At 66.7% G+C, this 56600-nt stretch carries 51 protein-coding genes and 6 pseudogenes (1 of these 57 running past the window's edge); 21 read left to right on the plus strand and 36 right to left on the minus strand.

Annotation, left to right across the window (positions count from 1 at the left end):
* Positions 1 to 471 precede the first annotated feature (471 nt).
* The 5 genes from rplM (at position 472) to erpA (ending at position 3250) form a co-directional block, all read left to right on the plus strand.
* Positions 472 to 900 (plus strand): 50S ribosomal protein L13, encoded by a 429-nt coding sequence (gene rplM / locus OMK73_RS31755; protein WP_006156415.1) that lies wholly within the window; start codon positions 472 to 474, stop codon positions 898 to 900.
* Positions 901 to 911: 11 nt separating this feature from the next.
* Positions 912 to 1304 carry a 30S ribosomal protein S9 gene (gene rpsI, locus OMK73_RS31760; protein WP_006156414.1) on the plus strand — a complete coding sequence of 131 codons (393 nt, stop codon included), beginning with the start codon at positions 912 to 914 and terminating at the stop codon, positions 1302 to 1304.
* A 323-nt stretch (positions 1305 to 1627) separates the two neighbouring features.
* Complete coding sequence (locus tag OMK73_RS31765) at positions 1628 to 2323, plus strand: DUF6776 family protein (RefSeq protein WP_267605510.1); 696 nt, start codon at positions 1628 to 1630, stop codon at positions 2321 to 2323.
* A gap of 34 nt (positions 2324 to 2357) precedes the next feature.
* Complete coding sequence (locus OMK73_RS31770) at positions 2358 to 2771, plus strand: bactofilin family protein (protein ID WP_267605511.1); 414 nt, start codon at positions 2358 to 2360, stop codon at positions 2769 to 2771.
* Positions 2772 to 2881: 110 nt separating this feature from the next.
* Positions 2882 to 3250, plus strand: coding sequence for an iron-sulfur cluster insertion protein ErpA (erpA, locus tag OMK73_RS31775; protein ID WP_150987988.1), 369 nt, complete (start codon positions 2882 to 2884; stop codon positions 3248 to 3250).
* 63 nt (positions 3251 to 3313) lie between these two features.
* On the opposite strand, the gene OMK73_RS31780 is transcribed toward erpA, so the two are convergent.
* Positions 3314 to 4111 (minus strand): phytanoyl-CoA dioxygenase family protein, encoded by a 798-nt coding sequence (locus tag OMK73_RS31780; protein WP_267605512.1) that lies wholly within the window; start codon positions 4109 to 4111, stop codon positions 3314 to 3316.
* Positions 4112 to 4203: 92 nt separating this feature from the next.
* Between OMK73_RS31780 and OMK73_RS31785 the strand changes: the two genes are divergently transcribed.
* Positions 4204 to 5118, plus strand: coding sequence for a LysR family transcriptional regulator (locus OMK73_RS31785; protein WP_267605513.1), 915 nt, complete (start codon positions 4204 to 4206; stop codon positions 5116 to 5118).
* Between the two features lie 16 nt (positions 5119 to 5134).
* Here OMK73_RS31785 and OMK73_RS31790 read toward each other — a convergent pair whose 3' ends face one another.
* Together OMK73_RS31790 and OMK73_RS31795 are read right to left on the minus strand one after the other, a co-directional pair.
* Positions 5135 to 6277 carry an anhydro-N-acetylmuramic acid kinase gene (locus OMK73_RS31790; protein WP_267605514.1) on the minus strand — a complete coding sequence of 381 codons (1143 nt, stop codon included), beginning with the start codon at positions 6275 to 6277 and terminating at the stop codon, positions 5135 to 5137.
* A 19-nt stretch (positions 6278 to 6296) separates the two neighbouring features.
* Positions 6297 to 7676, minus strand: coding sequence for a M23 family metallopeptidase (locus OMK73_RS31795; protein ID WP_267605515.1), 1380 nt, complete (start codon positions 7674 to 7676; stop codon positions 6297 to 6299).
* Positions 7677 to 7901: 225 nt separating this feature from the next.
* On the opposite strand from OMK73_RS31795, the gene tyrS reads away from it, so the two are divergent.
* From tyrS to OMK73_RS31820, 5 genes are all read left to right on the plus strand, one after another.
* Positions 7902 to 9143 carry a tyrosine--tRNA ligase gene (gene tyrS, locus OMK73_RS31800; RefSeq protein WP_267605516.1) on the plus strand — a complete coding sequence of 414 codons (1242 nt, stop codon included), beginning with the start codon at positions 7902 to 7904 and terminating at the stop codon, positions 9141 to 9143.
* Positions 9144 to 9162: 19 nt separating this feature from the next.
* Positions 9163 to 9663, plus strand: coding sequence for a D-aminoacyl-tRNA deacylase (gene dtd, locus OMK73_RS31805; protein ID WP_267605517.1), 501 nt, complete (start codon positions 9163 to 9165; stop codon positions 9661 to 9663).
* A 22-nt stretch (positions 9664 to 9685) separates the two neighbouring features.
* Positions 9686 to 9853, plus strand: a complete 168-nt coding sequence (locus OMK73_RS31810) for a hypothetical protein (protein ID WP_267605518.1) — start codon at positions 9686 to 9688, stop codon at positions 9851 to 9853.
* Between the two features lie 47 nt (positions 9854 to 9900).
* Entirely contained in the window at positions 9901 to 10560 is a 660-nt protein-coding gene (locus OMK73_RS31815; RefSeq protein WP_267605519.1) for a YbhB/YbcL family Raf kinase inhibitor-like protein, read from the plus strand.
* Between the two features lie 102 nt (positions 10561 to 10662).
* On the plus strand, positions 10663 to 11337 hold the full coding sequence (locus OMK73_RS31820; RefSeq protein ID WP_267605520.1) for a histidine phosphatase family protein: 675 nt from the start codon (positions 10663 to 10665) through the stop codon (positions 11335 to 11337).
* Between the two features lie 17 nt (positions 11338 to 11354).
* Here OMK73_RS31820 and OMK73_RS31825 read toward each other — a convergent pair whose 3' ends face one another.
* The 16 genes from OMK73_RS31825 to OMK73_RS31900 form a co-directional block, all read right to left on the minus strand.
* Positions 11355 to 12080 (minus strand): queuosine precursor transporter, encoded by a 726-nt coding sequence (locus OMK73_RS31825; protein ID WP_267605521.1) that lies wholly within the window; start codon positions 12078 to 12080, stop codon positions 11355 to 11357.
* 130 nt (positions 12081 to 12210) lie between these two features.
* Positions 12211 to 12795 carry a YSC84-related protein gene (locus OMK73_RS31830; RefSeq protein ID WP_267605522.1) on the minus strand — a complete coding sequence of 195 codons (585 nt, stop codon included), beginning with the start codon at positions 12793 to 12795 and terminating at the stop codon, positions 12211 to 12213.
* A gap of 175 nt (positions 12796 to 12970) precedes the next feature.
* Positions 12971 to 14029 carry a Holliday junction branch migration DNA helicase RuvB gene (gene ruvB / locus OMK73_RS31835; RefSeq protein ID WP_267605523.1) on the minus strand — a complete coding sequence of 353 codons (1059 nt, stop codon included), beginning with the start codon at positions 14027 to 14029 and terminating at the stop codon, positions 12971 to 12973.
* Between the two features lie 127 nt (positions 14030 to 14156).
* Positions 14157 to 14738 (minus strand): Holliday junction branch migration protein RuvA, encoded by a 582-nt coding sequence (ruvA, locus tag OMK73_RS31840; protein ID WP_150988018.1) that lies wholly within the window; start codon positions 14736 to 14738, stop codon positions 14157 to 14159.
* Between the two features lie 172 nt (positions 14739 to 14910).
* Positions 14911 to 16068, minus strand: a complete 1158-nt coding sequence (locus tag OMK73_RS31845) for a glycerophosphodiester phosphodiesterase (protein WP_267605524.1) — start codon at positions 16066 to 16068, stop codon at positions 14911 to 14913.
* Between the two features lie 108 nt (positions 16069 to 16176).
* Positions 16177 to 16722, minus strand: coding sequence for a crossover junction endodeoxyribonuclease RuvC (ruvC, locus tag OMK73_RS31850; protein ID WP_267605525.1), 546 nt, complete (start codon positions 16720 to 16722; stop codon positions 16177 to 16179).
* A 501-nt stretch (positions 16723 to 17223) separates the two neighbouring features.
* Positions 17224 to 18798, minus strand: a complete 1575-nt coding sequence (purH, locus tag OMK73_RS31855; RefSeq protein ID WP_267605526.1) for a bifunctional phosphoribosylaminoimidazolecarboxamide formyltransferase/IMP cyclohydrolase — start codon at positions 18796 to 18798, stop codon at positions 17224 to 17226.
* 17 nt (positions 18799 to 18815) lie between these two features.
* Entirely contained in the window at positions 18816 to 19049 is a 234-nt protein-coding gene (locus tag OMK73_RS31860; protein WP_006156396.1) for a Fis family transcriptional regulator, read from the minus strand.
* The gene (gene dusB, locus OMK73_RS31865; protein ID WP_267605527.1) at positions 19046 to 20149 is read right to left on the minus strand and encodes a tRNA dihydrouridine synthase DusB; all 1104 of its coding nucleotides are present in this window, start codon (positions 20147 to 20149) and stop codon (positions 19046 to 19048) included. The genes OMK73_RS31860 and dusB overlap by 4 nt, the downstream gene beginning before the upstream one ends.
* A 208-nt stretch (positions 20150 to 20357) precedes the next feature.
* Complete coding sequence (locus tag OMK73_RS31870) at positions 20358 to 21599, minus strand: UbiH/UbiF/VisC/COQ6 family ubiquinone biosynthesis hydroxylase (RefSeq protein ID WP_267605528.1); 1242 nt, start codon at positions 21597 to 21599, stop codon at positions 20358 to 20360.
* Complete coding sequence (locus tag OMK73_RS31875) at positions 21580 to 22107, minus strand: hypothetical protein (RefSeq protein WP_267605529.1); 528 nt, start codon at positions 22105 to 22107, stop codon at positions 21580 to 21582. The genes OMK73_RS31870 and OMK73_RS31875 overlap by 20 nt, the downstream gene beginning before the upstream one ends.
* Positions 22104 to 23486, minus strand: a complete 1383-nt coding sequence (locus tag OMK73_RS31880; RefSeq protein ID WP_267605530.1) for an aminopeptidase P N-terminal domain-containing protein — start codon at positions 23484 to 23486, stop codon at positions 22104 to 22106. Before OMK73_RS31880 ends, OMK73_RS31875 begins: the two co-directional genes overlap by 4 nt.
* A gap of 81 nt (positions 23487 to 23567) precedes the next feature.
* Positions 23568 to 24308: an N-acetylmuramate alpha-1-phosphate uridylyltransferase MurU gene (murU, locus tag OMK73_RS31885; RefSeq protein WP_267605531.1), complete on the minus strand. Its 741-nt coding sequence runs from the start codon at positions 24306 to 24308 to the stop codon at positions 23568 to 23570.
* 17 nt (positions 24309 to 24325) lie between these two features.
* Positions 24326 to 24664: an AzlD domain-containing protein gene (locus OMK73_RS31890; RefSeq protein WP_267605532.1), complete on the minus strand. Its 339-nt coding sequence runs from the start codon at positions 24662 to 24664 to the stop codon at positions 24326 to 24328.
* Positions 24661 to 25335 (minus strand): AzlC family ABC transporter permease, encoded by a 675-nt coding sequence (locus OMK73_RS31895; RefSeq protein ID WP_267606588.1) that lies wholly within the window; start codon positions 25333 to 25335, stop codon positions 24661 to 24663. Before OMK73_RS31895 ends, OMK73_RS31890 begins: the two co-directional genes overlap by 4 nt.
* A 108-nt stretch (positions 25336 to 25443) precedes the next feature.
* A complete protein-coding gene (locus OMK73_RS31900; protein ID WP_267605533.1) occupies positions 25444 to 26478 on the minus strand; it encodes an aminoglycoside phosphotransferase family protein in 1035 nt (344 codons plus the stop codon).
* A gap of 155 nt (positions 26479 to 26633) precedes the next feature.
* On the opposite strand from OMK73_RS31900, the gene OMK73_RS31905 reads away from it, so the two are divergent.
* The 5 genes and pseudogenes from OMK73_RS31905 (at position 26634) to trpS (ending at position 33636) form a co-directional block, all read left to right on the plus strand.
* A complete protein-coding gene (locus OMK73_RS31905; protein WP_267605534.1) occupies positions 26634 to 29042 on the plus strand; it encodes an LPS-assembly protein LptD in 2409 nt (802 codons plus the stop codon).
* Between the two features lie 9 nt (positions 29043 to 29051).
* Positions 29052 to 30542, plus strand: a complete 1491-nt coding sequence (locus OMK73_RS31910; RefSeq protein WP_267605535.1) for a peptidylprolyl isomerase — start codon at positions 29052 to 29054, stop codon at positions 30540 to 30542.
* 18 nt (positions 30543 to 30560) lie between these two features.
* Positions 30561 to 31609 (plus strand): annotated as a pseudogene (gene pdxA / locus OMK73_RS31915) (4-hydroxythreonine-4-phosphate dehydrogenase PdxA).
* A 20-nt stretch (positions 31610 to 31629) separates the two neighbouring features.
* Entirely contained in the window at positions 31630 to 32451 is an 822-nt protein-coding gene (gene rsmA, locus OMK73_RS31920) for a 16S rRNA (adenine(1518)-N(6)/adenine(1519)-N(6))-dimethyltransferase RsmA (protein ID WP_267605536.1), read from the plus strand.
* A 161-nt stretch (positions 32452 to 32612) separates the two neighbouring features.
* Positions 32613 to 33636, plus strand: a pseudogene (trpS, locus tag OMK73_RS31925) (tryptophan--tRNA ligase).
* A gap of 741 nt (positions 33637 to 34377) precedes the next feature.
* Here trpS and OMK73_RS31930 read toward each other — a convergent pair.
* From OMK73_RS31930 to OMK73_RS32005, 16 genes and pseudogenes are all read right to left on the minus strand, one after another.
* Positions 34378 to 35231 (minus strand): annotated as a pseudogene (locus OMK73_RS31930) (DMT family transporter).
* A gap of 55 nt (positions 35232 to 35286) precedes the next feature.
* Positions 35287 to 35694: a lactoylglutathione lyase gene (gene gloA / locus OMK73_RS31935; RefSeq protein WP_267605537.1), complete on the minus strand. Its 408-nt coding sequence runs from the start codon at positions 35692 to 35694 to the stop codon at positions 35287 to 35289.
* A 116-nt stretch (positions 35695 to 35810) separates the two neighbouring features.
* Complete coding sequence (locus OMK73_RS31940) at positions 35811 to 36695, minus strand: M48 family metallopeptidase (RefSeq protein ID WP_267605538.1); 885 nt, start codon at positions 36693 to 36695, stop codon at positions 35811 to 35813.
* Positions 36692 to 37444 carry a lysophospholipid acyltransferase family protein gene (locus OMK73_RS31945; protein ID WP_267605539.1) on the minus strand — a complete coding sequence of 251 codons (753 nt, stop codon included), beginning with the start codon at positions 37442 to 37444 and terminating at the stop codon, positions 36692 to 36694. The genes OMK73_RS31940 and OMK73_RS31945 overlap by 4 nt, the downstream gene beginning before the upstream one ends.
* A 17-nt stretch (positions 37445 to 37461) precedes the next feature.
* The gene (gene gmhB, locus OMK73_RS31950; RefSeq protein ID WP_043343769.1) at positions 37462 to 38040 is read right to left on the minus strand and encodes a D-glycero-beta-D-manno-heptose 1,7-bisphosphate 7-phosphatase; all 579 of its coding nucleotides are present in this window, start codon (positions 38038 to 38040) and stop codon (positions 37462 to 37464) included.
* A gap of 28 nt (positions 38041 to 38068) precedes the next feature.
* A complete protein-coding gene (glyS, locus tag OMK73_RS31955) occupies positions 38069 to 40201 on the minus strand; it encodes a glycine--tRNA ligase subunit beta (protein ID WP_267605540.1) in 2133 nt (710 codons plus the stop codon).
* A gap of 36 nt (positions 40202 to 40237) precedes the next feature.
* Positions 40238 to 40903 (minus strand): hypothetical protein, encoded by a 666-nt coding sequence (locus tag OMK73_RS31960; protein WP_267605541.1) that lies wholly within the window; start codon positions 40901 to 40903, stop codon positions 40238 to 40240.
* Positions 40900 to 41868, minus strand: coding sequence for a glycine--tRNA ligase subunit alpha (glyQ, locus tag OMK73_RS31965; RefSeq protein WP_267605542.1), 969 nt, complete (start codon positions 41866 to 41868; stop codon positions 40900 to 40902). The genes OMK73_RS31960 and glyQ overlap by 4 nt, the downstream gene beginning before the upstream one ends.
* 454 nt (positions 41869 to 42322) lie before the next feature.
* Positions 42323 to 43920, minus strand: a pseudogene (lnt, locus tag OMK73_RS31970) (apolipoprotein N-acyltransferase).
* Complete coding sequence (locus tag OMK73_RS31975) at positions 43917 to 44789, minus strand: HlyC/CorC family transporter (RefSeq protein WP_267605543.1); 873 nt, start codon at positions 44787 to 44789, stop codon at positions 43917 to 43919. Before OMK73_RS31975 ends, lnt begins: the two are co-directional and overlap by 4 nt.
* A gap of 429 nt (positions 44790 to 45218) precedes the next feature.
* Entirely contained in the window at positions 45219 to 45971 is a 753-nt protein-coding gene (gene ybeY / locus OMK73_RS31980) for an rRNA maturation RNase YbeY (protein WP_420715617.1), read from the minus strand.
* A gap of 14 nt (positions 45972 to 45985) precedes the next feature.
* Entirely contained in the window at positions 45986 to 46981 is a 996-nt protein-coding gene (locus OMK73_RS31985) for a PhoH family protein (protein ID WP_267605544.1), read from the minus strand.
* Positions 46982 to 47021: 40 nt separating this feature from the next.
* A pseudogene (gene miaB, locus OMK73_RS31990) lies at positions 47022 to 48339 on the minus strand (tRNA (N6-isopentenyl adenosine(37)-C2)-methylthiotransferase MiaB).
* Positions 48340 to 48477: 138 nt separating this feature from the next.
* Entirely contained in the window at positions 48478 to 48858 is a 381-nt protein-coding gene (locus OMK73_RS31995; protein WP_267605545.1) for a hypothetical protein, read from the minus strand.
* Between the two features lie 112 nt (positions 48859 to 48970).
* Positions 48971 to 49507: a CBS domain-containing protein gene (locus OMK73_RS32000; RefSeq protein WP_420715686.1), complete on the minus strand. Its 537-nt coding sequence runs from the start codon at positions 49505 to 49507 to the stop codon at positions 48971 to 48973.
* A pseudogene (locus OMK73_RS32005) lies at positions 49490 to 50658 on the minus strand (ClcB-like voltage-gated chloride channel protein); the annotation flags it as partial. The pseudogene OMK73_RS32005 and the gene OMK73_RS32000, both read right to left, overlap by 18 nt.
* 307 nt (positions 50659 to 50965) lie before the next feature.
* Here OMK73_RS32005 and OMK73_RS32010 point away from each other — a divergent pair.
* Both OMK73_RS32010 and OMK73_RS32015 read left to right on the plus strand, forming a co-directional pair.
* The gene (locus OMK73_RS32010) at positions 50966 to 52669 is read left to right on the plus strand and encodes a DEAD/DEAH box helicase (protein ID WP_267605548.1); all 1704 of its coding nucleotides are present in this window, start codon (positions 50966 to 50968) and stop codon (positions 52667 to 52669) included.
* Between the two features lie 33 nt (positions 52670 to 52702).
* Entirely contained in the window at positions 52703 to 53764 is a 1062-nt protein-coding gene (locus tag OMK73_RS32015) for a serine/threonine protein kinase (protein ID WP_267605549.1), read from the plus strand.
* A 30-nt stretch (positions 53765 to 53794) separates the two neighbouring features.
* Here the strand turns inward: OMK73_RS32015 and OMK73_RS32020 are convergent, their stop codons facing one another.
* A complete protein-coding gene (locus OMK73_RS32020) occupies positions 53795 to 54232 on the minus strand; it encodes a universal stress protein (protein WP_267605550.1) in 438 nt (145 codons plus the stop codon).
* 258 nt (positions 54233 to 54490) lie between these two features.
* On the opposite strand from OMK73_RS32020, the gene OMK73_RS32025 reads away from it, so the two are divergent.
* From OMK73_RS32025 to OMK73_RS32035, 3 genes are all read left to right on the plus strand, one after another.
* On the plus strand, positions 54491 to 54652 hold the full coding sequence (locus OMK73_RS32025; protein WP_267605551.1) for a hypothetical protein: 162 nt from the start codon (positions 54491 to 54493) through the stop codon (positions 54650 to 54652).
* A 266-nt stretch (positions 54653 to 54918) separates the two neighbouring features.
* Positions 54919 to 56463 (plus strand): M20/M25/M40 family metallo-hydrolase, encoded by a 1545-nt coding sequence (locus OMK73_RS32030; RefSeq protein ID WP_267605552.1) that lies wholly within the window; start codon positions 54919 to 54921, stop codon positions 56461 to 56463.
* Positions 56464 to 56546: 83 nt separating this feature from the next.
* Positions 56547 to 56600 carry the 5' portion of a carboxymuconolactone decarboxylase family protein gene (locus OMK73_RS32035; protein ID WP_267605553.1) on the plus strand. It continues 366 nt past the right edge of the window, so the window shows 54 of its 420 coding nt (coding positions 1-54); its start codon is at positions 56547 to 56549; the stop codon falls past the right edge of the window.

Here is a 56600-nt window from a genome sequence, read left to right on the forward strand (position 1 = left end):
GGCGCACAAGGTGGCGCAGAGTGCGAAAGCGAATCGGATGGTTACAGCCACATTCGCCGGCCCGCACCGCGACCCAGCCCCGTCGATCTCCCGGTGTCTCCTCCACCCTCCTCCTTTGGTGGATTCAAACCCAAGCTCAATAGCTTGGGTTTTTTTATTCTGCGCCTGTGCGGCCAGATGCGCGGCCAGATGCGCTTCCTGCCGCGAAGTGCCTCATGACCTGCTTTTCTGCCGGTCGCTGCCATTCCGGATAGCGAGCAGCACACTGCGCGGCACCATCTTGGCGTTCTTCCCTAACTTTCCTTGTGCTCAGGCCTCAGTCCGCAGTATACTCGTGGGCTTTTCCGTCATGCCCGCGGGAAGGAATTCAGGGAGAGCCTGCACATACAAGCAGGAAGGTCAGATCCTAAGGGTCGGCCGACGACGTAAAGTCAATGTTTCGGGCAGGTTCTACAAGTCTCAGGAAAAATCATGAAGACCTTTTCCGCAAAGCCTGCAGAGGTTAAGCGCGACTGGTACGTGATTGACGCGACGGACAAAGTCCTCGGCCGTGTTGCCAGCGAAGTGGCACGCCGACTGCGCGGCAAGCACAAGCCGGAATTTACTCCGCACGTCGACACGGGTGATTACATCATCATCGTCAACGCAGGCAAACTGCGTGTCACGGGTACCAAAGAAACCGACAAGAAGTACTATCGTCACTCGGGTTACCCGGGCGGCATTTACGAAACGACGTTCGGTAAGATGCAGCAACGTTTCCCGGGCCGCGCCCTGGAAAAAGCTGTGAAGGGCATGTTGCCGAAGGGCCCGCTGGGCTATGCGATGATCAAGAAGCTGAAGGTTTACGCCGAAGCCGAGCATCCGCATGAAGCGCAGCAGCCTAAAGCGCTGGAAATCTAAGGGGGCCATCCATGATCGGAAATTGGAATTACGGTACTGGCCGCCGCAAGAGCGCAGTGGCTCGGGTCTTCATCAAGTCGGGCAAGGGCGATATCATCGTCAATGGCAAGCCCATCAATGAGTATTTCGCTCGCGAAACCTCGCTGATGATCGTGCGCCAGCCGCTCGAACTGACTGCCAACGCACAGACCTTCGACATCAAGGTCAACGTGACTGGCGGCGGTGAAACGGGTCAAGCCGGCGCAGTGCGCCACGGCATCACCCGTGCACTGATCGACTACGATGCCACCCTGAAGCCGTCGCTGTCCAAGGCCGGTTTCGTCACGCGCGATGCGCGTGAAGTGGAACGTAAGAAGGTCGGTTTCCACAAGGCGCGTCGTCGGAAGCAATTCTCGAAGCGTTGATGTGTGTTCGGCAGGTCCGGTTCACCGGATCTGGCCGCGCCAGAAAAAAACCGCACGGTTCGCCGTGCGGTTTTTTTGCCCCCGGCGCTCGTGAAGACGTGTGCAATAGCGCGCAACGGCTGGCTTTAACCACGTTTTACAAATACTTTGCATCTCCCCGGCTACAATCCCTGCTCCTGCCGCCCGGAGAACCCGACCATGATGCATAGGATGCGATGGCCAGCCGACCCGCACCGCGCCAGCCTGTCGGTGCCGCCCGCCCGCCGCGCATGAGGTATCGCTTGTTGCGCCCGCGCCGGGGCTCGCTGTCCGGGAGCCTGGCGGTGCGTTCGCACCTGCCGTGGCGGCTTCGCGTGCTGGGCGCCGCGTTGATGCTCGTCGTCATGCTCGTCGTGGCGGTGGTCGCCGCGGGTTGGGCGTACGACGCTGGCCGGCGGCTCACCGGCGCCCCGGATATGACGGCGCAGGGCAAGGCGCTGCACGAGCAGGTTGCGGCGATGACGGCCCAGCGCGAGCGCTTGCAGGCGGTGGCCAATACCGCCGAGGCGCAGTTGCTGATGGCGCGCAGCGCCCAGGAGGCGCTGGCCGGGCAGTTGAAGACGGCAGAAGGCGAGGTCGCCCAACTCAAGGAAGACCTGGCCTTCTTTGAGAGCCTGCTTCCGGCCAGCGGCAATACCTCCGGCATCCATGTGCGGAGTTTTCGCGTGGGTCTTGATGAAGCCGACCCACTGAAGATGCACTATCGATTGCTGATAATGCAGGGTGGATCCAAGGCTTTTTCCTCCTTGCCTGAGTTCCGCGGTGAGTTACAGTTGGTCGTTTCACTGCTGCGGGATGGCAAGCCAGTCACATTGAGCCTGCCCGAAAACGGCGCCGGCGCGCTGCCTGGCCTGCGGGTCACGCACTACCAGCGGATTGAAAGCGCCTTTGCGCTGCCTGCGGGCGCCGCGGTGCGGGCGGTCACGGTACGAATTTTGCAAAACGGTCAGTTGCGCGCGACCCAGACGGCCATGCCGTAAGGCTGCGCTGGGCCAGCAACGAAAAAAGGGACCTATGTTGTTTTCCAAGAAGAAAAGCCTGTCGATCGATACCCTGATCGGCCAGCACAGTGTGATCCAGGGCGACCTGACGTTTTCGGGCGGCCTGCGCCTGGACGGCCGGGTACGCGGCAACGTGATAGCGGCTGCCGACCAGGCAAGCATGCTGGTCATCAGCGAAAAGGGCGTGGTCGAGGGCGAGGTCCGGGTCGGACACCTGATCCTCAACGGCACGGTCACCGGGCCGGTGCACGCGACCGAGCTGCTGGAGCTGCAACCGCACGCCCGCGTGCAGGGCGAGGTGCACTACGCCGCGCTGGAAATGCACCAGGGCGCATTGGTGGAAGGCCGCCTGGTGCCGCTCGGCAGTGCGGAGCCCAAGGCGCTGCCCAACCTGGTCCTGGCATCCGGCGCGCAGGAATCCGCCTGATACGGCACCTCCGGCCTGGTTGTACCAACAGAACCCCTTGAATTCACGGGGTTTCGGCACGATCTTCCCAGAGCGCTTAAAATACAGGCGTATCTACATAGGAGAACCCCATGAACGCAGTCGCAGAGGCACCCGTTACCGAGGACATGCCGGCCCCGTTCGTCTTTACTGACAGCGCTGCCGACAAGGTCAAGCAGTTGATCGAGGAAGAGGGCAATGCCGAGCTGAAACTGCGCGTGTTCGTGCAGGGCGGCGGCTGTTCCGGCTTCCAGTATGGCTTCACCTTCGATGAAGAGGTGAACGAGGACGACACCACGCTGGACAAGAATGGCGTCACGTTGTTGATTGACTCGATGAGCTACCAGTATCTGGTGGGTGCCGAGATTGATTACAAGGAAGACATCAACGGCGCACAGTTCGTGATCAAGAACCCCAACGCAAGCACCACCTGCGGTTGCGGCTCTTCGTTCTCGGTGTAAGGCTCGCAAGAGCGCCACGGATTCCGGTGGTAATAAAAAAGCGCACTTCGGTGCGCTTTTTATTTACTTCTCCCGGCGCCAGACCACCGGGAACCAGTCTTCGCGCATCCGCTCGCCGCTGGCCAGCCCGATCCCGGGGAAGGGCGGCGAGGTACGGCCCGGCCGCTCCAGGTAGCGCACGTCGTCACCCAGGAAACGTGCCGAGAAGGCGCGGCGCCGTCCCGCGCCGGTATTGCCCGCGGCGCCATGCACCGTGCGGAAGTCGAACACCACGGCATCGCCCGGCTCCAGCGCCGGCATCAGGATGGCGTGGTTGCCGTCGTCCACGTCCGGCATCTCCATGAACTGGTCGCTGCCGGCGTAGAAATTCTCATTGCTGGCCCAGCGCTTGGGCCGTACCAGCTTGGGCCAGCGATGCGAGCCCAGCACCACGCGCAAGGTATTGGCGGTGGTGACCGGGTCCAGCGGGATCCAGTAGCTCGCGGTCTGCAGGCCATCCACACAGTAGTAGGGCAGGTCCTGGTGCCACGGCGTAGGCTTTGCCGTGCCCGGTTCCTTGACCAGGATGTGCTCGTGGAACACCTGGACGGACTCGGCCTGCATGATGTCGCCGGCGATGGCGGCGGCCGGCGAGCGCCGGATGAAATCGGCGAACGGCTGGATGCGCTCCCAGTTGCAGTAATCCTCGAAAAAACGGCCGCGTTCGCCGCTGCCGACGTTCTCGATGGCAAAGGGGCCGGGCTGGGCGAGATTCTGCTCGAATCCTTCGCGCAGCGGCGTCACCCAATCGGCGAAGGCGCCGCGCAATACCAGGGCGCCGTCGCGCTGGTAGGTCTCGATATCGGCTGTAGTGATGTGCATGGGGGTCCCGTGGATGGCTGGCCTAGGACGAGTATCGGGGCAGGGCGGCAATAGGAAAAGAATATATTTCCTATGCTGTAGTATAGGAAATCATGATTGGATTCTCCTTCCGCCAGCTCGAGTACTTTGTCGCGGCCGCCGAGCACGGCAGCATCAGCGCGGCTGCCCGCGCGCGCCATGTATCGCAGCCTTCGGTGTCGCAGGCCGTGGCGCAGCTCGAGGAAACGCTGGGCGAGGCCCTGTTTCGCCGCCAGGTCAGCCGCGGGCTGGAACTGACGCCGGCGGGCCAGCGCTTGCTGGGCCGCGCCCGCGACATTCTGGCACTGGCGGCCGGCCTGGCAAGCGATGGTGCGGACCAGGCGCAGGCGCGTGGCCTTAGCGGGCAACTGTCGCTGACGTGCTTCCAGGATCTTGGCGCCTACTACGCGCCGCGGCTGCTGGCCGGCTTCCGGCGCCTGCATCCGCATGTTGCCGTGACGCTGTTCGAGGCCGACCTGGCCACGGTGCATCGCACGCTCACTGCCGGCAAGGCGGAACTGGCGCTGACCTACGATCTCGGCTTCGACCAGCGCATTGCGCGCTGGATACTTGCCCGGCTTGCGCCATACGCGCTGCTGCCTGCCGGCCATGCGCTGGCCGCCCAGCAAAGCGTAAGCCTGAAAGACCTGGCTGGCGAACGGCTGATCCTGGAAGACATTGCGCAAACACGTGAGTACTTCCTCTCGCTGTTCTGGGCGCACGGCTTGCGCCCGCAGCTGCACCAGTACACGCAGACCTTCGAGATGCAGCGCGGCCTGGTGGCGCACGGCTATGGCGTGGCGCTGTCATGCACGCGCCCGGCGGGCGACCACAGCTACGACGGCCAGCCCATCGTCTGCCTGCCGCTGCGCGAGGCCGTGACGCCGCAGCGCGTGGTGCTGGCGCGTTCGCCGGCCATGCGGCCTTCGCCCGTCGCCGAGGCATTTATCCAGTGGGTTTGCGAGGCAGGCCACGCCGGGCCGGCATGAGGGTAGGGAGGTTTTGCTACCGAGGGTAGAGCGCGCCCAATACGCGCGGGCCGGCCGCGCCGGTGACGGTGGGCACATTGCCCGGCGCCCTGCGCAGCATCTGGCGCGCCAGCCAGGCAAAGGCGATGCCTTCCACCTGCGATACCGGAACGCCCAGGTCGTCCGAGCTTTGCACCGTGACGCCGGGCAGCGCATGCGCCAGCAGCGCCATCACCAGGCCGTTGCGGGCGCCGCCGCCGCAAACGATCAGCCGCGCCGCGTCGGGCGCGTGCAGGCGGATGTCGCGGGCAATGGCCTCGGCGGTCAGCGCGGCCAGCGTGGCCTGCACGTCGGCGGCATCGAGTGCCTTGCCGAGCTGGGAAAGATGATTCTCCAGCCAGGCGGGATGGAACAGGTCGCGGCCCGTGCTCTTGGGCGGGGCCACGCTGAAATAGGGCTCGGCCAGCAGGCGTGCCAGCAGTGCGTGGTCGACCTTGCCGCTGGCGCCCCAGGCGCCGTCGGCGTCGTAGGCCAGGCCGTGATGCCGGTCGATCCAGTAGTCGAGCAGCACGTTGCCCGGGCCGCAGTCGAATCCGGTAACCGGCCGCGCCGCGCCGCCTGCGCTGGCGGCGGGCAGCACGCTGATATTGGAGATCCCGCCGATATTGCACGCCACCCGTGTTTCGGCGGCGTCTCCGAACAGCGCCTGGTGCAGCGCCGGCACCAAGGGCGCGCCCTGGCCGCCGGCCGCCACGTCGCGGCTGCGGAAATCCGCCACCACGTCGATGCCCGTCAACTCTGCCAGCAGCGCGGGTTGCTGGCTCTGGCGGGTATAGCCGGTGCCATCGTACAAGCCGGGCCGATGGCGCACGGTCTGGCCGTGCGCGCCGATCGCCGCGATGGCGCCCGGCGCCTGGCCGGCATCGCGCAGCAGGGCAGCCACGCAAGCCGCATAGACGCGCGCCAGCCCATTGGCCGCCAGCGCCTCGCGGTGGATTTCATCATTGCCGGGCTGCTGCAGCGCTGCGAACGCGTCGCGCAGCTCGGCGGGGAAGGGCTGGAAGGCCGCCGCCAGCACCGCGGGCCGTGGCCCGGAGAAATCGACCAGCACGCCGTCCGCGCCGTCCATGCTGGTGCCGGACATGATGCCGATGAAGCAGTCTGAGGACGATGTTTGCATGCTGGCCGGGCGGGCTCGATCAATTGCTGGCCGAAGCCACGTTGTAGGTACGCAGCGCGTTGATGCGGCTGAGCATCTCGCTGGTATAGCTCAGGAACTGCTGGCGCGCCGGGCCCGACAGCGCGGGCGTGTCGAGCGCGGCGATGGCCAGCGGGTTCAGCGGCACATCGTTGACGCGGAACTCGTAGTGCAGGTGCGGGCCGGTGGCCCAGCCGGTCTGCCCGACGAAGCCAATGACCTCGCCTTGCGACACATGCTGCCCGCGCTTCATCGTGGCAAAGCCGGACAGGTGCGCGTAGTAAGTGGAGTAGCCGCTATGGTGCTTGAGGATGACGATGTTGCCGTAGCCGTTCTGCTGGCCGACAAACTCGACTTCACCGTCGCCGGTGGCCATCACCTTGGTGCCCGTAGGTGCGGCAAAGTCCACGCCTTTGTGCTGCGCCCAGTGGTGGTGCAGCGGATGGTCACGCCCGCCGAAGCCCGACGACACGCGCGAGAACTCCACGGGCGAGCGCAGGAACGGCCGCTTCATGCTGCGCCCGTCGAAGGTGTAGTACGCGCCCTGCTTGCTGCCTTCCGGTGCGTACCAGAGCGCCTGGTGCAACTGGTTGTGGTTGATCAGCTCGACCGCGACCACGCGGCCGTTGCGCACAAACGCGCCGTCGCGAAAGCCCGCTTCGTAGACGATGCGGAAGCGGTCGCCGCTGGTGATGTCGTGGTGGAAGTCGATCACGCCGGAGAAGATCGAGAGCATCTGCTGGACGATCTCGTCGGGCACGTTGGCAGCGTCCATGGCCTTGAAGAAACCGCCGTTGGCGATGGCGCCGGACAGCATCTCGTAGTGCAGCTCGTTCTTCACAGACTGCACGCGGGCCTTGTAGACCGGATCGGCAGGGTCGCCCGCGCGTTCGATCACCAGCTCGCGGGAGGCGTTTGCGTCACCGCCGAGGTTGGCTTGCAGCGACACCAGCAGGTTGTTCTCGTCGACCTCGGCCTGCACCGTCTGGCCGGGATTGAGGTCGAACAGGCCGCGCGCGGTGGTGTTGCGGCGGATAAAGGCCTGCGCATCGGGGTCGTCCACGCCAAGCCGCTTGAGCAGGCTGCCAATGGTGTCGCCACGCTGCATGCGCTCTTCGCGCACAAAGGTAGCGTCGGTTTCGGTAAGCTGTTCGAGTTGTGTGCGTAAATCGGGCAGGCGTATCGCCTCCCGGACACGCGGAGCCTGGGGATCGTCGAAGGCGCTACGGGGGGCCACGCCCATGGCGGCGGCCATGCCCAGCGTGAACACCGTACCCACCGCCGCTGTCAACTGCTTGCGCCGACGGGCGTGCAGGGCATTGGTAGGATCGACTAGAACCACCAGCTCACGCGCGAAAACTTCGCGGAGTCTGGACCACATCACGTAAAATTCACTCTTTGTTTCGGGCTGCGCTGCCGCGACGATTTGCCTCGTCTGCCTTCCTCCCCGAGGTGCGGCGCCTGCCATATTGGTTTGCCGCCTAGAATGGCGGTTGGCCCACGGGAGCATTCCCGTTTGCACAAGAAGCGCGGATTATACCAAAACCGGCCGCAAGCCGTTTTTGTGTCCCCGTCTGAATTCTCATGTTTTTCAAAGACTTACGTCATGACTGAAGTTTCCTCCGGCGCTGCCACCTCCTACCCCCTCACGCCCACCGTGATGCACGCCCTGGAGGTGTCCAAGCGCGGTTGCGACGAACTGCTGGTCGAATCCGAATGGCTGGCCAAGCTCGCGCGCAGCGAGGCTACCGGCGTGCCGCTGCGCATCAAGCTGGGGCTGGACCCGACCGCGCCCGATATCCATATCGGCCACACGGTGGTGCTCAACAAGATGCGTCAGTTGCAAGACCTGGGCCACCAGGTCATCTTCCTGATCGGCGACTTCACCTCCACCATCGGCGATCCGTCCGGGCGCAACGCCACCCGTCCTCCGCTCACGCGCGAGCAGATCGAGGCCAACGCCCAGACCTACTACAGCCAGGCCAGCCTGGTGCTGGATCCGGCCAGGACCGAGATCCGCTACAACAGCGAGTGGTGCGATCCGCTGGGTGCGCGCGGCATGATCCAGCTGGCGGCCAAGTACACCGTGGCGCGGATGATGGAGCGCGACGACTTCACCAAACGGTTCCGCACTGGGATTCCGATTTCGGTGCATGAGTTCCTTTACCCGCTCATGCAGGGCTACGATTCGGTCGCGCTCAAGGCCGACCTGGAGCTGGGCGGCACCGACCAGAAGTTCAACCTGCTGGTGGGCCGCGAGCTGCAGAAGGAATACGGCCAGGAGCAGCAGTGCATCCTGACCATGCCGCTGCTGGTGGGCCTGGACGGCGTGGAGAAGATGTCCAAGTCCAAGGGCAACTACATCGGCGTGACCGAAGCCCCGAGCGAGATGTTCGGCAAGCTGATGAGCATCTCGGACGACCTGATGTGGAAGTACTTCGAGCTGCTGTCGTTCCGCCCCATGAGCGAGATCGACCTGATGAAGCAGGAGATCTCGCTGGGCCGCAATCCGCGCGACTGCAAGGTGATGCTCGGCCAGGAGATCGTCACGCGCTTCCACAGCGCTGCCGACGCCGGGCGCGCGCTCGAGGACTTCAACCACCGCGCGCGCGGCGGCGTGCCCGACGAAATCCCCGAGGTCAGCCTTTCCGGCGCGCCGCTGGGCATCGGCCAGTTGCTCAAGCAGGCCAACCTGGTGCCCTCCACGTCGGAAGCCAACCGCAATATCGAGCAGGGCGGCGTCAAGATCGACGGCACCATCGTCAGCGACAAGGGGCTGAAGGTCGAGGCTGGCAGCTACGTCGTGCAAGTGGGCAAGCGCCGCTTCGCACGCGTGACGCTGGCCTGAGGCCGGGCAGGGACGGTTCATGATCGCGTTGATCCAGCGGGTCGCACAGGCCCGCGTCACTGTCGACGGCCGCACTACCGGGGAGATCGGCGCCGGCCTGCTGGCACTGGTCTGCGCCGAGCGTGGCGACACCGAAGCGCAGGCCGAGCGGCTACTCGCCAAGCTGCTGGCTTACCGCGTGTTTTCCGATGAGGCCGGCAAGATGAACCTGCCCGTGCAGGACATCGATGGCCGCGGCACGCGCGGCGGCCTGCTGGTGGTGTCGCAGTTCACGCTGGCCGCCGATACCAACAGCGGCACGCGGCCCAGTTTCACCCCGGCCGCGGCGCCGGCCGATGGCGAGCGCCTGTACAACCATTTCGTGAAGCGCGCGCGCGCCGCGCATGGCGAGGTGCAGACCGGCGAGTTCGGCGCCATGATGCAGGTCAGCCTGGTCAACGACGGTCCGGTCACCTTCTGGCTGCGTGTGCCGCCGGCCGCGCCGGCCACCAATTCCCAGCCAGCGCAGGCCAGCGGCTGATGCGGCGACGGCCTGACCGGACATGACCCAGACAGTTACCCTCTACATCGCCACCGGCCTCAACGGCATGATCGCTTCGCCGGACGGGAGCGTGGACTGGCAACTGGCGGCGCACCGCGCCGTCGACGACGGCCTGCTGCAGCTCAGCTACCGCCGCCGCACCTCACCGCCGGGACCGGCCTCGGCCTGATCCCGCATGCCGCGCAGCGCGCGGCGCAACCCAGCAAGGAGAGAAACATGAAACTCTGGAGCAAGGCATTTAGCGACAACGGGCCGATTCCCGTCGAGTTCGCTTTCGGTGCGATCGACCCCGCCACCCACGTGACGCTGTCGAGCAACCGCAATCCCGACCTGCACTGGGATGAGGCGCCGGCCGAGACGCGTTCCTTTGTGCTGACCTGCCACGATCCGGACGTGCCCAGCCGTGGCGACGACGTCAACCAGGAAGGGCGCGAAGTGCCCGCCTCATTGCCGCGCGTGGACTTCTTTCACTGGGTGCTGGTGGATATTCCGATGGGGCTGCGCACTATCTCAGCAGGCACCCACAGTGATGGCGTGATCGCGCGCGGCAAGCCGGGCCCCGAGGCCACCGGCGGCACCGCCGCGGCGGGCGGGCTGCGCCACGGCCTGAACGACTACACCGGCTGGTTTGCAGGTGACCCGGACATGAAGGGCGACTACTACGGCTACGACGGCCCTTGCCCGCCGTGGAACGACAGCCTGGTGCACCGCTACGTGTTCACCGTCTACGCGCTCGACCTGGACCGCCTGCCGCTCGAGGGCACCTTCACGGGCGCCCAGGTGCGCGAAGCCATCCAGGGCCACGTATTGGCACAGGCCGCCTTCACCGGCACCTATACCCTCAATCCGAAACTCGCCGGCCAGCCGGCGAAGTAAGCATGGGCCGCGCGGCGCGCAAGCGCTGCCCGCCAGGGACGCTACGACCGCGTAGCGTCGCCTAAATCGCCTAAAGCGCCTGAGTCGCGTAGAGGAAACGGCATGTCGCAATTGCCCGGGCCGCATTCGCTGGCCTTCACCCACCTGATCCTGATCCGTCACGGTGAGACCGCATGGAACCGCGAACGGCGCCTGCAAGGCCAGCTCGACATCCCGCTCAATGCCACCGGCGCGGCGCAGGCGGATGCCCTGGCCCAGGCGCTGGCGGTCGAGCCGATCGATGCGGTCTACGCCAGCGACCTGTCGCGCGCGATGCAGACGGCGGCGCCGCTGGCCGAGGCGCTTGGCCTTGCGGTGCAGCCCGATTCCCGCTTGCGCGAGCGCTGCTACGGCTCGCTCGAAGGCATGACCTACGCGGAAATGGCCGAGCAGCTGCCCGAGGATTTCGCCAGGTGGCAAGCGCGGGTTCCCGACTACGCGCCCGATGGCGGTGAGTCCTTGCTGGCGTTTCACGAGCGCGCGGTGGAAGCCGCGCTGGCGCTCGGGCGCCGCCATCCCGGCGAGCGCATTGCCCTGGTGGCGCACGGCGGCGTGCTGGACTGCCTGTACCGCGAAGCCAACGACATGACGCTGGAGGCGCCGCGCCGGCACGAGCTGCTCAATGCCAGCATCAACCGGCTGCGCTGCGACAGCGTGCGGCTCACGGTCATGCAGTGGGCGGACGTGGGCCACCTGGAAGCGCTCACCCTCGACGAAGTCGACCGCAGGGTGCCCTGAGCCGCGCTGGCCGCGCGCTACACCCGCAGGCGGAAGGGCGTGAAATCGGTATTGCGGTCGTAGAAGTCTTCGCGCTCGGCGCGCTTGAGGAAGTTCACCACCTTGTAGGTGACCGGCGTCATCACCACTTCCCATGTGGTCTTGAGGATGTACTGGGCAATGGCGACCTGGATCACCTTCTCCAGCGGCCAGACGCCGTAGAAGGCGATCACGTAGAACAGCGAGGAATCGACCAGCTCGCCGGCCAGCGTGGAGCCGATGGTGCGGGTCCACAGCCAGCGGCCATTGGTCCACAGCTTCATCTTGGCCAGCACGTAGCTGTTGGTGAAGCTGCCGCAGCAGAACGCGATCAGCGAGCCCATCGCGATGCGCCAGGTATTGCCGAAGACGTCTTCCAGGCTCTTCTGGTAATCGCTCATGAAGGGCGCCACCGGCATCTTCAGCACCACCAGGCTCATGAAGGTGGCGAACGCCAGCGCGGCGAATCCGGCCCAGACCACGCGGCGATCCCGCCCGTAGCCGTAGACCTCGGTCAGCACGTCCCCAAAAATGTAGGAGATCGGGAAGAACAGCACGCCCGCGCCGAAGGTCACCGCGCCGATCACCGGCAGCGTGACCTGGGCCGCCTTGGCCGCGCCGATCAGGTTGGAGCACAGCAGGACCGTGACGAAAGCCACCATCACAAGATCGTAGTAACGATAGACGCGCCCGCTGTGGGCGGGCGTGGCGCTTGACATGGTCATCGGGGTGTTCCAGGGGGCGATTTTGCGCGATTATGCCAGCCGCGCCACCACCTTGCCCCGCCACACTGTAGACGAGCGGGCACCCTGGCCGGGTCGCCCCGGGCCAGGGCTGCCTGCGTGGGGGCTGCGGCTAGATGTTCAGCTTGCTGATCTTGGAGCCGTCCAGCGACACGTCGAACATCAGCCCGACATTGGTCTGCAGGAAGGCGATCACCGGCTGCTGGCCGGTGATCGTATCGAGTTTGCCGTTGGCACCGACCTTGGCGAGCGCCACGCCGGCATCCGCGCCGACCGTCCAGCCGCTGCTGCTGACGAACTTGTTGTAGGCATCGGGCGTCATGAACATCAGCACCACCGACTTGGACTGGCCGCCGGCAGTCAGGCCGACCGAGGCAGAGGTCGTGCGGTAGTAGCCCATCGGGGCACCGTTTGAGCGCAGCACGCCCTCGCCGTATTCGCCGCCAACTACCAGCCCAGCAGACAGCACACGCGGGAAAATCAGGATGCCCTGGGCTCGCGACGCCAGGTCGCGGGAGCCGTCGACCGTCGTGAACAGCCGGTTGAGCGCGCCGTCGGCACCGGCATCGATTTCTTTCTTCTTGGCCGCCGCGTCGGTTGGCGCATAGGTGCCGGTCGTGGTGCAGCCAGCCGCGAACGCGGTGGCCACGACCAGGCTCGAGCCCGCCAGCCGGGTGACAAAGTGGCGTCGATTCATGTGCTCTCTCCTGTCTGGGATCCGTTAGCCGGCCGTCGGGCATCTGCCGTCTGTCGTCGCCTTGCCTTGGCGGTCGGGGCTAAGTCATTGTGGACAAGGAGGTTGCCCGCAGCAATGCATGACAAAAGAATTGTCTGGGGGCCTCGAAACTATTTAATGCGGATTTCGATGCCGCTCAGGCAGGCGCCGGATCGCCGCTGTCCCCGGGGGCGGCCAGCCCGAAGTGCCGGTAGGCGGCAGCGGTGGCCATGCGGCCCCGTGGTGTGCGCTGCAGGTAGCCCTGCTGGATCAGGAAAGGCTCGAGCACGTCCTCGATGGTGTCGCGCTCCTCGCCGATGGCAGCGGCCAGGTTATCCACGCCCACCGGGCCGCCGCTGAACTTGAGCAGGATCGCTTCCAGCAGCTTGCGGTCCATCAGGTCGAAGCCGACCGCGTCCACGTCGAGCATGGCGAGTGCGGCGTCGGCAATCGTGCGGGTGATGTTGCCGTCTCCTTTGACCTCCGCAAAGTCGCGCACGCGGCGCAGCAGCCGGTTGGCGATCCGCGGCGTGCCGCGCGCGCGGCGTGCGATTTCCAGCGCGCCCATCGGGTCGATGCGGGCACCCAGCAGCTGGGCGGAGCGCGTGACGATGCGCGAGAGCTCCTCGGCGGTGTAGAACTCCAGCCGCGCCACGATGCCGAAGCGATCGCGCAGCGGGTTGGTCAGCATGCCCGCGCGGGTGGTGGCGCCGACCAGCGTGAAGGGCTGCAGGTCCAGCTTGACCGAGCGCGCGGCCGGGCCTTCGCCGATCATGATGTCGATCTGGTAGTCCTCGAGCGCCGGGTACAGGATTTCCTCGACGACCGGGGAAAGCCGGTGGATTTCGTCGATGAACAAGACGTCGTTGGCTTCCAGGTTGGTCAGCAGCGCGGCCAGGTCGCCCGGGCGCTCCAGCACCGGGCCCGAGGTCTGGCGCAGGTTGACGCCCATCTCACGGGCGATGATGTGCGCCAGCGTTGTCTTGCCCAGCCCAGGTGGCCCGAACAGCAGCACGTGATCGAGCGCTTCGCGGCGGTTGCGCGCGGCGTGCATGAAGATGTCGAGCTGGCCGCGCACTTTTTCCTGGCCGACATATTCGTCGAGCAGCTTGGGACGCAGCGCGCGCTCGAAGGCCTCTTCGTTGGGGGAGACGGCGGTGGGGGCGATCACGCGATCGGGGCCCCGCTCGGTGGCTAGCTTGTCGGTTTCGATCATGTTACGGATGCGGGCAAAGTGGTTGGATTGTAGCCCTTCCGGGCGTGGCGCCGGCCGCGCGGGCCCTGTGCCGCCAGCGCGGGCTCAGCGTCGGGAGCGTCCTTGGCCTGCCCTCGATCCGGCCGGGTCAACCCTTGGACAGCGACTTCAGCGCCATCTTGATGCCGTCCGACACGCCGGTGCCGGCCGGCACCTGCTTGATCGCCAGTGCCGCCTCCTTCTCCGAGTAGCCGAGTGCCAGCAGCGCGTTGAGGATGTCGACGGCGTTGTCGTGCACCGGGGTGCTGCCGGGCGCAGCCCCAAGCTCGGCGCCCAGCTTGCCCTTGAGCTCTAGCAGCAGGCGCTCGGCGGTCTTCTTGCCGATGCCCGGCACGCGCGTCAGGCGCCCCGCTTCCTGCAGCGTGATGGCCTGCGCCAGTTCGCTGACCGACATGCCGGAGAGCACCGCCAGCGCCATGCGCGCACCGATGCCGGTGATCTTGATCAGCTCGCGGAAGGTGTTGCGCTCGGTGGCGCTGCCGAAGCCGTACAGCAGGTGCGCATCCTCTCGCACGATCTGCTGGGTCAGCAAGGTAACGGGATGGCCGACGGCGGGCAGGTTGTAGAAGGTGCTCATCGGCACGTCGATCTCATAGCCGACGCCGTGGCAATCGACCAGCAGGTGCGGGGGATTCTTCTCGATGAGGGTGCCGGCGATGCGTCCGATCATGGTGTGGTGTCTGCAGCGAATTACGGCGCGTGCGCCGGGATGGGAAGGGAGTGCGGCGGCGGGCACCGCAGGGAAGGCCCGCCATCGCGAAGGCCGCCAGTGTAGCCCAGCGTGCGGCGTACCGGCGCTGCCGGGCCACATTGGCCAATGGGTATCGGCTATCGGCTATCGGCTATCGGCCCAGCGTGTCCACCGCCTGGCGTCCCAGCGCGGGATCGTCGGTGAAGAAGCCGTCGATGCCGGCGGCGAGGAATGCTTGCACCTCGCGCACCATGCCGCTGGGGCTGCGCGTGGCATCATCGCCGCCGGTGCGCAGGTTGCGCGGCAGGAAGGTGTTCTCAGGGCGGAAGGTATAGGGATGGACCAGCAAGCCGGCCGCGTGCGCGTTGCGCACCAGCGCGGTCGGCGTGCCGAGGTTGCCGTTGGCGTCGCGGGGCACCACGCTGGACTTCTCCGGGCCGATGCCGTTGGCGTAGCTGGCCACTTCGCGCAGGCCGATCGGGGTCATCATGTTGGCGAAGGTGCGGGTGTCGCCGGCCAGGCGCCAGTCGGCAGGCCGGTTCTTCGCGCCACCCATCAATTGGATGAGCTTCACATTGGGCATGCCCTGGGCCAGGCGCTGGCGCATCTCGCGCAGGTTGCCAGTCTCGAAGGACTGCACGAATACGGGCGCGCTGCGCGTATATGCATGGGCTTGCAGCGTGGCCACCAGCTTCTCCTCCAGCGGCAGCCCGATGCCGCGGAAATAGCTCGGGTGCTTGGTTTCCGGATACAGGCCGATCACGCGCCCGCTGCGTTGCGATGCCTTGGCCACCAGCTCGATGATTTCGTCGAAGGTGGGGATCTCGAACTTGTCGTTGTACTGGGTATTGGCCTTGCGCACCTGCGGGATGCGCTCGCGCGCGCGCAACGTCTTGAGCTCAGCCAGCGTGAAGTCTTCGGTGAACCAGCCGTCCAGGCGCTCGCCGTCGATCACCTTGATGCGCTTGCGGCTGGCGAACTGGGGCAGCTCCGCCACATTGGTCGTGGTGCCGATCTCGTTCTCGTGCCGGGCCACCAGCACGCCGTCGCGCGTCATCACCAGGTCGGGCTCCACCACGTCGGCACCGTCGTCGATGGCGCGCTGGTAGGACGCCAGCGTGTGCTCAGGGCGCAGCGCGCTGGCGCCGCGATGCCCGATCACCAGCGCCTTGGGCGCGGCTGGCGCCGGGCTGGGGGCCGGGGCTGCCGGGGCGGTGGCCACGGGCGGCTGCGCGGCGCAGCCGGCGAGGACCGCGGCGGCCAGCGCGGACAGCAGTGCTGGCAGGCGAGCGGAGCGGAGCGAATTCAAGGCGCGGAACGCGCGAAGCGAAGCGGAGCATGCGGCATCCTTTGGCGGGCGATCGCTCGATTGTAAGAGACTTGAAGGTGCAGGCGGCTGCTTAGCCGCTTGGCTCACTTAGCCGATCAGGCGCCCACGCCGTACGCGCATGCCCTTGCGCACCAGGTCCGGGGCCAGCCCGGTCAGGGCGGTGAGCGTGTTGCTGCCATTGGCATGGCAGATTGCCATGCCCAGCGCATCCGCCGCGTCGGAGCTGGGCCGCCCCGTCAGGCTCAGCAGGCGCATCACCATTTCCTGCACCTGTTCCTTGTTGGCGCGGCCGTAGCCGACTACCGCCACCTTCAATTGCAGTGCTGTGTACTCGAACACCGGCAGGCCATGCGCCACCAGCCCGCAGATCGCCGCGCCGCGGGCCTGGCCCAGCAGCAGCGTGGATTGCGGGTTGACGTTGACGAATACTTTCTCGATCGCGGCGCAATCGGGCGCGTAGGTGCGGGTGACTTCGCTGATGCCGTCGAAGAGGGTTTTCAGCCTTGCCGGCAGGCCGCTGTCGCCGTCGCTCTTGATGGTGCCGGAGGCGATGTAAGTTAGCTTGTTGCCGTGCTTTTCGAGCACGCCGAAGCCGGTGGTGCGGAGGCCGGGGTCGATGCCGAGGATACGCATGAGGGTCGGGCTCGGCTTTTAATGGGTGATGGGGGATTGTAACGTTGGGAGGGTGGGGGCGGCTGCAACTGCAACTGCAACTGCAACTGCTTAAAGTCAAAAGCAGTTTCACCACCCCTGCGGGGCGGCGACCTACTTTTTTGTCTTGCCAAAAAAGTAGGCAAAAAAGGCGCGCCGGATGGGGCGACACCCCCTCGGGATTCGACGAAAAGAGCGGCCGGGACCCAAACTCGCATCGCCTTAAGGCGATACTCAGACATGGGTCCCTCTTTTCCGCTCTTTTCGCCGAATCCCGAGGCGCCCCATACGGCCTTGGCACACCTTCACGGCTCGCTTCGCATCGCGTTTGGGTGTGGCCCGCCCTTCGGGGCGCTTCACACGGCTACCACAATGGGCTGATTCTTCCGCTGGTTTGCTCCCCTCTCCCGCTTGCGGGAGAGGGGCCGGGGAGAGGGCGGGCGCTTGCGATGCCGCGACGCGTTCAAGTGCCCGGCCTGGACCTCAATGGCGGAAGTGACGAACGCCGGTCAACACCATCGCGATATTGCGCTCGTCTGCTGCGGCGATCACTTCGTCGTCGCGCATCGAGCCGCCCGGCTGGATGACGCAGGTGGCACCTGCATCCACCACCACGTCCAGGCCGTCGCGGAACGGGAAGAAGGCGTCCGAGGCCACGGCCGAACCTGCCAGCGTGAGGCCGGCGTTTTGCGCCTTGATGCTGGCGATGCGGGCCGAGTCCACGCGGCTCATCTGGCCGGCGCCGACGCCGAGCGTCATGCCGCCGCCGCAGAACACGATGGCGTTCGACTTGACGAACTTGGCCACGCGCCAGGCGAACATCAGGTCGTCCATTTCCTTGGGCGTGGGCTGGCGCTTGGTCACCACGCGCAGTTCGTCCTGCTGGACGTTCCTGGCGTCGGGGCTTTGCACCAGCAGGCCGCCGCCGACGCGCTTGAAGTCATACGGGTTGAGGCCGTTGCCCAGCGGGATTTCCAGCAGGCGCACGTTCTGCTTGGCAGCAAACACGGCGCGCGCGCCGGCGCTGAAGGACGGGGCGATCAGCACTTCGACGAACTGCTTGGCCACGGCTTGCGCGGCGGCTTCGTCCAGCTCGACGTTGAAGGCGATGATGCCGCCGAAGGCCGAGGTCGAGTCGGTCTTGAGGGCTTTTTCGTAGGCTTCCAGCGCATTGGCGCCGACTGCCACGCCGCACGGGTTGGCGTGCTTGATGATCACGCAGGCCGCGCCGGTGGCGGCTCCGAAGGTCTTGACGCACTCCCATGCCGCATCGGCGTCGGCGATGTTGTTGTACGACAGTTCCTTGCCTTGCAACTGCGCGTAGTTGGCCAGCGCGCCGTCGGAGGCCTTCAGGTCTCGGTAGAAGGCGGCCGACTGGTGCGGGTTCTCGCCGTAGCGCATCTCCTGCACCTTCTCGAAGGCCACGTTCAGCGTCTGCGGGTAGGCGCTGCGGGTCTGGTGCGACTTGTCCGCGCCGAGGCTGGTCAGGTAGTTGGTGATGGCGCCGTCGTACTGCGCGGTGTGGGCGAACACCTTGGTGGCCAGGCGGAAGTTGGTGTCGTAGCCGACGCTGTTGGCGTTGGCGCGCATTTCTTCCAGCACCGGCGCGTAGTCGGCCGGGTCCACGATGACGGTGACGTCGCGGTGGTTCTTGGCGGCCGAGCGCAGCATGGTGGGGCCGCCGATGTCGATGTTCTCGATGGCATCCGGCAGCGAGCAGTCATCCTTGGCCACGGTTTGCTGGAACGGGTACAGGTTCACGACCAGCAGGTCGATGGTGGGGATGTTGTGCTCGGCCAGCGCTGCCATGTGCTCGGGCAGGTCACGGCGGGCCAGGATGCCGCCGTGCACCTTCGGGTGCAGGGTCTTGACGCGGCCGTCGAGCATTTCGGGGAAACCGGTGTAGTCGGCCACCTCCGTGACTGGCAGGCCGGCTTCGGCGAGCAGCTTGGCGGTGCCGCCGGTGGAGAGCAGCGCGATGCCGAGCGCGTTGAGCTCGCGGGCAAATTCGACGATGCCGGTCTTGTCGGATACGGAGAGGAGGGCTTGCTTGATCATGGCTATGGGGAGACGCTTCAAAGTAAACCGTGCTGCTGCAACTTCTTGCGCAGCGTATTGCGATTGATGCCCAGGTAGGCGGCCGCGAGCGACTGGTTGCGCTCGGCGCGCGCCATCACTGCTTCAAGCAGCGGCCGTTCCACGGCTTCGAGCACCATGTTGTACATATTCGACGGCTCTTCACCGTCCAGGTCGCGAAAGTAGGCACCCAGGCTGTCCCGGATGCACTGGTCGATAGCGTTGCGGCTCATGCGGCAAGCAACTCCCCGTTATTGTTGTTGTTCGACTGGTTGCGTTTCTCGTTGTCGGCGTCGATCACATCATCCGTGCCGTTGGCGCCTTCTTCCACATAGACCAGGCGCTCCGACAGCTGCGCCTGCTCATCGAAGAATTCGTTGACCGCGGCGAGCTGTGCCGTGGTGCTGTCCAGCGTGTTCATGCGGTGGCGGAACAGGTTGGCGCCGGCCAGGCCGCGCGTGTACCAGGCAATGTGCTTGCGCGCGGTGCGCACGCCGGTGAACTCGCCGTAGAAGTCGTAGTGGTCTTCCAGGTGCGCGTTCATGATGGCGCGGATCTCGGCCACTTCCGGCGACGGCAGCAGCTCGCCGGTGGCGAGGTAGTGCTCGATCTCGCGGAACAGCCAGGGCCGGCCCTGCGCCGCGCGGCCGATCATGATGGCGTCGGCGCCGGTCACGGCCAGCACATGCTTGGCTTTTTGCGGCGTGGTGACGTCGCCATTGGCGACCACGGGGATGGAGAGCGCTGCCTTGACCGCGGCAATGGTCTCGTACTCGGCTTCGCCCTTGTACAGGTCGGCGCGCGTGCGCCCGTGCACGGTGAGCATGCTGATGCCGGCGTCTTCCACCATGCGCGCGATGCGAAGCGCATTGCGGTTCTGGCGGTCCCAGCCGGTGCGGATCTTGAGCGTGACGGGCACGCGCGGATCGACCTCGGCCACGGCGGCGACCACCGCCTGGACGATGCGCACCACCAGCGGCTCGTTTTGCAGCAGCGCCGAGCCGGCGGCCACATTGCACACCTTCTTGGCCGGGCAGCCCATGTTGATGTCGATGATCTGCGCGCCGCGCTCGACGTTATGGCGCGCGGCTTCCGCCATCATGGCCGGCTCGGCGCCGGCGATCTGCACCGCGATGGGCTCGACTTCGCCGGTGTGGTTGGCGCGCCGCATGGTTTTTTCGCTCTTCCACAACTGCGCGTTGGAGGCCACCATTTCGGACACCGCGTAGCCCGCCCCCAGCCGTTTGCACAGCTGGCGGAATGGCCGGTCCGTCACACCGGCCATAGGCGCGACGAACAGGTTGTTGCGGAGTTGGTGCGGTCCGATTTGCACGATAGCGACTGTAGCGGCTGACGAGGGGCCGCAAGGCGGCCCGCAACTAGACAAAAATGAAAATGGCATGCCCTGCCGAAACAGCGCTCGGCGTCATTCAGTGGGCATGTGTGAGGGCAGGATTTTACCGCCAAACGGCCCCGGTTGCTCAAGATTTGAGCAAATATTGCACCGGGCCGCATTGCAAACAATGTTGTCGGCGCCGCCTTTAGCGGCGCATGCCATACATCATCTGGCGCGCCAGCGTGTCCTTGAGCGGTCCCAGGCAAGCGAGCGCCGCCAAGGACGCCCCACGCGCGTGGGCAGCGAGCGGGTAGGAAACGCCAAACACGCGGGGGAGCAGGTCGGTCACGCCGATGGTGACGGCCCGATCCAGCTTTTGTTGCGCCGCAAACGCCTGCAAGGCTTGCGGGCTGCAGTCGGCGCGCAGCGCGAGCGCCAGGGCAAAGGCGTCGCGCAGCCCGAGGTTGAGGCCCTGGCCGGCTACCGGATGTAGCGTCTGCGCCGCATTGCCGACCGCCACCACGCGGCCCTGCACGGTGACGGGCGCCGCGTTCAGCCCGAGCGGGAAGGCATGGCGCTTGCCAATGCCGGTGAAGCGGCCCATGCGCGGGCCGAATGCTTGTTCCAGTTCAGTGAGGAACTCGCCTTCGGGCAGCGCGAGCCGGCGCGCCGCTTGTTCTGGCGGGCAGCACCAGACCAGGGCGTAGCCGGGCGTGCCGTGCTCTTCATGCGGCAGCAGCGCCAGTGGCCCTTCCTCGGTAAAGCGCTCCCAGGCCCAGCCAGGCTGCGGGCGCGAGCAGGCCACGTGGGCCACGATCGCGGTCTGCCCGTAGTCGCGCCGGTATTTCTGCGCCTGCACGCCACGCTGCGCGCGGGTGGACTGCTGGTGGAACAGGCCGCCTTCGGCCTGCACCGCCAGGCGCGCGCCAAGGGCGGCGGGCTGCCGGTCATGCCCATGGCCGGAGAGGCGCACCAGGCCGGCCGTATCGGGACCGGATTGCTCCAGGTGATCGATGCGTGTCTCATAGACCCGTGCCAGGCGCTCGCCAGCGGCGGCGGGGCTGGCCTGGATGGCCTGGGCCAGCGCGCGCTCAAGTGCCTCGCACAGCTCGCCGTAGCGCACCACATAGCCCAGCGCGGGCACGTCGTAGTCGTCGCTGTGCAGCCTGACGTGGCCGAACCGCCCGCGTTGCGAGACATGGATATGCTCGATCGGCGTGACGGCGCGGGGCCACGCGCCGATCTGCTCGAGCAGCTGGCGGCTGCCGTAGGACAGCGCGATGGCGCGCGGATCGCGGGACGCGCGCGCAGGCGTGGCGGCGTCGATCAAGGTCAGGCGCCACGGGCTCCTGCGCAGCAACAGGCAGGCCAGCGCGAGGCCTACCGGCCCCGCGCCGACGATGGCGATATCCGTGTCCGCAGAGACTTCAGTGCTTGCCGGGCTCATGCGCGCTGCCTGGCTGGGCGAACGGGTTGCTGTCGTTGCTCGCGTTGCCCATGGTGTCCGTCGTGTCCATGGCGTCCGACTCCGCCGGCTGCGCGCCGCGCCTCCAGCAATTGGCGTCGGTCCGGTGCTTGCCCGCCGCCGCGTCGCTCAGGGCGTTGTCCAGCTTCTGCTGGTTGAAGCCGGGAAATGCCTGCAGGCGTTCCAAGAGCGCCGCGTGATTGGCCGCATCGAGCGGCACCACGCAGCCCCGGGGCGTGCCGTTGGACTTGGGGTCTCCCACCAGGATCAGCCATGCTTTGCCGGCCCACGGCTCGCGGTTCGAGACCCGCACCACCACGCGCTCGATCACATCCCATTCGAGTTCTTCGCGCTGGCCATCGGGGCGATGCACGACGAGGCGGTCGTCGTAGAGGTTGACCACGAACGGTTGCCCGGGATCGACGGAGCGCGCGCGGCTGGCCTGTGCGCGATTGCCCGTCGGAAGTATCTTGCGTAGCCAGCTGATCATCGTGCACCTCCCGCGTCGCGCATCAGCGCCTCGATTTCGTCGGCCTTGACCGGGACGCCACGCGTCATCAGTTCGCAGCCGCCATCGGTGACAACCGCATCGTCCTCGATGCGGATGCCGATATGCCAGAAGCGCTCCGGCACGTCCGGTGCCGGGCGCACGTAGATGCCGGGCTCCACCGTCAGCACCATGCCGGGCTCGAGTGGGCGCCAGGCGCGCTCGCCCTCGGCCGGCGCGGCACCGGGCACGCGGTATTCGCCCACATCATGCACGTCCATGCCTAGCCAGTGGCCGGTGCGGTGCATGTAGAACTGGCGGTAGCTGCCGCTGGCGAGCACGTCGTCCAGGCTGCCGCAGCGGTTCGCGTCGAGCAGGCCGGTATCGAGCATGCCCTGCGCCAGCACGCGGGTCGCCGCGTCGTGCGGCACGTTGTAGGGCACGCCGGGGCGGGTCTCGGCGATGGCGGCTTCCTGCGCGGCCACCACCAGGTCGTACAACTCGCGCTGGGCCGGCGAGAAGCGGCCGGAGACGGGGAAGGTGCGGGTGATGTCGGAGGCATAGCCGTCGAGCTCGCAGCCGGCGTCGATCAGGCACAGGTCGCCGTCGCGCAGCTCGGCGGGGCCGGCCCGGTAATGCAGCACGCAGGCATTGGGGCCGGTGGCGACGATCGAGTTGTAGGCGACGCTCTGCGCGCCGTGGCGGCGGAATTCGTAGAGCAGCTCGGCTTCCAGGTGGTACTCGCGCAGCCCTTCGCGCGACGCGCGCATGGCGCGCACATGGGCCTGGGCCGAGATCTCGGCGGCGCGGCGCATGGTGACAATCTCGCCGGCGTCCTTGAACAAGCGCATCTCGTCGAGGATGGTGCGGATGTCGATCGCCGTCGATGGCGCGGTCACGCCGGCACGGCCTTGCATGCGCACCGTTTCGAGCCAGCGCCGCACCTGCATGTCGGTGCGGGTGTTGGCGGCCAGCGGGTAGGCCACCACGGCGTGGTTGGCCAGCAGCGACGGCAGCAGGGCGTCGATCTCCTCGACCGAATGCGCTTCGTCGAAGCCGAAGGCGGCCTGCGCGCCTTCCGGGCCATAGCGGAAGCCATCCCAGATCTCGCGTTCTTCGTGCTTGGGGCGGCAGAACAGGATGCTGCGCTCGGCGCCGGACGCCTGCGCCACCAGGACCAGCACTGCCTCCGGCTCGGTGAAGCCGGTCAGGTAGTAGAAATAGCTGTCGTGGCGATAGGGATAGTCGCTATCGCGGTTGCGCATGGCTTCCGGCGCGGTGGGCAGGATCGCCACGCCGCCGCCGCCGGCGCGCAATTGCTGGAGCACGCGGGCGCGCCGGTCGCGACAGGCGAGAAGGAGGGCGGAGTCGGGTGCGGACATGTGTTGGGCCACGTGGATGGGGAATAAGGCGATTCTAACGCCGCCGCATTGCCGGTGCGGGCCTGGACGCGCTGGACCCGCTCAAGGCAGGGGTGCGCAAGCGGTGCCGGACCGGGCTAGCACCGCGGCATCGAGTGCCGCCAGCTGGGCCGGCGTGCCGATGTTCTCCCAGGCGCCGTCGAAGCGCTCGCCGCTGGCTAGCCCGGCTGCCACCGCGGCGCGGTAGTAAGGCGTCATGGCAACTTTCTGGCCGGGCTCGATGGCAGTAAACAGCCGGGTGTCGTACAGGCCAATATTGCCGAAGGTCAGGCTCGGCGCCGTTGCCGTGGGCGCGGGCAGCAGCAGGCCATCGGCCCCGAGCGCAAAATCGCCGCGCGGATGGAATGGCGGATTGGGCACCATCACCAGGTGCATGCGCGGCTCGGGCGCACCGGCCATGGCGCGCGCCCGGGGCAGCAGGGCGCGGAAGTCGTAGTCGGTGAAGATGTCGCCGGATACCGCCAGGAATATCTCTCCGCGCTCGGGCGCGGCCGACAGCAGCGGCAGCGCCTGGGCAATGCCGCCGGCGGTTTCCAGCGCGCTGGGCTCGGCCGAGTACGCCAGGCACACGCCGAAGCGGTTGCCATCACCGAGCGCCTGTTCGATCTGCCCGCCAAGCCAGGCGTGGTTGATCACGATGTCCTTGAAGCCGGCACGCGCCAGCGCCTCGATCTTCCAGACGATCAGTGGTTTTCCGCCCACCTGCAGCAGCGGCTTGGGGCAAGCATCGGTCAGCGGGCGCATGCGCTCGCCGCGCCCGGCTGCAAAAATCATGGCTTTCAATGCAGGGTCTCCGGCGCTTATTTCAGCGCGTGGTTCAGCAGGTATGTCAGCGCGATCAGGGTGCCCATGCCGCCGGCAATGGTCCAGCCGATGCTGCGCGTCCTGGCGGCGATGACGATGGCCACCAGGCCGGCAATCAGGCGCGCGTTGCCAGGGCCGATGTCGAGCTGGCCATCGCGCATCAGCAGGTCGGGGGCGATCAACGCCGAGAGCATGGCGGCCGGCACGAACTGCAGCGCGGTGCGGAACCACGACGGCAGCCGCACCCGGCCTTCCACGGCAATGAAGGACAGGCGGATCAGGAAGGTGGCGAGGCCGGCGCCGATGAACACCAGCAGCAGGGTCAACTGGCTCATGCGGCGGGCTCCGTCGCGGCCGGCTTGCGCTGCCCGCGGTCCTTGCCCAGCAGCAGCATGCCCGCGGCAATCCCGCCCAGCGCCGCGGCCATCAGGCCGAGCTTGTGCGGCATGCCGTAGCAGGCCACCGCCAGCGCCGTGGCCACCAGCGCCGCCGCGGCGTGCGAGCGGTGCTTGATGCCGGGCACGATGATGGCGATGAAGGTGAGCGGCAGGAAGAAGTCGAGCGGCCAGTCGCGCGGGATCTGGGCGCCCACCAGCACGCCCGCCAGCGTCGAGACCTGCCAGCTGGCCCACAGCGCGAAGCCGGCGCCAAAGAAGAACCAGTGGCGGTAGCGCTTGTGCTCGTTGTCGTCGCCAAGGCGCCGCGTCATGGCGGCGAAGGCCTCGTCGGTCAGCAGGTAGGCGATCAGCGCCTTCCAGCGGCCCGGCAGGTGCGCCAGTGCCGGGGCCATGGTGGCGGAGTACAGCGCATGGCGCAGGTTGACCATGGCGACCGTCACGGCAATCAGCACCGCCGGCGTGCCCGCCGCCCACAGCTGCGTCAGGATCATCTGCGAGGCGCCACCGAACACGATCGCGCTCATGGCGCAGGCCAGCCACGCGGGCATGCCGGCGTTGACCGCCAGCACGCCATAGATCAGGCCGAACGGAGCCACGCCCAGCAGCATGGGCGCCAGCGCGCGCACGCCGGCCCACCACTCGCCGCCGCGGGTGAGCTTGCCCGGGGGTGGCCGCCGGAGATCATGGCTGTGCACCCGGCATGGCTTGCGCTGGCATCAGAAGGTGTAGCTGACCGGGCGCTCGACGCCATCGAGGGCGTCGAACAGGCGTACCAGCCTGCGCAGCTCGATGTAGCGGCCCGCCACCTGGCGAGCGTACTTGAGCACCAGCGGCAGGTTGGCCAGGTAGCCATCCTTGCCGTCGCGATGGTAAAGGCGGGCAAAGATGCCGAGCACCTTGAGGTGGCGCTGCAGGCCCATCCACTCGAAATCCCGGTAGAAGTCGCCAAAATCGGGCGCCACCGGCAGCCCGGCCTTGCGCGCGCGCTCCCAGTAGCGGATCAGCCAGTCGAGCTGCTCCTGCTCGTCCCATTCAATATAGGCATCGCGCCACAGCGACACCGCGTCATAGGTGATGGGGCCGATCACCGCGTCCTGGAAATCGAGGATGCCGGGATTGGCCTCGCCCTCAAGCACCATCAGGTTGCGCGAGTGATAGTCGCGATGCACGTACACCTGCGGCTGGGCCACGTTGTTGGCCAGCAGCGTCTGCATCACTTCGGCCAGTCCGGATTCCTGGTCGGGCGTGAGTGTCACACCCAGGTGCCGGGCCACGTACCACTGCGGGAACAGGTCGACTTCACGCTGCAGCAGCGCGCGGTCGTAGGCGGGCAAGGTGCCGGGGCGGGTCGCGAGCTGGATCTTCACGAGCGCGGCGGAGGCATCGCCATAGAGGCCGCGCGCGCTGGCAGCGTCCAGCCGGGACAGATACGTGGTGTTGCCCAGGTCGCTGAGCAGAAGGAAGCCTTGTTCAAGGTCCTGCGCCAGTACCTTGGGCACGTTCACGCCGGCGGCGCCGAACAGTTCCGCCACATGGATGAAGGGGCGGCAGTCCTCCTGCGCGGGCGGCGCATCCATCACGATCACGCTCGGATGGTCGGGGTGGCTGGTGCTGGCCCGGAAGTACCGCCGGAAGCTGGCGTCGGCCGATGCCGGGGCGCAGGAGTCGGGGTTAACGGACCAGGCCGGACCGAGTCCGGACACCCAGACTTTGAGCTGGTCGAGACGCGGGTCGAGAGGATGTGCTGCCATGCCGGAAAGGGAGAATAGGATGCCCCGTATAATACCCGACCAGACCCGGGCCCCGGGGCGGCTCCCAGGCGGGCCTCCCCAGCCCGACAGCCTGCTTCGGCGGTGGCTGGCGGTTGCTGGGCCGCCGCCGCCGCTCTGACTCATGACCCGCTCGCATGACCGAACAACGACGATCACCGAACCAGAAGGCTAGCAAGACACCGGCACGACTCCCCGGCAGCGCGTTGCGCCCGCTCGTGCTGGCCATGGCCAGCTGGTCGGTGGGTGCGCACGCGCAGGCCGTGAGCTCCACCATTCCCGACCTGCCGGTGGCCGAGCCGACCGTCGAGGCGATGCCCGAGGCCCCGCCGGTAGCCGGCGAGCTGGTGCCGCGCCTGGCTGAGCCGGGCACGGCCAGGACCACGCCGGCCGAACCCGACGACAATCCGCCCACCTTTGTCTCGGGCGACCGCATGACCGGCTATAACCAGCGCGGCGTGGAACTCGAGGGCAACGCCGAGCTGCGCCGCGCTGGCGGCGTGGTCAAGGGCGACAAGCTCACCTATGACCAGGACAGCGACGAGGCTTTTGTCCACGGCAATGCCCGCATCGCCCGCGACGGCTCGCTCTCGGTCGGGCCGGAAGCCCGTCTGCGGGTCGAGGCCAACGAAGGCTACATGCTGTCGCCGGACTACTATTTCCAGCAGACCGGCGGCTCGGGCAAGGCCGAGCGCATCGATTTCATCGACAAGAACCTGAGCACGATCAAGCGCGCCACCTATACGACCTGTTCGCCGGACAACGCGGACTGGTATTTCAGCGCGCGCGAGCTCGATATCGACAGCGACCGCCAGGTGGGCACCGCCTATGGCGGCGTGCTGCGCTTTTTCGACGTGCCGATCATGGCGGCACCGGTGTTCAGTTTCCCGCTCAACAACGAGCGCCGCAGCGGCGTGCTGCCGCCGCTGTTCGGCTACAGCTCGCGCTCGGGGGCCGACCTGACGGTGCCGTATTACTTCAATATCGCGCCCAATCGGGATCTGACGTTGTTCCCGCGCTATCTGAGCTCGCGCGGGGCGCAACTAGGTAGCGACTATCGCTACGTCGGTGATGGCTATAGCGGACGCCTGCGCGGCGAGTTCCTTCCGGACGATCAAAAGACCAAGACCAATCGCTGGGCTTATTCGGTCCAGCACACCCAGTTGCTCGCCCGTGGCCTTACCGCCTACGTCAATGTGAACAAGGTTTCGGACAACCAGTACCCCGACGACCTGACACGATCGGTGACGCAGGCGACTCAGAGGCAATACACGCAGGAAGGGGGTGTTTCTTACACCTGGCAGGATTTTTCCGTGCTCGCGCGCGTGCAGAAGTTCCAGACCCTGACGCCGAGCCAGCCCTCTTACGAACGCGTGCCGCAGATCAATGGCAGCTATACACGGTATGATCTGGCCGGCTTCGACATCCAAGTCCAGACCGATTTCACGCGCTTCCGTATCCCGCTGACTTCGGATGGCACGCAGCAACCGGAAGGTGACCGGCTCTTCGTCCAGTCTTCGATCAGCTATCCGATCGTGCGCCCGGGCTGGTTCGTCACGCCCAAGGTATCGTTCAACGCCACCCAGTACCAGATGGAACCCGGCTCGGTCGCCGCCGGCACACCCACCACACTGAACCGCACGCTGCCGACGCTCAGCCTGGATTCGGGCATGACCTTCGAGCGCGAAGCGCCGACCATGAGCCGCTTGTTTGGCGTCAACTACGTGCAGACGCTCGAGCCACGCCTGTTCTACGTCTACACGCCGTTCCGTGACCAGAGCCAGTTCCCGCTGTTCGATACCGTACAGTCCGACTTCGGCTACGGCCAGATCTTCAGTGAAAATCCGTTCACCGGCTATGACCGCATCGCTGACAACAATAAGGTGACGGCGGGCGTGACCACGCGCCTGATCGAGGCAAGCAGCGGCATCGAGCGTTTCCGCGGCACGATCGCGCAGCGTTTCGACCTGACGGGCCAGCGCGTGCAGATCAGCGGCACCGACCCGATAGGCAAGGCAGGCTATTCCGACCTGCTGGCGGCGACGACCATCCAGATGTTCAAGGGTTACTACCTCGATGCGGGGATGCAGTACAACCCGGACAGCGCACGGGTGATCTACTCGAACATTGCCTTCTCCTGGCGGCCGGAGCAGCGAAAGACGCTGAATATCGGCTATCGCTACCGGCGCCCGACTTCGGTGACGGACAATACCGCCATCGACCAGTTCGAGGTGTCGAGCCAGTGGCCGCTGTCCCAGCGCACCTATGGCATCGGCCGGGTCGCGTTCGACCTGAGCGCGAGCCAGTTGGTCGACGCGCTGGCCGGCTTCGAATACGCAGCGGATTGCTGGGTTGGCCGTGTGGTCTACCAGCGCTTCCGCAATACCTCGCAGGGCTACACCGGGCGCATCTTCTTCCAGGTGGAGTTCCGCGGGTTGTCCAAGATCGGTTCCAATCCGCTGGATGTGCTGCGGCTGAACGTGCCGGGTTATGAGCCCGTCCTCGCCAAGCCTGTTATCCCATCCCAGTTCGACCACTATGAATGACGGACCATGATGAAACGTCAAGAATTCAACGCGCTCTCCTCGATGTCTTCCCGCCTGACCGGCTGGCAAAGCTTGCTGCTGACCGCACTGCTGGCCGCCTTCGCGCTGCCCGCTTCGGCGCAGCTCAAGGCGCCCGGGCAGAAGGCCACCGGCATCTTCATGCCTCAGGCCGGCGACAGCGCTGCCGCTTCGCCCAGCCAGCCGCGCCTGGGGGTGACGCAGCCGGGCACGAGCGCCCAGCGCTCGCAACTGGTGGACGAGGTGGTGGCGATCGTCAACAACAGTGTGATCACACGGCGTGAGCTGCTGGATCGCGCCGACGAGATCGAATCGCAGCTGCGCCAGGCCAACCGGCCGGTGCCGGCGCGCGCCGACCTCTTGGGCGAAGTGCTCGAGCGGCTGGTGATGGAGCGCGTGCAGACGCAGGCTGCGCAGGATGCCGGCATCAAGGTGACGGACCAGGAAGTGGACCGCGCCGTTGAGTCGGTCGCGCAGCAAAACCACATCAATGCGACCGACCTGCGCAGCCAGGTCGAGCGCAGCGGCATGACCTGGACCAAGTACCGCGACGAGCTGCGCAAGCAGGTCCAGGTGATCCGCCTGCGCGAGCGCGAAGTCGACTCCAAGATCCAGGTCTATGACGGCGAGATCGACAACTATCTCGCCGCCCGTGGCGGCCAGGGCGCCGCCGCCAGCGGCCCCACCGAATACAACGTGGCCCAGATCCTGGTGCGCGTGCCGGAGGATGCCTCCGAAGCACAGAAGGCCACCTTGCGCGCCAAGGCCGAAGGCCTGCTCAAGCAGGCCCAGGGCGGCGCGGATTTCGCCCAGCTGGCGCAGGGCTCCGACGGCCCCGAGGCTGCCCAGGGCGGCTCGCTCGGCTTCCGCGAAATCGGCCGGCTGCCGGCGCTGTTTGCCAATGCCGTGCTTGACCTGCAGCCCGGTGGCGTGGCGCCCCAGGTCATCGAGAGCGCCAACGGTTTCCACGTGCTCAAGCTGGTGGCCAAGCGCACTGCGCCGCCGGCATCGTCGAACCCTGAGGCCAGCAATCACATCACGCAGACCCAGGTGCGCCATATCCTGATCCGCACCGGCCCCAACATGCCGGAAGCCGAGGCGCGCCGCCAGCTTTCCACGCTGCGCGATCGCATCACCCACGGCGGCGATTTCGCCGACGCGGCCAAGCGCTTCTCCCAGGATGGCTCGGCGCAGAACGGCGGCGATCTCGGCTGGGTATCGCCGGGCGAACTGGTGCCGGAGTTCGAGCAGGCCATGAGCCGCCTGCGCCCGGGCGAGGTGTCCGAGCCCATCGTCACGCAGTTCGGCGTGCACCTCATCCAGGTGCTCAACCGCCGCGAGACCGAGGTCACGCCGGAGAAGCAGCGCGACTTTGCCCGCGCGGAACTCCGCGAGCAGAAGGTGCGCGCGGCGTATGAAGACTGGCAGCGCCAGTTGCGCCAGGCCGCCTACGTGGAATACCGCGTCAACCGCCAGCGCTAACCAGAACGCATCGCCACCATGTCCGAGACGCTCGCGCTAGCCGTCACCACCGGGGAGCCCGCCGGCATTGGCCCCGACATCACCGTCGGTGCCTTGCTGCAGCTCGCCGGCGAGCATCCGCAGGTGCGTTTCCACGTGCTGGGCGACGCGGGCCTGCTGGCCGCACGCGCCGCCGCGCTGGGTGTCGCGCAAGCCTGGGCGCACCGGCTGGCGGATGGCAGCGTGGTGTGCGACGATATCCCTCTGGCCGTGCCTTGCGATGCTGGCCGGCTGGATGCGCGCAACGGCGCCTATGTGCTCGCCTTGCTCGATGCCGCCATCGATGGCTGCATGGCGGGCACCAACGGCACGCGGCGCTTTGCCGGCATGGTGACAGCGCCCGTGCAGAAGAGCACCATCAACGATGCCGGCGTGCCCTTCACCGGGCACACCGAATACCTGGCCGAGCGCGCCGGCGTGCCGCGCGTGGTGATGATGCTGGCCGGCCCGCAGCCCGCGCATGCCAACGCCATGCTGCGCGTGGCGCTGGCCACCACCCACCTGCCATTGCGCGCGGTGCCCGATGCGCTGACCGTGTCCATGCTGGTAGAAACGCTGGCCATCGTCGACCACGACCTGCGCCGGCATTTCGGCATCGCCCGGCCGCGCATCCTGGTGACCGGCCTGAACCCGCATGCCGGCGAAAGCGGCCACATGGGCCATGAGGAGATCGATGTGATCATTCCCGCGCTGGCCCATGCCGTGGACGCGGGCATCGATGCCCGCGGCCCGTATCCGGCCGACACGCTGTTCCAGCCCCGCCATCTCGATGGCGCGGACTGCGTGCTGGCGATGTACCACGACCAGGGCCTGGCCCCGCTCAAGTACGGCACCTTTGGCCACGGCGTGAACATCACGCTGGGCCTGCCTTTATCCGCACCTCGGTCGACCATGGCACCGCGCTCGACCTGGCCGCAAGTGGCCAGGCCGAGCACGGCAGCATGATCGAGGCGATCCGCAACGCCATCGCCATGGCCGGCCACGCCAACGGCCGGCCGCGTGTCGCGCCGCTGGCGGCAACACGCTGACGCCCGAGCGAGACCAAACTATGCGTTCCAACGTACACCAGGGCCATGTGGCCCGCAAACGATTCGGGCAGAACTTCCTGGTCGATGACGGCATCATCCACGGCATCGTCAGTGCCATCGACCCGCAGCACGGCGACACCCTGGTCGAGATCGGCCCCGGCCTCGGCGCGCTGACCCAGCCGCTGCTGGAGCGCCTGCCGCAGATGCAGGTGGTCGAGCTTGACCGCGACCTGGTGGAGCGCCTGCGCCGCCGCTACGGCGAGCGGCTGGTGATCCACGCCGGCGACGCGCTGGCCTTCGATTTCGGCAAGCTGTGCGAAGCCGGCAAGCCGCTGCGCATTGTCGGCAACCTGCCCTACAACATCTCCAGCCCGCTGCTGTTCCACCTGGCCGGGTTTGCCGACCAGGTGCGCGACCAGCACTTCATGCTGCAAAAGGAAGTGGTCGAGCGCATGGTGGCCGAGCCCGGCAGCAAGGCCTTCGGGCGGCTGTCGATCATGCTGCAGGTGCGCTATCACATGGAGCATGTGCTCGACGTGCCGCCGGCCTCGTTCAACCCGCCGCCCAAGGTCGACTCCGCCGTGGTGCGCATGATCCCCTGGCCGCGGCAGCCCGATGGCCAGTTGCGCTCGCCGTATCCCGCGTGCGACCTGACGGTGCTGGGCGACGTGGTGGCCGCGGCGTTCTCGCAGCGGCGCAAGGTCCTGCGCAATACGCTGTCGATGCTGCGCGACCAGGTCGACTTTGAAGCGCTTGGCTTCGACCTGGCGCGCCGTGCCGAGGAAGTCCCCGTGGCCGAGTACGTCGGCCTGGCGCGCCAGCTTGAAACCCCGGCCACATGATGCGCGCGGCCGGCTCCCGTTCCCATTGCCATTGGTGGCGCTGCTGAACGCAGCGGCACGTCGTCATCCCCTGATCCCGACTCCAGCCGCCGCAGCCCGGTTGGCAGCAAACTGCCTGCGCTGACCGGCCCCGCGGCGCTTCTCTTACCGAAGGAAATGCCATGACTAGCGAAACGCAGGCGCCCCAGCGCAAGGTCATCCTCACCGGCGACCGCCCCACCGGCCAGCTTCACCTTGGCCATTACGTTGGCTCGCTCAAGAGCCGCGTGGCGCTGCAGGACACCCACAAGCAATACCTGTTGCTGGCCGACACCCAGGCCATGACCGACAACGCGCACGATCCGGACAAGGTGCGGCGCAACGTGCTGGAGGTGGCGCTCGACTACCTCGCGGTCGGCATCGACCCGGCCAAGACCACCATCACGGTGCAGTCGCACCTGCCGGCGCTGGCCGAGCTGACCCTGATGTACCTGAACTTTGTCACGGTGGCCCGGCTTGAACGCAACCCGACCATCAAGGATGAGATCCAGGCGCGCGGCTTCGGCCGCGATATCCCGGCGGGCTTCCTGTGCTACCCGGCATCGCAAGCTGCTGACATCACCGGCTTCAAGGCCACCGTGGTGCCGGTCGGCGAGGACCAGGCGCCCCTGATCGAGCAGACCAACGAGATTGCGCGCCGCATCAACCACCAGGTTGGCCGCGAAGTACTGCCGGAAGCCGCCGCGCTGATCCCGCGCTTTGGCCGGCTGCCCGGCGTCGACGGCAAGGCCAAGATGAGCAAGTCGCAAGGCAACGCGATCTCGCTGGCGGCCTCGCCCGAGCAGGTCAAGGAAGCGGTCATGCGCATGTAGTACCGACGCCAACCACCTCAAGGTGTCCGATCCGGGCCAGGTCGAAGGCAATGTGGTGTTCACCTACCTCGACGCGTTCGACGAGGCTGTCGAGGAAGTGGCCGAGTTGAAGGAACACTATCGGCGTGGCGGCTTGGGCGATATGGTGCTCAAGCGCAGGCTGGATGGGGTGCTGCAGGCGCTGCTGGCGCCGATTCGCGAGCGGCGCGAGGAGCTGGCGAAGGATCCCGCGGCGGTGTTCGATATCTTGAAGCAGGGGACGGAGCGGGCTCGCGTGGTGACTCAGGCGACGCTGGATGAAGTGCGTGAGGCGCTGGGAACGTTCCGGTTCTGAGTTTTTTGAGGGGCGTGGGGTTGCAACTGCTTAACTGTAACTGCAACTGCTTAACGTCAAAGTCAAAGGCAGTTTCACCTCCCCTGCGGGAGGCGACCTACTTTCTTGTCTCGCCAAGAAAGTAGGCAAAGAAGGCGACCCGGATGGGGCGAAAGACTCCTCGTCGGCAGGCAAAAAGAGCGGCCGGGGGCCAAACTCACATCGCCTTAAGGCGATGCTCAGACATGGCCCCCTCTTTTCCGCTCTTTTGCCTGCCGACGAGGCGCCCCATAACGGGAGATGAAAACCTTGACGGCTCGCTTCGCATCGTGGGCGGGTGATTGCCGCCTGGGGGCGGAACTCACGGCTACACCGAATCAAATTTGACCCTCTGTGGTAAGCCGTGTTTCCCGCCCGAGGGGCGGGAAACACCCACGCGCGATGCGAAGCGAGCCGTGGAGGTGTGCCAAGGCCGTATGGGGCGCCTCGGGATTTCACGAAAAGAGCGGAAAAGAGGGACCCATGTCTGAGTATCGCCTTAAGGCGATGCGAGTTTGGGTCCCGGCCGCTCTTTTCGTGAAATCCCGAGGGGTGTCGCCCCATCCGGCGCGCCTTTTTGCCTACTTTTTGGCAAGACAAAAAAGTAGGTCGCCTCCCCGAAGGGGAGGTGAAACTGCAGTTGCTTTTGACGTTAAGCCGTTGAAGTTGCAGCTGATTTTTCAGTTGCAGTTGCAGTTGCAGTTGCGGCCACACCCCCTCCCTTCACTCCCGCCGATTCACCAACACAATCCCCCCAACACCAGCACCGCAGCAATCGCAAACCGCATGCCAACAGCGTCATGCATCAGCACCACGCCAAACGCCACCCCGAACAGCGGCGTCAGAAACGAAAACACCGACAAGCGCGACGCCAGGTACTGACGCAGCAGCCAGAACCACGTCAGATAGCTGGCGAACGCAATCAGCACCGACTGGTAGAACAGGCTGGCTACCACCATGCCATCGACGCGCGCATGCAGGTGCTGGCCGGCTGCAAGCGCCATGGCCAGCAGCATCACCGCCGACACCGCAAGTTGATAGAGCAGCGTCTTGCTGGGCGCTGCCGAAGCCAGCCGGCTGGCGCGCACCACCACCGTGGTGGCGGCCCACAGGAAGCCGGCAAGGATCCCCAGCGCATCGCCCAGCAACGTGCTGCCGCCATGCGCGGCCGGCGCGGTGATGCCATCGGCAAAGGCCAGCGCCATCCCGCAGAAGGCCAGCCCGACGCCCAGCCATTGCCCGCGCCGCAGACGTTCGCCGGCGACGCTCAGATGCAGGCCGAGGGCGGTAAAGATGGGCGCGGTGTAGAGGAACACCGCCATGCGTGAAGCGGTGGTGTGGCCGAGCCCGACGAAGATGCAGAAGAACTCGGCGCCGAACAGCAAGCCAGCCAGCAGCCCGGCGCCCAGCGTGCCGTCGTGTTGCCACAGCGGCGTGCGGCGCCAGGCGGCAAAGCCGAACACCAGCAGCGCCGCCACGGCAGAGCGCACGCCGGCCTGCAGCACCGCGCCCATCAGCGGCGCGGTCGCCTTGATGACCACTTGCTGCAGTCCCCAGGCCAGGCACAGCACCACCATCAGCGTGACGGCCGTGCCGTCGAGCGGGCGCCGGCTTGGCGACAGTGCGCTCACCTCAAGGACGGCCGGCGTCGCGCGTGGAATTGCGCTCGATCAGCTCGATCTTGTAGCCGTCCGGGTCTTCAACGAAGGCGATCACGGTGGTGCCGCCCTTGACCGGGCCGGCTTCGCGCACGACGTTGCCGCCGGCGGCGCGGATACGCTCGCAGGTGGCTGCCGCGTTATCGGTTTCCAGCGCGATATGGCCGTAGGCGGTGCCCATCTCGTACTTTTCCACGCCGTAGTTATAGGTCAGCTCGAGCACGGCGGTTTCGGATTCCGGGCCGTAGCCGACGAAGGCGAGGCGGTATTTGTATTCGGTGTTGTCGCTCTCGCGCAGCAGTTGCATGCCGAGGATGCGGGTGTAGAAGTCGATCGAGCGTTGCAGGTCGCCGACGCGGAGCATGGTGTGAAGGAGTCGCATTTTGGGAGAGGCCTGATTTTGTTTTGGGATAGGCCGGATATTCTAAACGGGATGGAAGCAATGGGTTTGCCTTGGCACAGGCGTGCCATTTTCCCGTTTTAAATCAAGGGCCCAGCCTAGAACGTGGGCAGCAACTCAGGCGGGTGGGCCCGCAATTGCGCGCGGGCATCCCGGAACTCCGGAAAGATCGACGCCACCGTATCCCAGAACCTCGGGCTGTGGTTCATCTCCTTGAGATGCGCCAGCTCATGGGCGGCCACGTAGTCGATCATCGACAGCGGAAAATGCATCAATCGCCAGTTCAGGCGGATCTTGCCGTCGGCGGTGCAACTGCCCCAGCGCGTGGCGGCGGAGGTCAGCGCGAACGCGCTATGCCGCACGCCGAGCTTTTCCGCGTAGAGATCGAGCCGCTGTGCCAGCAGGCGCCGTGCCTGGTGCTGCAGCCAGCCTTGCACGCGGTCCTTGATCTGCTGCTCGTCGGCATGCGCGGGCAGCGCGAGATGCAGGATGCGCGTGTCGGCATCGAACAGCAGCACGCCGGCGGGAGACTCCAGCTGCAGCGTGATGGGCTTGCCCAGGAAGGGCAGGCTGGCGCCTTCGCGCCATTGCACGGTGGGCAGCACGCGGCGGGCTTCGCGGTGCTGCCATTCGCCCAGCTTGTTGAAGATCCAGCGCTGCTTTTCCAGAATGGCCGACTCGATGTCGGCCAGCGTGACCCAGCGCGGCGCCGTGATGGACAGGCCGCGGTCGTCCACGGTGAAACCGATGGTACGGCGCGACGAGCGCTTGAGCGTGTAATGCACGGCGCGCTCGCCCACCAGCAGCCGCCGTGCATTGGGCTGCGGCTGGGGCCAGGGCCGCGCAGTCGGAGAGATGGGCTGCACCGGCGCCAATCCGCCTGGCACCATGCCGGGCGCCCTGTCCTCGCCCGCAAGGGCGTCGGACAGCGGCAGCTCCATCTGGGAACCGGGGGAGTCGGGGGACGGGCGCAGCAATTTCATGCGGGCGTTTTGCTCCGGTAGCTCTCGGCGTCGATTCTACGCATATCTTGTTCGATCCACGCCTCAACCTCCTGGTTGACCTGATCCGCCGTCTTGTTCGCCGACGAAATCGGCGCGCCGACGGAGACCGTGATCAGGCCCGGGTACTTGAGAAACGAGTTGCGCGGCCACAGGCGGCCGGAGTTGACGGCCATCGGGATCACCCATGCGCCGGTCTCTACCGCAAGGCGGGCGCCGCCGCTCTTGTAGCGCGTCTTCTCCAGGCCGGAGCGCGTGCGCGTGCCTTCCGGGAACATGATGATCCAGGCGCCTTCGGCGAGCCGCTCGCGGCCCTGGCGCACGGCCGAGGCGAAGGCGCGGGTGCCTTCCTTGCGGTTGATGTGCACCATCTTGAGCATGCCCAGCGCCCAGCCGAAGAAGGGCACCATCAACAGTTCGCGCTTGAACACGAAGCACATCGGTTTGGGCATGGTGGCCAGGTAGGCCACGGTTTCCCACGCCGACTGGTGCTTGGACAGCACCACCACCGGCTTGTCGAGCATGGCATCGAAATGCTCGCGGCCTTCATAGCGGTAGCGGATGCCGCAGATCAGCGCGGCCGCGCCGGTCACCAGCCGCGGCCAGCCACGCACGAAGCGGTAGCGGCGCTCGGCGTTCATGAACGGAAAGACGATGAAGCACGCACAGGCATAGGGCGGCGTCAGTACCAGGAGGAACAACGCGAACAGAAAGGAGCGGAGAAAAATCATCGGTGCGGGAGTTGGGTTCAGGAGCCGGCCTGGCGCGGGGCGCCATCGCCGGTGAGCAGCCAGCGTGCAAAGGCGCGCAGGTCGTCGTGGATCAGCGTGCCGGGCGGAAGGCCGCCCTTTTTCTCGGTCTTGGGGCCTTTGCCGGTCAGCACCAGGTGCGGGGCGCAGCCCACCGCCAGCCCGGCTTCGAGGTCGCGCAGGGAGTCGCCTACCAGCGGCACGCCCTTGAGCTCGACGCCGAAGCGCTCCGCCAGTTGCTCGAGCATGCCGGGCTTGGGCTTGCGGCAATCGCAGCCGTCCGCCGCCGTATGCGGGCAGAAGAAGACCGCGTCAACGCGCCCGCCGAGATTGGCCAGCGCCTTGTGCATCTTCTCGTGCATGGCGTTGAGCGCGCTCATCTCGAACAGGCCGCGGCCGATGCCGGACTGGTTGCTGACGATCACCACGCGATAGCCAGCCTGGTTGAGCGCGGCGATCGCTTCCAGGCTGCCATCGATGGGGATCCATTCATCCGGCGTCTTGATGAACTGGTCGCTGTCGAGGTTGACGACCCCGTCGCGATCGAGCACGACAAGCTTGGGCGGTGTCTGCGGCATGATGGCTTCCCGGTGGGTGCTTGGCCGCTTACGCGGCCAGCTTGGAGATGTCGGCCACGCGATTGGCCAGCACGTGCAGCGAGGCCAGCAACGCGAGCCGGTTGGCGCGCAGCTGCGGATCTTCGGCCATCACCATGACATCGTTGAAGAACTGGTCGACCGCCTCGCGCAGCTGTGCCAGGTCGCGCAGCGCGGTGGCGAAGTCGCCGTTGGCGAAGGCGGCATCCACTTGCGGACGCACGCTTTCCACCGCCCTGTGCAGCGCGCTTTCGGCGGCTTCCTGCAGCAGGGCCGGCTGCACCGTGCCGATCGGGTCCGTGTTCTTGCGCAGGATGTTGGTGATGCGCTTGTTGGCCGCGGCCAGCGCCTCGGCCTGGGGCAGGGCGGCAAAGGTGCGCACGGCTTCCAGGCGGGCCAGGATGTCGTCCAGGCGCTGCGGGCGCAGGCTCACCACGGCTTCCACTTCATGGGTGGTGTAGCCCTTGTCCTTCAGGTAGCCGCGCAGGCGGTCGTACAGGAAATCGGCAATCGCGGCTTGCGTGGGCTTGACCGCGGCAATGCCGGTGAAGGCCTGCTGGGTGAGTTCCAAGAGCGCGTCGATCGACAGCGGCAGCGGGGTCTCGACCAGCATGCGCAGGATGCCGAGCGCGTGGCGGCGCAGCGCAAACGGGTCCTTCTCGCCGGTAGGCGACAGGCCGATGCCCCAGATGCCGACCAGCGTTTCCAGTTTGTCGGCCAGCGCCACGGCCAGGCTCACCGGGCCATCCGGCAGGGCGTCGCCGGCAAAGCGCGGGCGGTAGTGCTCGGAGCACGCCAGCGCCACGCTTTCCGCCTCATCGTCGTGACGCGCGTAGTACGTGCCCATGGTGCCTTGCAGTTCCGGGAACTCGCCCACCATGTCGGTCAGCAGGTCGGCCTTGGCGAGCTCGGCGCCACGCATGGCAGCCGCCTTTTCCACGGCGATGCCGGCCGCGCCGAGCGCGTCGGCGATGTGGCCGGCGATCTGCTGCAGGCGCTGCACGCGGTCCAGCTGCGTGCCGATCTTGTTGTGATAGACCACGTTGGCCAGTTGCGGCACGCGCGAGGCGAGGGTCTTCTTGCGATCCTGGTCGAAGAAGAACTTGGCATCGGCCAGGCGCGGGCGCACCACGCGCTCGTTGCCGCTGATGATGGACTCCGGCGTATCGGTGGCCAGGTTGGAGACCACCAGGAAGCGGTTGCGCAGGTGGCCGGCGGCATCGGTCAGCGCGAAGTATTTCTGGTTGGTCTGCATGGTCAGGATCAGGCATTCCTGCGGCACTTCGAGGAACACTTCCTCGAAGTGGCACGGATAGACCACCGGCCATTCCACCAGCGAGTTGACTTCGTCGAGCAGGGCATCGGGCATCACGACCTGGTCGGCGCCCGCCTGCTCCAGCAGCGCGGTACGGATGCGTTCGCGGCGATCCGCGTAGCTGGCCAGCACGCGGCCTTGTGATTCCAGCACGGCGGCGTATTCGCCTGCGTGTGCGATCTCGATCTCGCCGCTCGACAGGAAGCGGTGGCCGCGCGTGGTCCGGCCCGCCTGCAGCCCCAGCACGCTGACCGGCACCACCTCGGTGCCAAGCAGTGCAATCAAACCGTGCGCGGGGCGCACGAAATGCACCGTGCTGCCGTCCGGGCGCTGGTAGCTCATCACCTTGGGGATGGGCAGCCTGGCGATGGTGTCGTCCAGTGCTGCCTGCAGCCCGGCGCCCAGTTCGGCGCCGCGCGCGGTGTAGCAGTAGAAGAAGGCATCGGCCTTGCCGTCGGAGGCGCGCTCCAGGGTTTGCCAGTCGATCGCCTCGACGCCCACCGATTTAGCCAGTGCGGCCAGCTTCTTGGCCAGCGGGGCGGTGGGCTGGCCGCTGGCGTCCAGCGCCACCGTCAGGGGCAGCACTTTTTCGCGCTGCTCGCGGTCGGGCGCGTTGCGGCGCACCTTGGTGACCAGCGCGGCCAGCCGGCGCGGCGTGGCGAACGCGGTCACTGCCGCGCCGTCACCTACCAGGCCACGCTCGGAGAGGCCAGCGAAGAGGCCCTGCGCGAAGGCGTCGCCCAGGCGTGCCAGCGCCTTGGGCGGCAGCTCTTCAGTGAACAGTTCGATCAGCAGCGTATCGTTCGAATCGGTGAGGAGTTGCGACATGAATCGTTTCCAACAAGTTGTGGCACGCGCTGCGATTTAGCAGCGCGGTGCAATAGTAGGTTCTACGCCGGACAACAGCCACAGGCCGTTTTGCTGGCGGAATTGCAGCGTGGTTGCTACGCACTGCGTGTCTGCGTTGGTGCCATTGGTGCCATTGGTGCCGTTGCTTGCGCTGCTGCCACGGCCGCCTGGGGCGGGACGGGGCGCGAAGAAGCGGGCATCGAGGCGGCGCAGCCGCTTGTCGTAGCGGATCTCGTCGATACGGCCGCTCACCCAGAAATCGATCTTGGGCGGCAGCTGCGCGGCCGAGTAATACGTCTTGATCTGCCTGCGCACCCGCCCGTTGACGGTCTCGGTCTCGACCCACGAGAGTGGGTAGCGGATCGCGCTTTCATAGGCGCGCAGCGGCACGCGGTGCCAGCCCAGGTCCTTGGAGCCCGACAGATCGCACGAGAACGTGCGCACCAGCTGGGTCCATTGGTCCAGTGAGTTGTTCGGGCCGAAAGCACCATGCCAGTGCCGGTCGATCGCCTGCTGCAGGGCCTGCGGATTGGCCTCGCACACATTGGACAGGTCGGCCGGCAGGTATAGCACCTGCGGGCTCGGCATGGACGCGGTGGCCTGGGCGGCGCCATGCGCCCCCAAGGCCAGCAGCGCCAGGGCAGCGCCTCGGCATAGCGCGCTGCGCGCTGAGCGGGTCATGCGGTGGCCTCTCGGTCGCACATCGGGAAGCCGAGCGACTCGCGCGAGTCGTAGTAGGCCTGGGCCACCAGCCGCGACAGGTTGCGGATGCGGCCGATGTAGGCCGCGCGCTCGGTGACCGAGATCGCGCCGCGCGCGTCCAGCAGGTTGAAGGTGTGGGCGGCCTTGAGCAGTTGCTCGTAGGCGGGCAGCGGCAGGCGCTTGGCGGCGTCCGCCGGTGCGGCCTCCCCGGCTTGGGCGGCATCCGGCTTGGCCTCGGCCGCGCCCATCAGGCGCTTGGCCTCCGCCTCGTGTTCCGCGAAGTGGCGGAACAGGATCTCGGTGTTGCTCTGCTCGAAGTTGTAGGTGGATTGCTCCACTTCGTTCTGGTGATAGACGTCGCCGTAGGTCAGGCGGCGGGTCTTGCCGTTTTCTTCCCACTCGGTCCACACCAGGTCATAGATGTTCTCGACCTTCTGCAGGTACATCGCCAGGCGTTCGATGCCGTAGGTGATCTCGCCGGTGATGGGCTTGCAGTCGATGCCGCCGACTTGCTGGAAGTAGGTGAACTGCGTGACTTCCATGCCGTTGAGCCAGACTTCCCAGCCCAGGCCCCAGGCGCCGAGCGTGGGGTTCTCCCAGTCGTCCTCGACAAAGCGGATGTCGTTCTGCTTGAGGTCCAGGCCCAGCGCTTCCAGCGAGCCGAGGTACAGCTCCAGGATGTTCTCGGGTGCGGGCTTGAGCACCACCTGGTACTGGTAGTAGTGCTGCAGGCGGTTGGGGTTCTCGCCATAGCGCCCGTCCTTGGGGCGGCGCGACGGCTGCACATAGGCGGCTCGCCACGGTTCCGGGCCGATCGCGCGCAGGAAGGTATGCACGTGCGAGGTGCCGGCGCCGACCTCCAGATCGATAGGTTGCAAGAGTGCACAACCCTGCCGGTCCCAGTAGGCCTGCAGGGTGAGGATCATTTGTTGGAAGGTCAGCATAGGCGAAGACTAGTAAGGGCCTGCACGCAGGCCAGCAAGCAAGGGCGGACGGCGTGGCGGCAAAGTTGCCGCAGCGCCTCACGAAGATCGTGCCAAACCCCGAATTCTATCGGTTTTTTGCCGCCGCCAGCCATCGGCACGGCCCTTGCATGGGTCAGGGCGTCCAATCCCGCCCGCGGGGCTGGCATGTGGTGTCGGCGTTTTGCAACGAATCGGGTAAACACCGAAGGGAGCTAAAGGCTTGCCGGATACTGGTCGTTAGCGTTTTTGTATACAGTATTAGGCAGAGCTGTGCATAACAGCCGCAACCGTTTGAATCAATCCAGTTACGGGGACACCGGTCATGTCGCTACTTTCTCGCAAGCCCTATCTCGTTGCCATCGTCGTGATGATTGCCGTCGCCTTGCTATCGGTAGCAGCGGGGGCGTCTGCCTGACGACTGGCCCGGCCGCCGTCAGCCCTGCTGGCGGCGGCGCCAGGCCGCCAGTGCCAGCACCAGCAGGCATGCCGCCAGCGCCGGCATATTGCCCCACCGCACGTAGGGGTGAATCCCTGCGTGCCCTGCACATTGGCGGTGAGCGTGCCGACGGTGAAGGTCGGCAGTTGTCCCGCCACCACGCCGTCTGGCGTCACCACGGCCGTCATGCCGGTATTGGTCGAGCGCAGCATCGGCCTGCGCGTTTCCAGCGCGCGCATGCGCGAGATCTGCAGGTGCTGGTCCAGCGCGATGGTGTCGCCGAACCACGCCAGGTTGGTCACGTTGGCCAGGATATTGGCCGGCACCTTCTGGCTGCGCAGGGTCTCGGCGATTTCCTCGCCGAACAGATCCTCGTAGCAGATGTTGGGCGCCACCATGATGCCGCGCACCGGCAGCGGCGTCTGGTCCAGCCCGCCGCGGCGGAAATCCCCTAGCGGCATCTTCATCATGTCCACGAACCAGTGGAAGCCGAAGGGAATGAACTCGCCGAATGGCACCAGGTGGTGCTTGTTGTAGCGGTACAGCCGTTCGGTCAACGGGCCCAGGCCAAAGACACTGTTGGTGAAATCGACCGGCGAGTCCGCGCCGGCTGCACCGAACAGCACGGTGGTGCCGCTTGCCACGGTGAAGTCGCGCACCGCGATGGCGATGTCCACCGGCAGGTCCTGCAGGATCACCGGGAATGCGGTCTCGGGCGTCACCACCAGATCGGCAGGGGCGGCCGTGATCAGGTCGCGGTACAGCTCGAGCGAGCGCTGCACGCCGACCGGCTCGAACTTGATGTCCTGCGCCACGTTGCCTTGCAGCAGCCGCACCGAAATGGGCTTGCCGGCAGGCGTGGTCCAGGCGATCGGCACCAGCGCGGCGCCGGCCAGCGGCAGCGCCACGGCCGCCGCCAGGGCGAGCATGCCGGCACGCATGCCGCGCGGGTTGGCGCCGCCACGGCCAAAGCCGCGTACGGCGGCCACCAGCAACGCAGCCACCGTCGCGGCCAGCGCGCCGATGCCATAGACGCCCACCAGCGGCGCAAAGCCGGCCAGCGGGCCATCGGTATGGGCGTAGCCGCTCGACAGCCAGGGAAAGCCGGTGAAGACCACGCCGCGCAGCCATTCCGACAGCCCCCAGGCCGCGCCAAAGGCGAGCGGCGCGAGCAGCGTCAGTGAGGTTGTCCGCGTACGGCGGGCAGTCAGCCAGTGCCAGGTGGCGGCGGCCAGCGCCGGATAGAGGGAGAGGAAGGCGGCGAACAGCAGCACGGCAAGCAATGCCATCCACGCTGGCATCTCGCCATAGACGTGCATGCTGATATAGAGCCACCAGATGCCGGAGAGGAACCAGCCGAGGCCGAAGGCGTAGCCGGTAGCGGCCGCGCCACGGGTGCGCGGCGCATCAGCGACCAGTGCCACCAGCCCCGCCAGCGACAGCAGTTGCAGCCACCACCATGTGTGCGGCGCGTAGGCCTGGGTATGGGCCACGCCCAGCACGGCAGCCAGAACCAAGCGGGGCAGGCTTACGCCGCGCGCGTCGTCGCGTCCGGCGCTGGTGGCGCCGGACCATGCCTGGAGCACGCGCCTCATGCGCCGTCCATGTCGGGTGCGGTGAGCGCAGGCTCGCGGCGCACCAGCAGCAGGTGTGCCTGCCGGGCGTCGGCGCGCAGGACTTCGAAGCGCATCGGCGGCAGCATCACCACTTCGCCGCGATGCGGCACATGGCCCAGGTGGTTGCTCAGCAAGCCGCCCACGGTATCGACGTCGTGATCCGAAAATTGCGTGCCGAAGGTTTCGTTGAACTGCTCGATCTCGGTCAGTCCATGCACGCGCCAGCTGCCATCGGGCAGCTGCACGATGTTGTCATGGTCTTCGTCGAGATCGAACTCGTCCTCGATGTCGCCCACGATCTGCTCCAGCACGTCCTCGATGGTGACCAGGCCGGCGATGCCGCCGTACTCGTCCACCACCATGGCGATGTGGTTGCGGTTGATGCGGAAGTCGCGCAACAGGATATTGAGGCGCTTGGACTCGGGAATGAACACCGCCGGGCGCAACGTCTCGCGCAGGTCGAACTCCTCGTCGGTGTAATACCGCAGGAGGTCCTTGGCGAGCAGGATGCCGATGATGTTGTCACGGCTGCCCTCATAGACCGGAAAGCGCGAGTGCGCTGTCTGCCGCATGAAGGGAATGAAGCTCTCCGGCGCGTCGGCGATATTGACGGTGTCCATCTGGCCACGGGGGACCATGATGTCGCGCGCGGTGAGTTCGGATACCTGGAACACGCCTTCGATCATGGAAAGCGAGTCGGCGTCGATCAGGTTGCGCGCATGCGCATCCTGGAGCACCTCAAGCAATTCGGCACGGGAGTCGGGCTCGGGAGAGATGAAATCCGAGAGCCGTTCGAGCAGGGATCGGGGACGGTCGGCTGACTTCGAACTGGGATAAGGGTCGTTCATGGCGCGACGAGCGCGGGGTGGATATCGGTTGAAGGATACACTAAAAGGGTTTGGGGGCTGTGACTTGGGGGTGACGGGGGAGGTTTGGCGGTGTTTGAAATTGCAACTGCAACTTCAACGGCTTAACGTCAAGGGCAACTGCAACTGCAGTTTCACCACCCCTGCGGGGCGGCGACCTACTTTTTTGTCTTGCCAAAAAAGTAGGCAAAAAGGCGCGCCGGATGGGGCGACTACCCTCGGGATTCGACGAAAAGAGCGGCCGGGACCCAAACTCGCATCGCCTTAAGGCAATACTCAGACATGGGTCCCTCTTTTCCGCTCTTTTCGTCGAATCCCGAGGCGCCCCATACGGCCTAGGTGAACCTTGACGGCTCGCTTCGCATCGCGCTTGGGTGATTCCCGCCTGACGGGCGGGAATCACGGCTACACCTAGTCTCTGATTTTAACGTTGCCGTCTGCCTGGTACGGATCTGCGAAGCCCAGGGCTTGCAGGGTTTCCGTTTCGATGGCTTCCATTTCTTCCGCCTCGGCATCTTCCTCGTGCTCGTAGCCTTGCGCGTGCAGCACGCCGTGCACGATCAGGTGCGCATAGTGCGCTTCTAGCGACTTTTTCTGCTCACGGGCTTCCTGCTCTACTACCGGGCAGCACAGCACGATATCGCCGCTGACCGGGTCCGACTCGTGCTCGGCATAGGCGAAGGTCAGGACATTGGTCGCGTAGTCCTTGCCGCGGTAGCTGCGGTTCAGGCTGCGGCCTTCTTCTTCGCCGACAAAGCGGATGGTCAGTGTGGCATCGGCGTACAGCGCCGACTTGGCCCAGGTTTGCACCTTGCGCTGGGTCGGCAGGCCGCGGCGGGCCTTGAGGCCGTCGCCATATTGCAGCGCCAGTTCCAGCGATGGCGGCGTGGCGGGGGTGCCGGTGGTGGTGACCACGGGCGTGGCGGTCACGGCGACCGAGAGGGCGTCGTGGTTGTCCGGGCGCACCAGCAGGCCGGCCTGCTGGCGGTCGTCGGCGTGCTCGGCCAGCAGCGCGACCACGCCGTCGGCAGCTTGCGACAGGTCCACGGTGACGCTGCGGCCGTCAGGCAGTTGCACGCGCAGGGCGTGTGCCTGGGTCTTGCGCGCGCGGCCTTCGGCGTCGAACAGGATCAGGCTGGCGGAGGAAGAGGATTTTGCGTTCACGATTTGGCGTTTGATTAAGCGTCTCGATGTTGAGCGTGATATTCGTCGTAGGCATCGACGATGCGCGCCACCAGCGGATGGCGTACGACGTCGGTGCTGGTAAAGCGGGTCATGGCCACGCCGCGCACTTCGCGCAGCACGTGCTGGGCTTCCACCAGCCCGCTCTTCTGCCCGCGCGGCAGGTCGATCTGGGTGGTGTCGCCAGTGATGACCGCCTTGGAGCCAAAGCCGATCCGGGTCAGGAACATCTTCATCTGCTCGGGCGTGGTGTTCTGCGCCTCGTCCAGGATGATGAAGGCGTGGTTCAGCGTGCGCCCGCGCATATAGGCCAGCGGCGCGACCTCGATCATCTGGCGCTCGAACATCTTTTGCGTGCGGTCGAAGCCGAGCAGGTCGTAGAGGGCGTCGTACAGCGGCCGCAGGTAGGGGTCGATCTTCTGCGCCAGGTCGCCGGGCAAGAAGCCCAGGCGCTCGCCGGCTTCCACCGCGGGGCGCGTCAGCACGATGCGCTTGACCGAGTCGCGCTCGAGCGCGTCCACGGCGCAGGCCACCGCCAGGTAGGTCTTACCGGTGCCGGCCGGGCCGATGCCGAGCGTCAGGTCGTGCGCCAGCACGTTGCGCAGGTAGTCGCGCTGCATGGGCGTGCGCCCGTGCAGGCCCGCGCGGCGCGTGTGCAGCACGGGGGATTCGTCATCGTCGCCCCCGGTATCCGCGCTCGCGCCGTCGGGCACATAGCCGCCGTGCGCGGCGACCTGGCGCGCCTCGACCAGGCCGAGCTGCACGTCGTCGATCGACAGGGCGGTGCGGGCGTTGTTGTAGAAGCGCTCGAGTGCCGCCGCCGCGTCGCGGGCGTAGGCGCCGCGAACGGTCATGCGATGGCCGCGGCGCTGGATGGTGACGTCGAGCGCCTGCTCGATCTGGCGCAGGTTCTCGTCAAGCGGCCCGCATAGGTTCTGCAGGCGGGCGTTGTCGTCCTTGGGGGCGACGAATTCGGCTGAGGGAATTTTCATCTGGGTACGAGTGGCGGCATCAGGCGGCATCAGGCTTGGATTACTGGCGCACTACGATTTCGCCGCGCAGCGAATGCGGAAAGGCTTCGGTAATGGCCACGTCCACCATTTCGCCGACCATGCGGTCGCGGCTGGCCTGGGGCACGCCCGGCAGCGCGAAGTTCACCACGCGGTTGTTTTCGGTGCGGCCGTGCAACTCGGTCGGGTCCTTGCGTGCCGGGCCTTCCACCAGGATGCGCTGCACCGAGCCGACCATGCCGGCGCTGATGCGCTGCACGTTCTCCTCGATGGTGGCCTGCAGGCGCTGCAGGCGGCGCAGCTTGACCTCGGCCGGCGTGTCGTCGGCCAGGTTGGCCGCTGGCGTGCCGGGGCGCGGGCTGAAGATGAACGAGAACGAGGTGTCGTAGCCGATCTCCTCGATCATGGCCATCAGCTTTTCAAAGTCCGCCTCGGTCTCGCCGGGAAAGCCGATGATGAAGTCGGATGACAGCGACATGTCCGGACGCAGTGCGCGCAACTTGCGAATGATGCTCTTGTACTCCAGCACGCTGTAACCGCGCTTCATCGCAATCAGGATGCGGTCGGAGGCGTGCTGCACCGGCAGGTGCAGGTGGTTGACCAGCTTCGGGCAGCGCTCGTACATCTCGATCAGCCGCGGCGTGAACTCCTTCGGGTGGCTGGTGGTGTAGCGGATGCGCTCGATGCCGGGGATCTCGGCCACGTATTCGATCAGCAGCGCGAAGTCGGCGATTTCGCTGGTACCGCCCATGGCGCCGCGATAGGCGTTGACGTTCTGCCCCAGCAATGTGACTTCGCGCACGCCTTGCTCGGCCAGGCCGGCGACTTCCGCCAGCACATCTTCGAACGGGCGCGAGACTTCCTCGCCGCGGGTGTAGGGCACCACGCAGTAGCTGCAGTACTTGGAGCAGCCTTCCATGATCGAGACAAAGGCGCTCGGGCCTTCCACTCGTGCCGGCGGCAGGTGGTCGAACTTCTCGATCTCGGGAAAGGAGATGTCCACCTGCGAGTGGCCGGTCTGCTGGCGGCGGTTGATCATGTCGGGCAGTCGGTGCAGTGTCTGCGGGCCGAAGACCACGTCGACATAGGGCGCGCGCTTGACGATGGCGGCGCCTTCCTGGCTCGCCACGCAGCCGCCCACGCCGATCACCAGGTCCGGCTTGACGGCCTTGAGCGCCTTCAGGCGGCCCAGTTCCGAGAACACCTTCTCTTGCGCTTTCTCGCGCACGGAGCAGGTGTTGAAGAGGATGACGTCCGCTTCTTCCAGCGTGTTCTGTCTTCTCCATGCCCTGGGTGGCATGGAGCACATCGACCATCTTGTCCGAGTCGTACTCGTTCATCTGACAGCCGTAGGTTTTGACGAAGACTTTTTCATGGTGCCGATCTCAGTGGTTGACCTGGGGGCATCAGGGTTTTATGGGGACTAAAGAGCATCCGGGCCTCGGCGCGTCGCCGCGCCCCGGAATACGGCTATTGCACTATTGCGCTGCTTTCTGTTCCTGCTCGCTCAGCACCCAGGCCGTCAGCAACTGGCCGTAGAGGTCGAGCTTGAACCGCACCGGCAGCTTCTGGCCGGCGACCGCCCCGATGGGCAGCAACTGGTTATCCGTGCCGAACAGCCGCAGGCCCGGCGCCACGCCAACGGTCTTGCCGTCCAGCGTGGCCGACTGTGGCGCGCTGGGCGACTGCGCGGCGAGCACCAGCTTGGCCTTGGCCGCGTCGGCGGGGATCACGCGCAACGCCTGCTGCGCATGCGCCGTTGCCGGCAGCAGCGCGGCCGACAAGGCAAGCGATGCGGCTAGCAGGGTTGCCCGCACCAAGTCGAAAAGGGCAGGGCGCGCGGCACGGTTGGCTGGCATGGAGGCTCCGGCGGGAAACGGTTCGGAAAACGAAAGCGATGCGGGTCTTCTTCCCGGCGGCGCGGGCCGGGCAACCTAACATTCTACCCGGTCGCCCGCCTTGCGCGCGGCGCTAGAACAGCCCGGATGCTTCCTGCAGCACACGCTGCTTGGAGACCGTGCCCATCAGCTCGCGCCCGGCCGTGTCGCGGATCAGCGGGATCCGGTTGAGCGCGTGATGGGTGAACAGCCGCATTGCGTCGGGCAGGCGGGACTCCGGCGTCAGGGTTGGGAAATCGCGCTCGCACAGCGCGAGCAGTCCCGCGTGCGGCTGCTCGCGCAGCGCGCGCTGCACCGCATGGATCGACAGCGCGCCCAGCAGGCGACCATCCGGCCCAACCATATACAAATAGCGCGTGCCGGTCTCGGCGAACTTGTCGCTGGCCTGCTCCAGCGTGGCCTCGGGGCCGATGATGGTGTCGGTGGTGTCGCACAGCCCGGCCAGCGTCAGCGCGCGGGCCCGGTCGGCCGCGGCCGAGGCCTGCGTGCGCTCGGCCACCACGCTGTACAAGGACAAGGTCTGGCAGCGCGATGCGGTGTAGTAGGCCGCCGCCGCGCCGATCATGCCCGGCAGCAGCAGCGCCGGGGCCAGTGTCATCTCGAACACCATCAGCACCGACATCAGCGGCGCCTGGCTGGTGGCGGCCAGGAAGGCGGCCATGCCCACCAGCGGCAGCAGTGGCGCGCCGCTGCCGCCCGGCACGGCGGGCGCCAGCAGTTGCCCGAGCGCGGCGCCGACGAACAGCGAGGGGTGAACACGCCGCCCACCGCGCCCGAGCCCATGCTGAGCACGGTGGCCACCAGCTTGGCCAGCAGCACGGCCACCAGCGGCACGCTCAGCGGATGCGCCTGCAGGATCGACTGGATGGTGTAGAAGCCATTGCCCACCACCTCGGGCACCCAGATCGCCAGCACGCCCACCAGGGCGCCGCCCAGCGCCAGGCGCGGCACGAAGCCGCCTGGCACTCGGGCAAAGGCGCGCTTGGCCAGGCTGGAGGCGCGCATGAAGAGGGCGCCGGACACGCCAGCCAGCACGCCCAGCAGCACGGCCGACAGCAGCATCGGCGGCTGCAACAGGTCGGACGGCACACTGAGGCCTGGATAGAGCGGCTGCAGGCCACCATGCAGCTGGCTGACCACGGTGCCCGCCACGGAAGCCAGGAACAGCGGCATCAGGCGCTGCACCGCCACCGCGCCAAAGACCACCTCGGCCACGAAGACCGCCGCCGACAGTGGCGTGTGATATACCGAGGCCAGCCCGGCGGCGGCCGCGCAAGCCGTGAGCATGCGCCGCAGGTTGGTGTCGCCGTCCGGCCCGCTGCCGGCGCGCGCGGACGGAAACACCGATCCGCACAGGGCCGCGAGCTGGATCATCGCGCCTTCCTTACCCACCGAGCTGCCCGTGACGATGGAGCAGAACGAAGACAGCGCGCGCAGCAAGGTAATGCGCACCGGCAGTCGCCCGGTGCCGCTGGCAACCGCTTCCATATAGTCGGAGACGCCGGGCCGCGCGGCGTTGAGCTTGGCTGCCGCCGTCAGCAGCAAGCCCGCGATCACGCCGCCAAGCGTCGGGATCGCCACCCGCCAGATCAGTGCGAGGCCCGCGAATACCGTGACGATATCGGCGTGCGTGCCAAACATCACGTAGCCGCTGGCGTCCAGCGCTTCCTTGAACAGGGTGGTGACAATGGCCGCGGCAATCCCTACCGGGATGGCAGTAAAGAGGGTGACTTCCTGGTCTTCGATGAATCTGAACCGCATCGTGTCGGCATCCGGGGGCTGGGATGGGCTGGGCTGGGCTGGCGCGCGCCCGCGCGGCGCGTGGGCTCGGCCAGGCAGGGGCCAGGCGAGGGATGGCCGCCATCATAGCGCAGCGGCGCCAGCGTCCCTTGGGGCGCCGCGTGCGCGTGAAAGCGCCAGGCTGGTACACTAGCGGTCTTTCCTCCTAAAGAAGCGGGGGCAGTCGCCTCGCTTCGCCGGTCGGTATTTCCGGTTTTCGGTTTTCTCACTCACGTCGCCCCCGCGATTGGCGCACCACATGCGCAAAGGGCGGCCGAAGCGTCAATTCATGTCTTTTTCCGAACTTGGCTTGTCCGACAAGCTTATGCGTGCCGTGGCCGAACAGGGCTATACCACGCCGACTCCGATTCAAGCGCAGGCGATTCCCGCCATCCTGAAAGGGGGCGACCTGCTTGCCGGCGCGCAGACCGGCACCGGCAAGACGGCCGGCTTCACGCTGCCGCTGCTGCAACTGCTGTCCGAATCCTCGGCCGGCCGCGAACCCGCACGTGGACAACGCTTGCCGGTACGGGCGCTGGTCCTGACCCCGACCCGCGAACTGGCAGCGCAGGTGGAAGAAAGCGTCCGTAACTACGGCAAGTACCTCAAGCTGCGCTCCATGGTGATGTTCGGCGGCGTGGGCATCAACCCGCAGATCGAACAGCTCAAGCGCGGTGTCGATATCGTGGTGGCCACGCCCGGCCGCCTACTCGATCACCTGTCCCAGCGCACCATCGACCTGTCGCACGTGGAAATGCTGGTGCTGGACGAAGCCGACCGCATGCTCGACATGGGCTTCATCCACGACATCCGCAAGATCCTCAACGTCTTGCCGCCGAAGCGCCAGAACCTGCTGTTCTCGGCTACCTTCTCCGACGAGATCCGTGGCCTGGCCGACCGCCTGCTGGACAACCCCGCCTCCATCGAAGTGGCGCGCCGCAACACCACGGCCGAAACCGTGGCGCAGCGCGTCTACCCGGTGGACCGCGAGCGCAAGCGCGAACTGCTGGCCCACCTGGTGCGCGAGAACGACTGGCACCAGGTGCTGGTGTTCACCCGCACCAAGCACGGCGCCAACCGCCTGGCCGAGCAGCTCGACAAGGACGGCCTGTCGGCGCTGGCCATCCACGGCAACAAGAGCCAGTCGGCCCGCACGCGCGCGCTGACCGAGTTCAAGGCCGGCACGCTGCGCCTGCTGGTGGCTACCGATATCGCCGCGCGCGGCATCGACATCGACCAGCTGCCCCACGTGGTCAACTACGACCTGCCCAACGTGCCCGAAGACTACGTGCACCGTATCGGCCGTACCGGCCGCGCCGGCGCCGAGGGCGAGGCGATCTCGCTGGTCTGCGTGGATGAAATCTCGCTGATGCGCGATATCGAGCGGCTGATCAAGCGCCAGATCGAGCAAACCATCTTGCCGGGCTTCGAGGTGGATCCGAGCATTCCGGCCGAGCCGATCCAGAAGGGCCGGCAGGCACGTGGCCAGGGCCAGGGCAATGGTGGTGGTGGAGGTGGCCGTGGCCGCGGCCAGGCACCTGCCGGCGGCCAGCCGCGCGGCCGGGCACCGGCAGCGGATGCCGGCGAGCGCCAGCAACGTCCGGCCCGCGCGCCGCAAGGCCGCAGCCCGGCTCCGGCCGCGGCTGACGGGCAAGGCCAGCGCCGCGCGCCGCAGGGCAGCGGCCGTCCGGCTTCGGCCGGGCAAGGCAGCCCACGTAATGGCCAGGCCAATAGCCAGGCCAACGGCAATCGCACCGCCGGCAACGGCAACGCCAATGGCAACCGCAGTGGCGAGGCCAATGGCAACCGCGCCGCTGGCAACGGCAACCGCGACCGCAATGGCGATGTCAACGGTAACCGCGCTGGTGCCAACGTCAATGGCAACCCCCATGCCGCGCAGCCGCGCACCGGACAGGATCCCGCGGCACGCGGTCGCCGCCCTGCGCCGCAAGCCGCGCTGCTTGGCGGCCAGCGTGCCAAGCCTACGCGCTAACTCCCCAACGTTCCCCAACGGCGGCCACGCGCAATGTCCAGTTCAGGGTTTGACCTCCAGGTGCCTGGCGACGGCGGCACGCCCGCCGATGACGGTGGCGTGCCCTACGCCAGCCTCACGCCGGACTTGATGCTGGATGCGATGGAGGCCGCGGGTTTCGAGCCGGACGGCCGCCTGCTGGCGCTCAATAGTTATGAGAACCGGGTCTGGCAGGTGGGGATCGAAGGCAGCGCGCCGGTGGTGGTCAAGTTCTACCGCCCCGGCCGCTGGAGCGACGCCGCTATCCTGGAAGAACATGCCTTCGTGCAGCAACTGGCCGATGCCGAGATTCCGGCGGTGCCGGCCATCGCGCGCGACGGCGCCACACTGCTGGCGCACGCCGGTTTTCGCTTCGCGGTGTTTCCCCGCTGCGGGGGACGCGAGCCGGAGCTGGATCGTGCCGACACGCTGACCTGGCTTGGCCGTTTCATCGGCCGCATCCATGCGGTCGGCGCCACGCGTCCTTACCAGGCGCGCCCCACCATCGACGTGGACACCTTCGGGGTGGCCCCGCGCGACTGGCTGCTGGCGCAAGACTGTATTCCCCTGGAACTGCGCCCGGCCTGGCAGGCGGTTGCCGATCTCGCCGTGGATGGCGCTCGCCGCTGCTTCGAGCGCGCGGGCGACGTGGCGCAGTTGCGGCTGCATGGCGATTGCCATCGCGGCAATGTGTTGTGGATCGAGGAGTCCCAGGCTGGCACGCGCCCGCCCGGGCCGCACTTTGTCGACTTCGACGATAGCCGCATGGGACCGGCCGTGCAGGATCTGTGGATGCTGCTGGAGGGCGACCGCGCCGCCATGCAGGGCCAGATGGCCGACATCCTGGCCGGCTATGAGGATTTCGCGCAATTCCAGCCGCGTGAGCTTTACCTGATCGAGGCGCTGCGCACGCTGCGTCTGCTGCATTACAGCGCCTGGCTGGCCAGCCGCTGGCGCGATCCGGCCTTCCCGGCGGCGTTCCCGTGGTTTGGCACTGCCCGCTACTGGCAGGACCGCATCCTCGAATTGCGCGAGCAGGTCGCGCTGATGGACGAGCCACCGCTCTGGCCGGTCTGACCCGGCACCGGCCAGCCCAGGCCGGCTGCCTTACTTCTTGCCCGAGGCCTTGACCAGGACTACCGGGCACGGCGCGTGCGCCAGCACCCGTCCCGCCACCGAACCAATCACCGCATCGAAGAACGCGCCGCGGCCATGCGTGCCCATGACGATGCCTTGCGCGCCCACGCTGGTGGCGTAGGCGACGATGCGTTCCGGCGCGAAGCCGTGCAAGGCATGCTGCTCTACGGCGATGCCGGCGGTGGCGAGGATGTCGGCCACGGACTTCATGGCCTTGCCGCTTTCTTCCTGGTGCCAGGCGTCGATGGTTTCCTTGTTGACGAAGGCGCGGACCTGCCCGGTTACCTCGGGCGTCACGTGGACCACATGCACGGTGAAGCCGCGTTGCAGCAATTTGCCTTCGGCGATGAAGCGGGCAGCTTCGTCGGAAAACGGCGAACCGTCGGTGGCGAGCACGATATTGGTCATGGCGGCTATCTCCTGTAATGGCTGTAATCGTTGCGGCATGGCGGCCCCGGCCTGGGTGGCTCGCGGGCGGTCACTACGATCATCATGGCACCCCACGGGCGACCTTGCCTGGATCCAGATCAATTCGGGCGCAATCGCCGGCGCCCTTCATGGACCTCCATCTCCCCGTTTTGACAGGTTTTTTGCACCGCGCCGGGGGCATCTCAGCGCCTTTTTGACGCGCCGGAACCTACCCTGCAGATAGGAAAACTCTGTCGGATGTTCCGGCTTGCCGCCATGTGGATCTACTATCGGCTGGCGATCGGCGCGTTGGCCATGCTCGCGCTGATGCTGCTTTTTGCCATGGAATTCGGGCTGGCCAGTGCCATTTCGCGGCGCGAAGAGGGCTTTTCGCAGTCGCCCGACGAGCAGGGGCCCTGAGGGCGCCTGCGCAAAGCCGGGCACAATGAAGGCGCGCCGCCAGGAGCGCCGTGCGTGGACAAGTTGCATGGAGCGGTTCAGACTGCCGGTGCGGGCCGCGCGGCTGTCTTGCGGCCCGCCCGCCGTATCCGTCGCCATGCACTTTCCTATCCAACAAGAAACATGAGACTACGTTCCCGTGCCCGCGCGCCTGGCAGCGCGCGGCATTCCGCGCCCCTGCATACCGATTCCCGCTCCCACCGAACCCCTTGCGCACCGCGGTCTGCATGACCGTGTGCACCGCCCTCGGCGCCGTGCTGCTGGCCGCGGGCGCGCATGCCGCCACGCTCGACAGCACGCAGCTGCAGCAGCAGGCCGACCAGGCCGCCGCGCGCAGCTACCGTGAATGGGTCGAGCTGCTGGCGCTGCCCAACGACGCCACCGTGCCCGCCGATATCCGGAAAAACGCCGACTGGCTGGTCAAGGCCTTCGCCCGGCGCGGCTTCCAGGCGCGCGAGCTGCCCAACAACGGCAAGCCCATGGTCTACGCCGAATATCCCGCCGGCGCGCAGCCAGGCGCCGGCCCGCGCAAGACCGTGTTGTTCTACATGCATTTCGACGGCCAGTCGGTGACGCCTTCGCAGTGGGCGCAGCCCAGCCCGTGGGAGGCTACGCTCAAGGCGCGTAGCGCCGATGGCAAGTGGGAAACACTGTCGCTGGAGAAACTCTATGGCGGCCAGGTCGATCCCGAGTGGCGCGTGTTCGGCCGTTCCTCGTCGGACGACAAGGGTCCCATCGTGATGTTCCTCGCGGCCATGGATGCGCTCAAGGCTGCCGGAGCGGACCCCGCGGTCAATATCAAGGTGCTGCTGGACTCCGAGGAGGAGAAGGGCTCGCCGTCGCTGGGCAAGGTGATCGCAGACAACCTGGCGCTGCTGCGCAATGACGGCATGGTGATCTTCGATGGCCCGATGCACCAGAGCAACCAGCCCACGCTGATCTTCGGCAACCGCGGCGTGTTGCTGGTGCAGCTCAAGGTGTTCGGCGCCAGCCAGGGCCTGCACAGCGGCCACTACGGCAACTATGCCGCCAACCCCGCGCAGCGGCTGGCGAGCCTGCTCGCCTCCATGAAGGACGATGAGGGCCGCGTCACCATTCCCGGCTACTACAAGCCGGTGAAGATCGACGAACGCGCGCGCCACATCATGGCCGCCGTGCCCGATGACGAAGCCGCGCTGCGCCGCCGCCTGGGCATCGCGCGCGCCGAGCGGGTTGGCGCCAACTACCAGGAGGCCATGCAGTACCCCACGCTGAACGTGCGCGGCATGGCCGCCGGCGATGTGGGCGAGAAGGCCCGCACCATCATTCCGGAAGTGGCGGTGGCCGATATCGATATCCGCACCGTGCCGGAGACCAGCCCCGAATCCCTGTTCGCGCTCGTCAGGCAGCACGTGGAAAAGCAGGGCTACCACCTGGTCAAGGGCGAGCCCACGGATGACGATCGCGCGCGCTATCCCAAGCTGGCCTCGGTCACCGCGGGCGAGGTCTCGGCCTCCAGTTCCGCCGCGCGCACGGACCTGTCGGCGCCCATCAGCCAGTGGCTCACGCAGGCCATGCAGCAGTCCTACGGCAAGGCGCCGGTGCAGATCCGCATGATGGGCGGCACCGTGCCGACCGGCGCGGCGGTGCAGGCGCTGCAGGCGCCGTTCGTGATCGTGCCGCTGGTCAATGCGGACAATAACCAGCACAGCTACGACGAGAATATGCGGCTGGGCAACTACCGCGATGGCATCCGTACCGTGATGGGTATCCTGCAGACACCGTTCAAGTAAGACCCAACGCCACAGGCGCCGCGCATCCGCCGGGACGCGGCGGCGCCTGCCTGATTCCTCATCAAATCACGGGAGATAACGAGATGACGCAAGCCAAGCAAGACCCCGCCGCCTACGCGCAAACGCCGGCCTTCGAA

The organism is Cupriavidus sp. D39 (assembly GCF_026627925.1).
Taxonomy (GTDB): Bacteria; Pseudomonadota; Gammaproteobacteria; order Burkholderiales; family Burkholderiaceae; genus Cupriavidus; species Cupriavidus ulmosensis.

Coding starts and splice junctions, on each gene's coding strand:
- rplM (WP_006156415.1), top strand. CDS start 472: ATGAAGACCTTTTCCGCAAAGCCTGCAGAGGTTAAGCGCGACTGGTAC.
- rpsI (WP_006156414.1), top strand. CDS start 912: ATGATCGGAAATTGGAATTACGGTACTGGCCGCCGCAAGAGCGCAGTG.
- OMK73_RS31770 (WP_267605511.1), top strand. CDS start 2,358: ATGTTGTTTTCCAAGAAGAAAAGCCTGTCGATCGATACCCTGATCGGC.
- erpA (WP_150987988.1), top strand. CDS start 2,882: ATGAACGCAGTCGCAGAGGCACCCGTTACCGAGGACATGCCGGCCCCG.
- OMK73_RS31780 (WP_267605512.1), bottom strand. CDS start 4,111: ATGCACATCACTACAGCCGATATCGAGACCTACCAGCGCGACGGCGCC.
- OMK73_RS31785 (WP_267605513.1), top strand. CDS start 4,204: ATGATTGGATTCTCCTTCCGCCAGCTCGAGTACTTTGTCGCGGCCGCC.
- OMK73_RS31790 (WP_267605514.1), bottom strand. CDS start 6,277: ATGCAAACATCGTCCTCAGACTGCTTCATCGGCATCATGTCCGGCACC.
- OMK73_RS31795 (WP_267605515.1), bottom strand. CDS start 7,676: ATGTGGTCCAGACTCCGCGAAGTTTTCGCGCGTGAGCTGGTGGTTCTA.
- tyrS (WP_267605516.1), top strand. CDS start 7,902: ATGACTGAAGTTTCCTCCGGCGCTGCCACCTCCTACCCCCTCACGCCC.
- dtd (WP_267605517.1), top strand. CDS start 9,163: ATGATCGCGTTGATCCAGCGGGTCGCACAGGCCCGCGTCACTGTCGAC.
- OMK73_RS31810 (WP_267605518.1), top strand. CDS start 9,686: ATGACCCAGACAGTTACCCTCTACATCGCCACCGGCCTCAACGGCATG.
- OMK73_RS31815 (WP_267605519.1), top strand. CDS start 9,901: ATGAAACTCTGGAGCAAGGCATTTAGCGACAACGGGCCGATTCCCGTC.
- OMK73_RS31820 (WP_267605520.1), top strand. CDS start 10,663: ATGTCGCAATTGCCCGGGCCGCATTCGCTGGCCTTCACCCACCTGATC.
- OMK73_RS31825 (WP_267605521.1), bottom strand. CDS start 12,080: ATGACCATGTCAAGCGCCACGCCCGCCCACAGCGGGCGCGTCTATCGT.
- OMK73_RS31830 (WP_267605522.1), bottom strand. CDS start 12,795: ATGAATCGACGCCACTTTGTCACCCGGCTGGCGGGCTCGAGCCTGGTC.
- ruvB (WP_267605523.1), bottom strand. CDS start 14,029: ATGATCGAAACCGACAAGCTAGCCACCGAGCGGGGCCCCGATCGCGTG.
- ruvA (WP_150988018.1), bottom strand. CDS start 14,738: ATGATCGGACGCATCGCCGGCACCCTCATCGAGAAGAATCCCCCGCAC.
- ruvC (WP_267605525.1), bottom strand. CDS start 16,722: ATGCGTATCCTCGGCATCGACCCCGGCCTCCGCACCACCGGCTTCGGC.
- purH (WP_267605526.1), bottom strand. CDS start 18,798: ATGATCAAGCAAGCCCTCCTCTCCGTATCCGACAAGACCGGCATCGTC.
- OMK73_RS31860 (WP_006156396.1), bottom strand. CDS start 19,049: ATGAGCCGCAACGCTATCGACCAGTGCATCCGGGACAGCCTGGGTGCC.
- OMK73_RS31870 (WP_267605528.1), bottom strand. CDS start 21,599: ATGAGCCCGGCAAGCACTGAAGTCTCTGCGGACACGGATATCGCCATC.
- OMK73_RS31875 (WP_267605529.1), bottom strand. CDS start 22,107: ATGATCAGCTGGCTACGCAAGATACTTCCGACGGGCAATCGCGCACAG.
- OMK73_RS31880 (WP_267605530.1), bottom strand. CDS start 23,486: ATGTCCGCACCCGACTCCGCCCTCCTTCTCGCCTGTCGCGACCGGCGC.
- OMK73_RS31890 (WP_267605532.1), bottom strand. CDS start 24,664: ATGAGCCAGTTGACCCTGCTGCTGGTGTTCATCGGCGCCGGCCTCGCC.
- OMK73_RS31895 (WP_267606588.1), bottom strand. CDS start 25,335: ATGCTGCTGGGCGTGGCTCCGTTCGGCCTGATCTATGGCGTGCTGGCG.
- OMK73_RS31900 (WP_267605533.1), bottom strand. CDS start 26,478: ATGGCAGCACATCCTCTCGACCCGCGTCTCGACCAGCTCAAAGTCTGG.
- OMK73_RS31905 (WP_267605534.1), top strand. CDS start 26,634: ATGACCGAACAACGACGATCACCGAACCAGAAGGCTAGCAAGACACCG.
- OMK73_RS31910 (WP_267605535.1), top strand. CDS start 29,052: ATGAAACGTCAAGAATTCAACGCGCTCTCCTCGATGTCTTCCCGCCTG.
- rsmA (WP_267605536.1), top strand. CDS start 31,630: ATGCGTTCCAACGTACACCAGGGCCATGTGGCCCGCAAACGATTCGGG.
- gloA (WP_267605537.1), bottom strand. CDS start 35,694: ATGCGACTCCTTCACACCATGCTCCGCGTCGGCGACCTGCAACGCTCG.
- OMK73_RS31940 (WP_267605538.1), bottom strand. CDS start 36,695: ATGAAATTGCTGCGCCCGTCCCCCGACTCCCCCGGTTCCCAGATGGAG.
- OMK73_RS31945 (WP_267605539.1), bottom strand. CDS start 37,444: ATGATTTTTCTCCGCTCCTTTCTGTTCGCGTTGTTCCTCCTGGTACTG.
- gmhB (WP_043343769.1), bottom strand. CDS start 38,040: ATGCCGCAGACACCGCCCAAGCTTGTCGTGCTCGATCGCGACGGGGTC.
- glyS (WP_267605540.1), bottom strand. CDS start 40,201: ATGTCGCAACTCCTCACCGATTCGAACGATACGCTGCTGATCGAACTG.
- OMK73_RS31960 (WP_267605541.1), bottom strand. CDS start 40,903: ATGACCCGCTCAGCGCGCAGCGCGCTATGCCGAGGCGCTGCCCTGGCG.
- glyQ (WP_267605542.1), bottom strand. CDS start 41,868: ATGCTGACCTTCCAACAAATGATCCTCACCCTGCAGGCCTACTGGGAC.
- OMK73_RS31975 (WP_267605543.1), bottom strand. CDS start 44,789: ATGAACGACCCTTATCCCAGTTCGAAGTCAGCCGACCGTCCCCGATCC.
- OMK73_RS31985 (WP_267605544.1), bottom strand. CDS start 46,981: ATGAAAATTCCCTCAGCCGAATTCGTCGCCCCCAAGGACGACAACGCC.
- OMK73_RS31995 (WP_267605545.1), bottom strand. CDS start 48,858: ATGCCAGCCAACCGTGCCGCGCGCCCTGCCCTTTTCGACTTGGTGCGG.
- OMK73_RS32000 (WP_420715686.1), bottom strand. CDS start 49,507: ATGGTGTTCGAGATGACACTGGCCCCGGCGCTGCTGCTGCCGGGCATG.
- OMK73_RS32010 (WP_267605548.1), top strand. CDS start 50,966: ATGTCTTTTTCCGAACTTGGCTTGTCCGACAAGCTTATGCGTGCCGTG.
- OMK73_RS32015 (WP_267605549.1), top strand. CDS start 52,703: ATGTCCAGTTCAGGGTTTGACCTCCAGGTGCCTGGCGACGGCGGCACG.
- OMK73_RS32020 (WP_267605550.1), bottom strand. CDS start 54,232: ATGACCAATATCGTGCTCGCCACCGACGGTTCGCCGTTTTCCGACGAA.
- OMK73_RS32025 (WP_267605551.1), top strand. CDS start 54,491: ATGTTCCGGCTTGCCGCCATGTGGATCTACTATCGGCTGGCGATCGGC.
- OMK73_RS32030 (WP_267605552.1), top strand. CDS start 54,919: ATGACCGTGTGCACCGCCCTCGGCGCCGTGCTGCTGGCCGCGGGCGCG.